We start from the raw sequence: 52,730 nt of genomic DNA, 5'->3' as shown, positions 1-52,730 counted from the left end.
CATCCGTGCGGGCGCCGGAGGCCAGATGCCGAGCATCGGCCGCCGCGACAGCATGGGCGTTGCGGGCGGCGGCAGACTGATCGGCGATCCGACTGGCTGTGTCGGCGTCGGCCAGCATGTTGTCGGCGAAGAGCCGCAGCCCCATGAAGACGGCGGCAGCGGCCGGGACGCCGGCGAAGACCTGGGCGTGGCCAAGCTTCCACAGGGCGAACGTGGAGACGCCGATGGCCGCGGCGGTCAAGCCGAGCATGACCGCCATGCCGATCCGGGACCGCTGCCGGATGGCGACCTCGGACATGCGCAAGGCGCCGATCCAAAGGGCGTCGTACACCAGGGCGATCGACCAACCGACTGTGGTGGCTGCTGCGCCGCGCAGGCCCAGCATCTGGCCGAGCTGGCCGCCAACGCTGATGGCGACCAGGGCGAGGGCGGCGAGGGTGAGGAGCTTCTCGACGACGGCGAACAGGTCGAGCTTCTTGATCCAACGGATCAGCCGGGTCAGCTTGGCCATCACGCGGCCTCGAGGTAGCTGTGCCGGTAGTCGATGACCTGGATGCGGGCCTCGATGAGCGCGGTCACGGGGTCGATGGTGTCGGCCTGCGCATCCCGCTCGGCGAGCGCGAGGTCGAAGTCATCCGGCGTCTTGATCAAGGGGAACGTCATGACGGTGGGTCCTTCCGGTGGTCAGGCGGGGCGGATGTCGTCGGCGCTGACGATGTCCTCGCAGGGATACGGCTTGTCCACGAGGGCGACCTTGACGGCCCCGTCGGGCGTGCGGCCGAGGATGGTGACGCGTTCGCCGGTGGACTTCAGGCGGAGGTTGTCGTCCGGGTGGGACGGGATCGCAGAGGCGGCGGTGGCCCTGCTCTTCCTGCTGAACATGGGTGCTCCTCGGTGGTTGGTCAGGCGGTGGGGCGGGGCATGGCCCGGCAGGTCTCGGCGTGGGACTGGGCCCAGCGGTCGGGCTGGCTGCTGTCCGGGCCGCCGTCGCTGCTCGATCGGCCGCATCCGTAACAGAGGGCGTACTCGGGCATCCACTCGCTGGCCTCCAGGACGCCGACGCTGGCGCCCCCCACGGCCAGGTATCGGGCGAGCGTGCCCTCCGGCCAGGTGGATTCGGGCATGACGGTGCTCCTCGTTGGTCAGGCGGGGGTGGGGTTCAGCGGGAGCTGACGTTCCAGCCGCGGCCGGGCTGACTGCGGATGATGCCGCCGGGGGTGTGGATCTGCCCGCCGCTGGCTCCGAGGCCGAGACGGTCGAGGTCGTCGAGCAGCGTGACGATCCGCCCGGCAATGGTCTGCGCCTGCCGCTCGAGACGGTGGAGCTCTTCGGGGGTTCCGGTGAACATGGCCTTGCCCTTCGATTGGCGGTCTGGGTTCAGCGGTTGGTGTGGGGCTGGGCGCCGGTTGCGGAGCCGAGCTGGTCACGCTGGGCGCCGGCGGATTCGGCACGCTGGGCCTGCGCGGCCTGGTACTCGCGCTGACAGTCGGCGGCCGTGGCGGGCTGCTCGGCGGGGTGGCCCGACTGGGCGGAGGCGGCCATCAGGCGCCCGTCCCGTCGACCCATCGGCCGTCCTTCATGACGACAGTGCCGTCCCGCAATGTGATTGTGCGGACCATCCAACTTGGCACCGTGCCGTCGGGCTGCCTGCGGTCGTACTCGGCGAACCAGCGACCGCGCTCGGTACGGATCTGCACCCGGTAGGCGGGCTCCAGAGCGACCTTCGCGGCACAGGCGCGCTCCTCGGTCGAGAAGACGAGCGCCCCGCAGTTGTCGTTGACGCCGAGCAGGAGCATGTCGCGGAGGTCGAACCCGCGGACGTCCAGGACGGTCAGGATGGGCTCCGTGGCACCGTGGGTCACCACGCCGTTCGCGTGGGTCTTGGTTCGGGCGGCCATCAGGCGGCGCTCGGCCGGCGGCGGACGTGGGTGGCGGCGGCGTGTGCGGCCTTGTCGGCGGCCGACATCGCGGGCTGCTCGATGCGCCAGGCGGCCGGGCCGCGCTTGATGCTGGCGGCGATCAGGCGGCGGGCCGGGGTGGGACGCTCTACCTGTGTCCGGTGCGTGCTACCAGCGGTAGCCGTACTACGATCCTCCATCAGGATCACTCCTCCTGTGTACGCAGGTGGTGGGGTCTTAGGCCCCAGGTCACAGGTGCTACCAACACCGCCGACTTGGGGTCGCCTTGTTTCGACAGCACAGACCGTAGCACGGTCTACAGCTGGTGGGATACTCTACGAAGAGGAAAGACCGTGAAATCTACCGAGGAGGACGGATGACAGGAGCTACCCACCAGGTCGCGGACTCGATCCGCGCCGCGATTGAGGCGGGCGACTATCCGCCGGGGGGAGCTCTGCCGTCCGCCGCCGAACTCGCCGAGACCCATGGCGTGGCCCGCGCCACCGCCCAGAAGGCAGTCAGACAGCTGGCCACCGAGGGCTACCTCACCCTGACCCGTCGGCACCCGGCCCGCGTGAAGGAGCGCCCCCGCCACCTGACCGTCGTCAGGGATCGACTGGTCTACCGCGACGAGATCGGCTACTTCTTCGACCGTAACGCGCAGGACTGGGCGGCCATCGAGAAGCCAAGTCGCGGCTTCTCCGTCCCTCCCAGTCACATCGCCGATCTGCTCGGGGCGCCCCGCGGTCAAGACCTGATTACGCGTCGCCGGCTCATGGGCCCGGCCGGCTCGACCACCGCCCACCAGGTCGCGATCAGCTACATCCCCATGTGGGTGGTCGCGGAAGTCCCGGCAGCAGGCGCCGAGCAGGCGGGACCTGGCGGCATCTACGACCGATTCGAGGACCACTTCGGCGCGGCTCTGCAGTGGCGCGAGACGGTCTCGGCAAGACACCCGAACGAAGATGAGCAAAGAGCGCTGCGCATTCCGGCAGGCAGCCCGGTTCTCGTCGTGACGCGGGAGGCTCGGATCATGCGAGACGGTGCGCTCGTGGCGGTGGAGGTCAACGAAACCAGCATGGCCGCATCGCAGTTCGGCGTCTCATACCACGTGGAGCGCGACGAGTCTGCCGCCTGGCCCCGCACCGCCTGACCCCGGACACGCCGAAGCCCCCGCCGCCTCGTCAGGCAGCGGGGGCTTCTGTCATGCGGCGGCTCGCCTGAGCGCGTCGGCGTTGAGTTCGTCCTTGGTCCAGAGTCCACCGCAGCCGGTGCATTCGGTGTACTGCGCCCAGTCTCGTTCGATCAGCCCGAGGTACTGGCAGCGGGGGCAGGGGCGGCTGACGGCTCGGGTACGGGGTTCGAGGGAGGTGATCCGCCAGATCGCCGACATCATGTCGTGCAGCTCGGACCGCATCTCGGCGACCCACGGCTGCTGGCTGGCCCAGCCGAGGTGGAGGACGAGCCAGGCGGCGAGCGTGGTCTCGGTGGCTGTGGTCGGGGGTTTGGCGGGCCGCTCTTCGATGATCAGCCGCACCCAGCTGCCGAGCGTTCCGACGATGGGGATGTCGCCGGTCTGGTCGCCGTGCCGGTCGATGACGGTGCCTGTCGCGGCGGGTCCGCACAGGTTGAGGGTGTCGAGCCGGCCGGGGAGGGGTGCGGTGCGGGTGCCGGTCCGGCCACCGCCACTGACCTCCCGCTGCATGCTGCCCTCGCGGAGGACGACCATCTGGCCGGGGATCGAGGTCAGCCACGCCCTCATCGCGTGCAGGCAGGGATCACAGACGAGTTGAAGTGCTGTTATCTCGTGGTCGCGGAGTTCACGGCTGCAGGTGGCGGCGATGCATTCGGTCACGGCAGGCTCCTGTGCGGTGCGGTGCGGGTGGGGCTGTGGGCTAGCGGGCGTTCCAGTTGTCGATGGCCCAGGTCAGGGCGCAGGCCGCGGCGGCGACGGCGAGGACGATGACCCACGTAGCCGCGACGAGGGGCCAGCCGCCATCGAGGTAGGCGCCGGCGGTCGCGCTGGCGACGAGGAACAGGCCGACTGTCACGGCGGTGCAGCGGGCGATGATCCGCTTGGCGGTCACGGGCGGGCCTCCTTGCCGACCGTCTGCCGATCCGCGTCGCACAGGTGGGGGTTGCTGCCGGTGTAGCCACGGATCCACGTGCGACATCCGTCGCAGTGGCTCCACCCTTCGACGACGATCTCGTTGTACTGGTACGGGGTTCCGTCGTCGTGGGTCGGCCTGAGGATCGACTGCTCGGCGGGTCGCTCGATGGCGGTGACGACGGCCTTGCGCATGTCGCTCGACAGCAGGCGTTCGCCGGCGAGGTCGGAGATGGCGGCGCGGACTCGGGCGAGAGCTTCCCGGTCGGCCCGACCGTCTTCGACCCGGGCGTGGTGGTTCTCCAGGTGGCAGCGCTCGGCGGTTACGAGGGCCTCCTCTGTTCGATCAGTCGCCTCGTCGGCCTTCCGTCCCCGACTGAGCACGTCCCGCAGGTGGTCCTGCTGTTCGGGGGTCAGGTGCTTGCGGGCCCAGTCGCGGACGTCGCCGATGATCTCGACGTGGCCGATGGCGCGGCGGCGGAGCGTCTCGTACTCGTCGGCGGTGGGGCCGGCGTCTCCGCGTCCGCAGTGCGGGCAGTAGCCGGTGGCGGCGTCGACCGCGGCGAGCACAGCGTCGGCGACCGCCTTCCGGACGGACATCGGGAGCCGTTCCCCGTGCGCCTTGAGGGCCGGCTGTACGGCGTTGAAGGCGAGTGCGTTGCGGCGACGTTCGGTTTCGTCGGTCACTTGAGTCCCTCTGCGATCTCATGTCGGATGCGGGCGGCTTTGGCGAGGAGGCGTCGTGAGCGCCAGGCGAATCGGCTGTTCTGCGCTGACTGGTACAGCCGGTCGATGCGCTCCTCGACGCGCGGCCGGCTGCCGATGGCGTGCTCCCGGCGCCAGAGCTCGATGAACGCGGGACCGAGCCGCCATCCGCGGGCCTCGAAGACGCCGCGGTGGGCGTCGTAGTCGTCGAGGCGGTGCGGGCAGTCGCGGGCTATCGCGGCCCGCAGGTCGTCGGGGGTCACAGGTAGCTCCCGGTTCTGACGTCGGTGATGGGGACTCGTCCTCGGGGTACGCGGAGCCGCTTCCCGCCTGCTGCTCGTCCGGCGTCGGAGTCGATGTGGCCCGTCTTCACCTTTCGGGGGCGGCGGCGAGGCGGTGGCGCGGTATCGCACGGCTCGATGTCCCAGCCGTCATGCCACAGCTCCAGCTGGCCGGTCACCGCTGCCTCCATGCGATGACGAGGGCGGTGATCGCTGCGGCGGTGGTGATGGCGGCGACGATGACGGTCAGGGGGATGAGGAGGGCGAGGTCGGTGGGGGTCACCGGGGGCTCCTTGCTCGTGCGATTTCGCAGGGCCGGCGGTAGGTGTGGCCTTCGCCGCAGTCGGTTGGGCACGGCGCGTGGAGTCCTCGGCGAAGGTGGGTGGCGAGGATGCGGAGGCGGTCGAGGAGGCTCACCGGCTGCTCCCGTCGGTGCCGAGGATGGCGCGGGCAACGGCGAGGGCGTGCACCACGTGCGTCGGGTGTGTGGGGCCCGGGGCGTAGTAGGTCGCTGCCGTGTCGAGCCAGTCGGCGAGCGGGTCGGCTACCTCGGCGTCGATGACGAGCGCCGCGTTGTCGCGACGGAACGGGTTCCTCAACTGGAGCGCGGCGGCCTGAAGTTCGTCGGCGGGTGTCATCGGTCTCCTTGGTGTCGGTCGGTGCGTGCCCAGTGGGGGCGTTGTCGGGCGTGTGTGCCTCTGTGGCGGGCTGTGCGGGCGGGGGTGGGGCGCTGTGGCTCGCGCCCCCAGTACGCGGCGTGGGGGTCCGTGTGGCGGGTCTGGCGGTCCTGCTGCTCGCCGTGGCGGACGGTCCGGCCGGCGAGCGCGCCGATGAGGATCGAGGCGAGGACCATCACGACGAGGCCGGCGACGACGAGCAGCAGGGTCAGCACGGCTACTCCTCGGCCTCGCCAGCGAGTTCGCGGCGGGCGCGGTCGATGTGCCGCTGCGCCGGGATCATGACGTAGGTCGGCAGGTCGTCTCCGAGGTGCTCGGTCGGGATCTGTCCGAGCTCGATGCCGCGGCTGCCGAGCCAGGCTTCGAGGCTGTCCCAGATCGCGGGGTGGACGACGATCTGTCGCATCTCGGGCGCGGGCTGCTCGCTCATGCCGCGCTCCCGGTCTGCTCGTCGGCGCTACCGGTCCGGCAGGGGTCGCAGTAGATCCGGTTCGCGGCTGTGGTCTGGGCGATGCACTGGCAGCCGGCAGACGGCACGGGCTGGACGGCGGCCTGCTGCCGGGCGATCTCGCGGAGTCCGGCGATGACCTCCTCCAACCGGTCGAGCGGGATGAACACCGCGGCGTGCTCGGCCCGGGTGTTGGTGACGCTGAGCCAGATGTGCGGGCCGTCGGCGGCCGTGACGCTGTCGACACGGATACGTCCGCCGGGCGGGGGCCTGAACGTGAAGGTCACGGTGCTGCTCCTGGTGTCGGGGTGGCCGGCCCGCGGGTGACAGGCCGGCCGGGGCGGGGGTCAGGCGGAGGCGCGGTGTCGGTAGGCGCGTTGGCGGCACGCGCGGGAGCAGTACAGGGCGGGGCGGCCTCGGGGTGTCTGTGTGACGGGGCGTCCGCACCCGACGGCCGGGCAGGGGATTTCGTCACGCATTTCGTCACGCAGGGCGGAGAGGGTCGGCAGCACTGGAGCGTCCACCCGCGCCCGCTCCCACAGGACCCGGCCAACGCCGTCCGTACCGCGGTCGGCCCGTGCCCGAGCCGGGGTGTCCCATCCGGCCCGCGGTCGCAACACCGCGATCTGCCGCCACCCGGCACCGCGGAGACTCGCGCCGGACTCCCCGTCCTGCGTGTACGTGATGGCCCGCAGGTAGCCCGCGGCGGACGCTGTACGCCACGCGGCCCCGTACAGGGCGGAGCACGCGTTGGGGGTGCCGTCGGTGGCGACGCGGGTGACCTCGACCTGCCATCCGGTGTCGAGCATGCGAGCGACGGGCCGGCCGACAATGGCGACGCCGCACAGGACGCCGTCCTCGCGGAGTACGCCGAGGCTGAACCTATGACCGGTGGGCCGGCGGTGGTGGCGGTGCAGTCGGTCGACTGCGTCCGCGGCGTCGCGCAGGGCAAGGGGTATGACGGTCAGACGCTGCTGGCCGGAGCGCTGGGTCACGGTCTGCTCCTGGGGTGGGTGGGATGCTGGTGGTGGCCGCCGCCCCGGATAGCCCCCGGGGCGGCGGTACTGCGGTAGGGGCGGGTCAGGCGGGCTGGAACGTCCACCAGCCGTCATAGCCCTCGGGGATGTTCGGGTAGTCGGCGAGCATGGGTTCGAGGACGGTCAGGTCGAGGGCCATTTGGAACGGCGTCTGCGCACCCCAGTACCGCTCGCCGTCCCACCTGCCGTGGCAGTTGCCGCCGTACCGGCCGTCGGTGAACGCGGCGAGGAACTCATGGACGTCGCCCGGGGTGCGGTCCTGGAGGTCGCGGAGAGTGCCGGTGCAGGCGATCGTGATGCCGTTGCGGCGCCGGAACCAGACGGCGTCGACCTGGGCCCAAGCGGATCCGTGTGGGCCGGGTTCGGTGACGCGGAGGCTGTCGAGGTCGATGGCGTAGGGCTTGCGGGAGATGAGGAAGCGGGTCTCGCGGTGCATGTCGGGGGTCTCCTTCGGGCGGGTCAGGCGGACGGGGCGGCGGCGGGCTTCCGGTGGATGTCGATCCGCCCGTCGGGGTGCCGGATGATCCAGTCCTCGAAGTACGCGACCTGCCGGTCGAGGCCGTCACCGATCCGCAGGCCGACGACACGGTTCTTGCCGTCGACGTCCGGCTGCCAGTAGCCCTTGGCGAAAATGCCGTAGCTGTCGAGGGCGCGGTCAACGCCGCCGATGTTGCGGACGGTGAGCTGCCAGGTGCGGCAACCGGCCTGTTCGAGGGTGACGAGCGGCGCGCAGTTAGGGCATTCGGCGCGGACGTCGGTGAGGTTGCCGCGGTCGTCGACGTCGCGGTTGTCGGCGTCGCCGAGGAGTTGGGCGCAGCCGTTGCAGGCGCGCTTGAGCTTGATGCGGGTGGATGCGCGGCCTTCGTCGTCGTGGGTGATGACGTCGGGGGTGTTGGTGCGGGCGGGCAGCATGCGGGTCTCCTGTCGGGGTGGTGTGTGCGAGGCCGGCAGAACCGGATCAGCGGGCGGGCGGGGTGACTGCGGGGCTGTGCGCCTCCCTGGCGGCCTGTCAGCCATCCGGGCGACGCGGGGGGCGGGCGCGGTCAGTTCGGGGCGGAGGCGGGCGCTGAGAGGGTGCGGTGGGCGCGGTGCGGCTGGACTCACTGCTCGGCTTGCAGAACTGCGGCGAGCGTCTGGAGCCGGAGACTGCGCGTCCCCTGCCGTCGAGTTCGCTGCATCAACGCCTCCACCGCCAGCAACTTCCGGCGAACCTCCCGGTAGCGCCGTGCGTGCGTTCCGGCAGTCCCGGCCGCCGACCGGCGCATCGTGAATGCGGCGGCAATGCCTCGCCGAAGCCGAGCAGTTTCGGCCGCCGTCAGCTGGCCTCGTTCGGCGCGATCGGCGAGAACGAGGAGCTGCTCTCGGGTCGGCGGCCGATCCGTGCGCGGCACCGGCCGGGCGGGCGCGGTCATGATTGACCGCCGTACATCGGGCTGTCGCCGTCGTTGACCCGCTGGAAGTCCACCCGCACCCGCACCTGCTCGACACGCTCGGCGAGTTCCCGTTCGGGCATGGCGGCCCAGGCGAGGAGAACATCGGCATGGCAGGCCTGGTCGGGCCGGCAGGTGCAGGCGAGATCCTTGCCGCGGAGCGACGGGAGGGCCGTCAGGATCTGCTCGCGGCGGAGGTCTCCTTCCTCGGTCGGCCAGCCGAAGCGGCCTCCTCGGAGCCACTGCTCGAAGAACGAGGCGGCTGCCGCGTGCGGATCGAGGTAACCCATCTCCTGCAACGTGGCGATCTTGGAAGGGCTGCCGAACCGGCTGGGCCGGCTGACGATCACGGCGTTGTCGGGCTTGCGCCAGCCTTTGGTGCGCTTGCGTTGGATGCGGTTCGGCATCGGATTCTCCTGTCGTGAGAGGCTGGTCTGGCCGGCCCCCGAATTCGCCTCGGGGGCCGGTCCTGCGTTCAGGGGGTGCGGCGCATCGGGTTGGGGATGGGCTGGTGCCATTCGGTGCCGTCGAGCGCCTCGGTGAGCCGGGCGCGGTGGCGGGCCTGCTGCTCGCGGGTCCAGGCGGACCGACGGCGGGTGGTGTGGATGGCTGCGGCGAGAACGGCGAGGCGGTCGGCCTGCTGCTCGGTCGGGGTCACTGGTCGGCCTTCCTGGCGGGCCCAGAAGGCGCCAAGGCCGTCTTCGACAAGCGAGGCGAGACGGGCGTCGCTGTCCGGCGGGGTGTCTTCAATGAGTTCGGCAGCCGCCAGGGTGCGGCGAACGTTTTCGAGCTGGCCTCGGAGTTGATCGGTGCGGGTCATGCTGGCGCTGGCTGCGGTGCGCCAGCTCTCAACATCCAGCTCCAGGAGATCGCGTTCGAGGTCTCGGGCCTCGGCCAGCACCTGAGCGATCCAATCGACCCACTCGTTGATGCGTTGGGTGCCACCGGCGCCGTCGAGCTCGGCGTCCTGCAGGCCGAACAGCATGACGGGGCGGATGATGTTGGCGTACTGCTCGCGGCGGGTGGGCTTCGCGCTCACGCTGCGTCCTCCTGGGCTTCCTCGTAGCGGCGGGCGTGGACGGGGCTGCTGTCGGGGCGGGGCGCGCCGTCGTCGTGGCAGGGCGTGCCGGGTGCGGTCTGGCAGGTGGGGCAGACGGCGGTCGCAGTGGCGTGGGCGGCTTCAGCTCGACGCTGCTCGGCCCGGCGGCGGATGAAGCTCATGCGGCTTCCTCCTGCTTGCCGGCGGCTCGCTGCTCGGCTTCGTCGACGATGGCGACGATCTGTGCTCGTATCGGGCAGGTGTTGATCTTTCCGCCCCATTCGGCGGGGGCGATGAACCCCTTCCACTGCCGCAGGCCCGGGATCTTTTCGAGGCGGGCAAGAAGGTCGGGGTACCGGTGGACGAGGTTCTTGCGTCGCGCACATTCGACGGCTCGCTCGCGACCGACTTCCTTGATGTAGGCGGCCAGGTCTTTCTGTTGACGCATGGCCCGCACGTCGTCGTTCGTGAGGCCCGCGGTGATTGCTCGGGCCGGCATGGGCGCCCGGCGGCCCTGGACAACCGCGTGGCGCTCCGCCCTGAGCGCGGCAACGAAGTCGTCGCCGGTCGCTGCGTCGGGATCAACCTCGGGGTGCTCGTGCGGCTCGAAGGTTCCGGTGTGCTGCCGCATGCGGTCGCGGACGGTGGTGCGCCAACGGTCAGCAATATCGCTGGGCTTGATCGGAAAGGGGGATTCGGCGTAGTGCCGGCCGACGGCGTTCATGGCGTACTCGGCGGGGACGTCGGCGAGGACGGTGGCCCAGAGGGCGGTCAGGCCCTTCAGCTCGTCCTCGTCGTCGGGAAGGACGCGGGGATCCGCATAGGACACCTGCTTCAGGAGCAGGGGGATCTGGCTGGGGTTCACGGGTTTTCTCCTGCGGCTAGTTCGTTGGCGAGCCGATCGAGGAAGTTGCGTGATGCGTTGCGGCGGGCGGCGGCCGGGCTCGGAGCCGGTGCGGGCACAGAGCGGAGGGCGGGACGGCCGTCGGCCTGGGGCTCGGGGTGCTCGTCGTGGTAGCGCTCGTTGCGGAGCCAGTTCGCCGGGTAGGCGATGTAGCGGGGGTTCTCGTCGACGACGGAGCGGGCGTAGGTCTGGGCGGCGTCGACGACTTGCGCGGGGTCCTCGCCGCGATTCATGGCGGCGATCCACTCGACCTTCGCCCGGCCCCTGTCGATGCGCTTGGGGTAGGTCAGCCAGAACGCGCCGAAGGCATCGAGGTGCTGCTCGGCCGTCGCGGAGGAGGAAGCCTCCTCTTCCCCCTCCTTCAGAGGGGTAAGAGGAGTAGGCGTCCCGGATTCCCTGACACTGACGTCCCAGATTCCCTGACACTGAGACTCGTCAGTGTCAGGAGTTCCGGGACACTGAGCGTCGGTGTCAGTGTCAGGGAATCCGGGACTCTGAGACGGGTCAGTGTCCCGGATTTCGGGACGCTGAGAAGCGGGCTCAGTGTCCGCAATTCCCTGACACTGACTGTCTGGGAACTTGGGGATCTCGTACTTCGCGGTGCCGTTCTTCTGGCCGGCCGCCAGCTTCATAAGTGCACCCTTGGCGATCAACGACTTGATCACGGCGTACAGCTGGGACCGGCTGACCTTGGCGCCGCGGAGAACCTCAGGCCGTTCGACGCTGCTCCAGGTGATCCGGGTGTCGTCGTTGGCATCCTCCGCCAGCGTGACGAGGAGCAGCTTCTCCCGGTGAGTCAGAGCCTCGGGCGCACTCAGGAGCACGTCGACCATCAGGCGGATTCCCACGGGCGTCTTCTCTCTGGCTGGCTGGTGCGGGTGGTGGTGCCGCGGTCAGGCGGCGGTGACGGCGGCCGGCTGTGGTACGGGGATGCCGGTGGCGGCCGAGACGATGTGCGCGGCCAGCAGCGGCGGGACAGCGTTCCCAATCTGTTCGAACGCCTTGGTCTTCGAGCCCTGCCACGGGTAGTCCGCGCGGAACGACTGCAAGATGGCTGCTTCGGTGAGCTCCAGCGGCCGCTTCTCCTGCCCGTCGGTCCAGTTGACGGCGTTCCCGCGGTGTCCGAAGAAGAGGGTGCTGGCCGGTTCGTCGAGCCGGCGCCGGGCGGCGTTGGCCTGTGTGTTGCTGACGAGGACCCACTGGCCGCCGGACTTGGATGTGAAGGTCGGGGCGGGTTTGTCCTGCGGGTCGATGGTCTGTCGTGTGCCGTCGGCGCGCTGGTCCCGGTTGGTGTGGAGCGTCCAGGAGCGGGCTCTGCCGGTCAGGGCCTGCGACGGGCCGTCGGACGGGAACTCGTTGCCTCCCGGCGTTTTGCGTTCACCGCGGGTGTTGACGATGCCGCCCTGGTCAAGGCCCAGGGCTTCGGCCATGGACGTCCAGTTATTCAGGCATTCACCGAACAGGTCGTATTCGGGGTCCTCGGCGTGTGTCGGCTCGGGTGCGGTGACGGGTCGGAGCCTGGAGGCGATGAGGATGGCGCGCTTGCGGGTTTGCGGAACGCCGTAGTCGGCGGCGTTGAGGATGCCGGTCCACACGCTGTAGCCCCAGCCGCGGAGGTATTCGGCGTACTGCTTCCACAGCGTGAGGACGTCCGGGACCTCTTCCATGCACACCCATTCGGGCCGGAGGTCGTAGAGCCAGCGCATGGGTTCGGCGGCGAGGAGGCTCCGCTCGTCCCTGTAGCCGGTCAGCAGTTCGGCGCGGGTGTCCCGCCCCTGGGCCAGGTCGTGGACGGCTTGGTGGACGAGGGGCTGGTCGATGAGTCCGAGGCCCTTGCCGGCGCGGGACCAGGCCTGGCAGGGCGGGGACCAGATCTGGCGCCGGGAGCGGCCCTTGAGCGGTGCGGTGGGGTAGGCGGAGATGTCGGTCTGGATGGTGAGGTGGCCGGCTGCGGCGCGGGTTTTGCAGGCGTGCCAGTCCCATTCGAGGCCGATGTCGCGGAGGCCGAGGAGGCGGAGGCCCTCCGACCAGCCGCCAGGGCCCGCGAAGCCGTCGATGATTAGGTCGGACATCAGGCGGCCTTCCGCATGTCGCTGCCGGCGAGGATGTTCTTGCGGTAGAGGGAGAGGGCCCGCTGGAGTCCGTCGCGGGTGACGCCGAGACGTTCGGCGATCTGCGCCCGGGTGTGGCCCTGCCGTTCGAGCTCAAGGCAGTTTTCGGCGTGGGCGACGTAGCGGGGGGTGTCGTCGCAGACCGAGGGCTGCGCTGTCGGGTCGTCGATCAGTTCGTCATCCCACGCTGCGGGGGGCGCCCAGTTGTGGCCGGCTGCCCGGGACTTGGCGCGGCTGATGAGCGCGGCAGGAACGTCGGCTGTGATGGGGTCGACGTTCCACAGTTCGTCGTACAGGCCTTCGACGATTCGGTGGAAGCGCCCGGTGACCCGGGGGTGGGCGCCTCGCAGGATCTTGTTGAGGTAGGTGAGGTGGATACCGAGGCGTTCGGCGAGGACGGGCGGCGGCCAGCCGATCGCGACGAGCGCCTGGAGCCGCCGGGCCAGCCCGGTGGTCGGCATGAATGCCTCGTCGGGGATGCCGTGCCAGATGGGGCGGACGGCGAGGATGCGGGTGGCGATCTCGGTCCGGACTTTGCGGATGTGGGTTCGGCCGGTTCCGTAGGTGATGCTGTTGATCTCTCCCCGGGGCGTGTCGGAGAGTTCAGCGATGCGCTTGAGGGTGACGCCCTGCTCGCGGAGGGAGGCCATGTGCTTCCGGACGATGTCGGCGTCGACCCAGGGGTCCCACATGCCCTGAGCCTTCAGGGCGCGCCTCTGGTTCTGGCGTCGGTTTCGGGCGATGCGGATGGAATTGCTGGTCACTGGTCTTCCTCCGTCCGGCGGTTCTGGTGGGGGATTTGCGGGGCGTACTCGGCGGCGATGATCTTCTGAAAGGCGACGTCGAAGGCGTGCTGCTCGACCAGGCGCCGGGCCTCGCGGGCTGCGGCCAGGTCGGCCCGAACGTCGTCCTCGGTACGCCAGGTGGCGGCGGCGCGGGCGGTGGCCTGGAACCTGCGGGTGGTGCGCGGCTTGTGCCACAGATCGAAGGCGATGAAGCCGAGCCAGATCAGTGCGACGGCGGTGATCACGCACGCTCCGGCCGTCTCGGCGGGGCTCATGCGGCTGCGCTCCGTGCTGCGGCGGTGCCGATCCAGTGGTGGCAGATCGACCGGTGCACTGTGGCGCGGGCGGACTGGCCGTAGGTGGCGTGGCGGATGATGCCGCGGCGGACGGCGACCGCGAACCGGGGGCCCCAGCAGTTCGGGTGCGGGGGTTCCCCGACGAGCTCCAGTCGGATCAGGTCGGCGGCCTGGAAGACGACGCCGCGGCCGGCCATCTCGGCTATGGCGTTGTCGCAGTCGGAGGCCCATGTCGGGTCGAGCTGGCCGATGCGCTTCATGCCGCGCCGCTTGGCGGCTTCCCCCTTGGCGGGGTTGATGACGGCCTTGGTGGGAGTCGATATCTGCAGCTGACGGGCCATGGCGGTGTCCTTCCAGATCTGCTGTCCTGGGGTGGGCGGCCCCGATTCCCGCGGGGCCGCCCGGGTGTTGCTACTGCTGGCCGGCCTTGAGGGCGGTGCCGCGCATCCGGATGTAGTCGCCGAGGCTGGTCGGCTGTCCGGTCTCGGGGTGCATGAGCGGGGTGGCGAGTGCGCTGGCCGCCTCGACTTCGCGGTACAGGGCGAGCAGGCTGTCCGGCGTGGCGGTCGGCGATCCCGCCGCGTCGATCCAGACGGTGGTGTCGATCTCCTTGGCGCCCGCTCGCAGCCAGTCGAGGTACGGCTTGGCGATGTCACGGGCGCCGTCAGGGCGGTCGAGTTCGAGACCGCGGAAGGCGGGGCAACGGGCCTTGATGAAGCGGAGCTGGTTGTCGGTGTTCATTTCGGCGGCGACACCGAACTCGAACTCGATGCCTTTGCGCTGCTCGGCGCGCATCCCCTTGTTGACCGGGGCTTTCCGTCCCCGCTCGTCCTCTTCGAGTTCCCACTTGATGGAGGCCCGCATGGTCGCGACGACGTGGCCGGGGTAGGCCATGAGCGCTTCGATCATTTCGTTCTGCAGGTCACCGCCGGGGCCCCAGCCGGCGAAGGTGTTGCCGCCGAACTTGGCCTTGGCGAACTTCTCGACTTGGTCGAGGGTGCCGTCGGTGCCCTTCCAGAAGTGGCTGAGCGAGTCGACGAATGCGACGGGGTAGCCGGCCTGAGCTGCGGCGGCCAGTGCCTTGATGAGGTTGCGCGGGTCGTAACTGTGCATCGGGAGGGTGTCGAACTGAGCGTCGATGTCGTTGATGTAGAGGGCTGCCGCGCCGCGCTCGGTGTCGATCACCGCGAAGCGCTTGCCCTCCGCGAAGCCGGCGCTGGCCTTCAGCCCGGTGAAGGTCTTGCCGGATCCGGACGGTCCCTGAATGGAGAGGCGGGCCTTCTGGCCGTCCTTGCTGGCGGGGCGGAACTCGAACGGCGCGTCGTCGTACTCGTTGGCTGCGGGCTGATGACTGGCGCCCTGGAGACGGGGCATGGTGGGCTCCTATCGGGCGGGCTGGAGGGCGATGGTGGTGCCGTCCTCGCGGGCGGTTCGGTAGGCGATGCGCCGGCCGAGGTGGACGGCGTTGCGGCCGTTGCCGAGGGCGTCGAGGAGGAGGGACTTCGCAGCGGTGTACTCGGCTTCGGCGGCGACCTTCGTGTCGCGGCAGATCTCGTAGCGGGCCGCGATGGTGGCGGGCACCTCGACGTCGATCTCGTCGTACCGGTCGGGCTGCAGCCGGATCGTGTCGTAGGCGGCTTCGGTGTTCTCGATCGGCGGCCGGCGTCCGTGGCGGACGTCGTCGAGGAACGTCTCGGCCGCGGCCCGCATGGTCGCCGCGTCGTCGGCGTCGTACTCGACGAGGTACTCGCGGTAGTCGTGGCCGGAGATCAGGACCGCGACGTAACAGCTGTCGAGGCCGAGGGTGTCCATCTGCCACTGGGTCTGGCAGTAGTAGTGGAGGGGGACGCCGTTGTCCCATCCGTGACTGACGGGGCTGGTCTTGATCTCCACCAGAGTTTCGCCGAGCAGGTCTGGTGTGGCTCGCTGCCACGGGCGGTCCTGGTGGCGGAAGGTGCCGGTCGGCGCGAGGCCCAGGTCGGGGTGGTTCTCGATGAACTTGGCGCCGACCGAAGGCTCCAGCCGGTTACCCCATTCGACCTGCGGGGTCATCACGAACGGCGGGACGCGCAGGCCGCTCTTCTTGTGCCAGAGGACGAAGGGATCGGACCAGGGCGAGACGCCCATGACCGCGGCGATCTCGGTTGCGGTGATGCACAGGCCGGCGCGGGCGGCGTCCCATTCGGGTGTGCCGGGGGTGAACTCGCCGAGGAGGATCCCGGTCGGGGTGTCGATGGCGGCCATCAGAACGGGTACCTCTCGTTGATCACGGTGCGGGGGCGGAGCGGGATGCGCAGGCTGTGGAACGGGTTCCAGCAGTCGCACGGTTGGAGGTCGGGCTCTTCGCCCCAGGGGTCGGCGCCGCGGGTGATGTCGCCCTCGCCGCGGCAGTCGATGCACTTCGGGTCGGGCTGCTTCTGGATGTAGACCGCGCTCTCGTACAGGTCGATTCGCCAGCGCCGGATGGTGAGCGAGTTGCGCATGACGACTCCTTTCAGGGATGGGTGGGCCGTCGGCCGGGCGGGGGAGGGTGGCCGACGGCCCTGGCCGGAGCGCGAGGGGTGCGCTCGACGGCCGGCTTGGGGGGTCAGGCGGCGGGGGCGGGCAGGAGGGGGCTGTGCTCCGCGACCAGCTCGGCGAGGGGTACTTCGGCGTATTCGAGGCCCGCGAGCCGCATCAACGGCTGGCCGTTCCGAGTCCGACCGGTGTACTCCCACGGGTCGCCGTCCGCGTCCGTCCACTGGACGTCGAGCCGGTAGCTTTGGCCGTCGACGTAGGCGAGCGGGGAGAGTGCGTTCTTCCACTTCGCGGCCAGCTCGGCTCGGGTCTGCTCGGTGCGGACGGGCATCTGCACGCCGATGAACGAGGCGTCGTCAGACATCAGCACGAGTGCCCGGTGCGGTGCCGACTGCCAGCCGATGAGCACCGTGTCGGCGTACTGCCAGCGGGCCAGGAACTCGGTCGTGAAGCCAGTAACCGGGACCAGTTCAGGCTCCGCATCGAGCTGCGCCCGGATCAGGGTTCGCCAGTTCGGCGGGTTCCCGTAGGACCGCTTGTCGCAGAGGACGCGCATCTCGTCGGAGGCGCTGGCCAGGACGAGTTCGAAGTAGTCCCCGTCGGCTGTGATCGTGACGCGCACTGCGGATTTGCCTTCTCCCCGCAGCCACTTCATGACGCTGTCTGTTTCGGTGGCGGGGATCGGGCCGGCCCATTCGCCCTCCGTGACGATGGCGACGCGGGCCGCGGCCATTGTGAAGCGGTCGGTTGCGGAGGCGTACAGGCAGCCGTTGCTCGCCTCCAGGTGGACGGCTGAGAGGACGGGGATGGTGTCGTCATCGGACATGTGCGGGGTGACGCGTGCGAGTAGGCGGAGTAGCTCGGGTGCCGTGAGGACGGTGACAGACACGTGGGTCTCCTGGGATGCTTGGGTTGCGTCCCTGCCGCATTGACCGCGGCGGGGGCGTCCTGCGTTGGGTCGTCCGCCGCCCGGTCTGGGGCGTCACAGGCGGCGGACGGTTCAGAGGAGGCCGCGGCGGGCGGCTTCGGCGAGCGTCATCACCCGTATCGGGCGGGCGGGCGGGGTGGCGGTGGCCGGGTGGCTGCCTTCCCCGTCCGGTATCGGGGCGGTCACCGCGGGACGCCGGCAGGCTCGTCTTCGGTGACGCCACCGTTGGCTGCCTTGCGGATCACGGCCACCCATTCCGGCACCGGCAGCGGGTTCTCCCACCGGTTGGCGTCGTTCTCGGCTTCGTCGCAGGCCGCGACCACGGCGTCCAGGCAGCGGGTGAGGTAGGTCATCTCGTCGGCGACGGTCGGCTCGTGACCGACGTACTTCTCCAGCTGGCTGGCGAGCTCGTCGTTCGTGACTGCTCACGAGGTGGTGTGACCTGGGGGTGATCGGTTCGTTGGTCTGTCCGTGGGAGCTTCCAGCCGCCGGTGTCCGTCGTATGACGATCTCGTGCGCGTGATCGCGGATCTGCAGGCCGAGGTGGCGGCGATGAAGTCCCAGCTCGCGGCCAAGGAGTCCCGGATCGCCGAACAGGATTCTGAGATCGCCGAGCTGAAGAGGCGGTTGGCGCTGGACTCGTCGAACTCCTCGAAGCCGCCGGCCTCGGACAGCCCCTTTCGCAAGCCCGTGCCGCGTTCACAGCGTGGGACCTCCGGGCGCGTGCCCGGCGGCCAGGTGGGGCACGAGGGCACGAACCTCGAGCCGGTCGCCAACCCCGATCACGTCATCGAGCACCGCCCGGCCGCCTGCGCCGGCTGCGGAATCGCCCTGGCCGACGGTGATCCGACCGTCGGGTTCTCCCGGTCACAGGTCTTCGACCTGCCCGACCCGCGCCTGACCGTTACCGAGCACCGAATGCTCAAGGTCCGCTGCACCTGCGGCCGCACCACCCGGGCCGCCGATCCGGACGGGGTGAACGCCCCGACGCAGTACGGGCCGGGAGTGCACGCCCTGGCGGTCTACCAGCTCGTCCAGCAACACGTCCCGTCGTTGCGGGCCGCGCTCGGTGCGGCCGATCTGCACGGTGCCGGCCTGTCGGAGGGGTTCGTGCAGGCGGCCCTCGTGCGGGCCGCCGCCCGGCTGACCCCGTTCGGCGAGCACGTCGTCGCGCTGCTGCAGAGCGCGGACGTGGCGCACTTCGACGAGTCGGGAATCCGCGCCGCGGCGTCCCTGCACTGGGTCCACGTCGCCTGCACCGACCGGCTGACCTGGTACAAGGCCCATCCCAAGCGCGGCAAGGCCGCCATGGCCGACGCCGGAGTCCTGCCGCACTTCACAGGCACCCTGGTCACCGACGCCTTCAGCTCCTACCTGAAGTACGGCACCGCCCGGGCCCTGTGCAACGCGCACATCCTGCGCGACCTCGACGGCGTCCACCACACCGACCCGAACGGCCAGACCTGGGCGAAAGCAGCCCACGACGCCCTCACCGCCGGAAACAACGCCGCCCACACCGCCCGCCAGGCCGGCCGGACAGCCCTGGCCCACGACGAGATCCGCGCCCTGGAAGAACAGTTCGACCACGCCGTCCGCTGCGGACGCTCCGCCAACCCCGACCCGCCACCCGGCCAGAAGAAGATCTTCGCCCGGCAGCTCGCCGACCGCCTCCAGCGCAGGCGGGGCGACATCCTGCGCTTCCTTCACGACCTGAACGTCCCCTTCACCAACAACCAGGCCGAGCAGGACATCCGCATGGCCAAGGTCCAGATGAAGGTCTCCGGCGGCTGGCGCACCCTGGACGGCGCCAACCGCTGGCTCCTCGTGCGCTCCTACCTGTCCACCGCCCGCAAGCACGGCCTCAACCCCATGACCGTCCTGCGCGACCTCTTCGCCGGAGAGCCCTGGCTCCCGCCCCTCCCGGCCTGAACCCCGGACGGAGATACGGCACGCTGGACCACCATGAGCAAGAAAAACCGCCGCCCCCAGCCCCGACCGGCCCGCCCCACCGGAGCGATCGAACCGGCCTCCCACAGGAACACAGGGCCCGACACCCTCGCCCCAGGCCAACTCGAGACCCTGATCGGACTCATCGCCACCGGCGCCCTCGACGCGCACCTGCCTCAACTCGCCATCGCCATCCGCCAACGGCAGCACCACCTCACCACCGGCCACACCATCAAGGCCCTGGCCGCCTTCGCCCCCGGAGACCGCGTCCGGCTCAACCACCAGATCCGGCCCCTCTACCTACACGGCGCCACCGGCACCGTCACCGGATGGGCCGGGCAGAGCATCATCGTCCAGCTCGACGCCCCCACAGGCCGCTTCACCACCGGAGAGATCCGCTGCCCCTCCCTCGGCCTCGAACCCATCAGACGTGAGTAGTTACCGCCTCAGCGCCGCCCAACGCGCGCCCATCACGCCCCCGGTCAGCGTGCCGGACGCCTTCCGGGCGGCCGTGGCCCGCGCCCCCGGACGCACCGCCCTCGCCTACTTCGACGGCCGGCTGGACTACGCCGAGGTCGACGCGCTCTCCGACTCGGTCGCCGGTCACCTCGCCGCGCGGGGCGTGGGGCGCGGCGACCGGGTCGCCGTGATGCTCCAGAACACCCCGCACTTCGTGCTCGCCGTGCTGGGCGCCTGGAAGGCCGGCGGGATCGTCGTCCCGCTCAACCCCATGTACAAGTCCGGCGAGGTCGGCCACATCCTGCGCGACTCCGGCGCCGTCGCCCTGGTCTGCGACGTCCGTGCCTGGACCGGGTACCTCCGCGAGAGCGTCCGCGGCACCGGCGTCAGCGTCGCGCTCACCGCCCGCGACCGGGACTTCCAGACGCGCGACGACCCACGCGTCCTGGCGCCCGTCCCGGAAGCGGCCCCCGTCCCGGAAGCGTCCCCCGTCGCGGAAGCCGCCCCGGCCCCCGGCGCGGCCGGGCCGTCCGTCGAGGCCGCCGATTTCACCGCGGTGGCCCGCCAGGGCCGGCCCGCGCCCCCCGACCCGTGCTTCACCGCTTCCGACACGGCGCTCATCAGCTACACCTCCGGGACCTCCGGCACCCCCAAGGGCGCCCTGAACCCGCACGGCGCCCTCACTCACAACGCGACCCGCCAGGTCACCGGCCACCCCCTCCCCGAGGGCGCCGGCTACTTCGCCCTCGCCCCGCTCTTCCACATCACCGGCCTGGTCTGCGAGCTCGCCGCCTGCTTCGTCAACGCCGGCACCCTCGTCCTCGCCCACCGCTTCGAACCCGGCGCCGTCCTCGACGCCTTCCTCGAACACCGCCCCGCCTACACCGTCGGCCCGGCCACCGCCTTCATGGCCCTGGCGGCCCACCCCGCCGCGACCCCCGACCACTTCGCCTCGTTCCGGGTGGTCTCCTCCGGCGGCGCCCCGCTCCCGCCGGCCCTCGTCGAGCGGCTGCGCGCCCGCTTCGGCTTCTACCTGCGCAACGGCTACGGGCTCACCGAGTGCACCGCGCCCTGCGCCTCCGTACCCGTCCACCTCGAAGCCCCCGTGGACCCGGTCTCCGGCACCCTCTCCGTCGGCCTCCCGGGCGCGGACACCCTCGTACGCATCCTCGACGAGCGGGGCGTCGAGGTCCCGATCGGCGGGACGGGGGAGATCGCCGTCCGCGGACCCCAGGTCGTCCCCGGCTACTGGGGACTGCCCGAGGAGACCGCGAAGGCCTTCCCGGACGGCGAACTGCGCACCGGGGACGTCGGGTTCATGGACTCCGAGGGTTGGCTGTACGTCGTCGACCGGAAGAAGGACATGATCAACGCGTCCGGCTTCAAGGTCTGGCCCCGCGAGGTCGAGGACGTGCTGTACACCCATCCCGACGTACACGAGGCGGCCGTTGTCGGGGTCCCCGACCCTTACCGGGGGGAAAGCGTGAAGGCCTACGTGAGCCTGCGCCCCGGCGCCCGCGTCGAGCCCGCCGAGCTGTCCGCGTACTGCGCCGAGCGCATCGCCGCGTACAAGTACCCGAGGCAGGTGGAGATCCTGCCTGTCCTTCCCAAGACGAGCAGTGGCAAGATCCTGCGACGGGAACTGCGCGAACGCGGCTGAAAACAGTCGGACGGTCGCACGACGTCGCCCCACAACGGGCGAGGGATCAGGAAGGAAGGCGAGAGCCATGGCCGCCAAGACCACCACGGAGTCCGAGGGCACCGGCGACGCACCGGTGCCGCAGCGACTGCTGGCCGTCGCCACCCGGCTGTTCGCCGAACGCGGCTACGACCGCACCTCCGTACAGGAGATCGTCGAGGCGGCCGGGGTCACCAAGGGCGCGCTCTACCACTACTTCGGGTCCAAGGACGACCTGCTGCACGAGGTGTACGCGCGGATGCTGCGCCTCCAGCAGCAGCGCCTGGACGCGGTGGCCGATTCCGGGGCGCCCGTGGAGGAGCGGCTGCGCGCCGCGGCCGCCGACGTGGTGGTCACCACCATCGAGAACCTCGACGACGCCATGATCTTCTTCCGGTCGATGCACCAGCTCAGCCCCGAGAAGTTCAAGCAGGTGCGGGCCGAGCGTCGGCGCTATCACGAGCGCTTCCGGGCACTGGTCGAGGAAGGGCAGCGCACGGGGGTGTTCTCCACCGCGACGCCCGCGGACCTGGTGGTGGACTACCACTTCGGCTCCGTGCACCACCTGTCCACCTGGTACCGGGAGGACGGCCCGCTCACGCCGCAGCAGGTCGCCGATCACCTCGCCGACCTGCTGCTGCGCGCGCTGCGCCCTTGAGGCGGGCGGGGATCCCCCCTCACGCCCGCACCCGCCCCGCACACGAACGAACCGACCCGCCCCCCGACACGCCCCTGGAGGGGCGGTCGGGGGGCGGACCGGTTCAGGTCTGCCGGTCACCCGTTACGGGGTCACCTTGAGCAGCTTGTTCGCGGTACCCGCCGACGGGTTGGTCACCGCGTCCGCGGTGGCCGCACCGGTCAGCGCGGTGGCCGTCTCGGCCGGCGTCGCCGACGGGTGTCCCGCCAGGTAGACGGCCGCGGCACCGACCACGTGCGGGGTGGCCATGGAGGTGCCGGAGATCGTCTTGGTGCCGCTGTCACTGTCGTTCCAGTCGGACGTGATGTCCGAGCCCGGCGCGTACAGGTCCACCACGGAGCCGAAGTTGGAGAAGTCCGACTGCGCGTCGTCGATGGTGCTCGACGCCACGGTGATCGCCTCCGGGACACGGGCGGGGGAGCCCTGCCCGGCGTCCGTCGACTCGTTGCCCGCCGCGACGGCGAACGTGACGCCCGAGGCGATCGAGCGCTTCACCGCCTCGTCGAGCGCCTCGTCCGCACCGCCGCCGAGGCTCATGTTGGCCACGGACGGACCCTTGTGGTTCTTGGTGACCCAGTCGATGCCGGCGACGACCTGCTCCGTGGAACCGGAACCGTTGTCGTCGAGTACCCGCACCGCGACCAGCTTTGCCTTCTTGGCGACGCCGTGCTCCGTACCGGCGATGGTGCCGGCCACGTGCGTACCGTGACCGTTGCCGTCGTCGGCGCTGTCGTCGTTGTCCACCGCGTCGAAGCCGTGCGTGGCGCGGCCACCGAAGTCCTTGTGGCTCACGCGTATGCCCGTGTCGATGACGTACGCGGTCACCCCTTCACCGGCGGTGTCGGGGTAGTCGTACTTCTTGTCTCCCGCCGTCTTGGCCTGGTCGATCCGGTCGAGCCCCCATGAAGGCGGGTTGTCCTGCGTGGCGTTGATGTGGAACTTCTTGTTCTGCACGACCTTGCCGACGGCGGGATCCGCCGCGAGTCGCTTGGCCTCGGTCTCGCTGAGGCCGGAGGCCGAGAAGCCGTTGACCCCGGAGGTGTAGGTGCGTTGCAGTTCGCCGCCGTACTTGTCGGCGAGCTGCTCCTTGTCCGCGGCCGCGTCGAGAATGACCACGTAACTTCCGCTGATCGCGCCGGGCGCTCCCAGTCCGTAGACCGTGCCCTCGGCCGGTGTCGCCGCCCCCGCGAAGGGGGTCGCGAGCAGGGTCACGGCGGCCGCGGTGGCGGCTCCCGTGGCGACTGCCGCGTACCGGAAACCGCGCGAACGCTTGTGAGTTGCCATGTGGAGGGTTCTCCTCGTGTTGACGTGTGGGGCGTCAAACCTTCTGGAGAACCCTGTTCCGATTGACAGGCGCAAATCAAGATCGCACCCGCCTTCAGGGCTTTTTCAACAAGGTTTCTTAAAAGACCCCCCGCATCGTCTTCACCGTGCACACATGTTCGCCGGAACTCCCGCACGAACACGTCACGTTCACGCCCGCCCCGCGTGCTTCCTCAACTCCCGGTGGGCCAGGGAACGCTGATGGACCTCGTCCGGACCGTCCGCCAACCGCAGCGTCCGCGCCGCCGCCCACAACTCGGCCAACGGGAAGTCCTGACTGACCCCGCCCGCGCCGTGCAGTTGCACCGCCTGGTCGAGGATCCCCACGACCGCCCGCGGAGTCGCGATCTTGATCGCCTGGATCTCGGTGTGCGCGCCCCGGTTGCCCACGGTGTCCATCAGCCAGGCCGTCTTCAACACCAGCAGCCGCAACTGCTCGACGGTGACCCGGGCGTCCGCGATCCAGTTCTGCACGACGCCCTGCGAGGCCAGTTCCCTGCCGAAGGCGGTACGTCCGCTCGCCCGCTCGCACATCAACTCGATGGCCCGCTCCGCCATGCCGATCAGTCGCATGCAGTGGTGGATTCGCCCCGGGCCGAGCCGGGCCTGGGCGATGGCGAAGCCCGAACCCTCCTCGCCGATCAGGTTCGCGGCCGGCACCCGCGCCCCGTGGAACACCACCTCGGCGTGCCCGCCGTGGTCGTGGTCGGCGTACCCGTACACCGTCATCGCGCGGCGGACCTCCACTCCCGGGGTGTCGCGCGGGACCAGGATCATCGACTGCTGGCGGCGCGGATCGGCGCCGTCCGGGTCGGTCTTGCCCATGACGATGAAGATCTTGCAGTCCGGGTTCATCGCCCCGGAGATGTACCACTTGCGGCCCGTGACCACGTACTCGTCGCCGCCGGCGGAACGCTCGATGCGGGTCTCGATGTTCGTGGCGTCCGAGGAGGCCACGTCGGGCTCGGTCATGGCGAACGCCGAACGGATCTCCCCGTCCAGGAGCGGCTCCAGCCACCGCTTGCGCTGCTCCTCGTCGGCGAACTGGGCGAGCAGTTCCATGTTCCCGGTGTCCGGGGCGGCGCAGTTCGTCGCCATCGGCGCCAGGTGCGGGCTGCGCCCGGTGATCTCGGCGAGCGGGGCGTACTGGAGGTTGGTCAGCCCGGCGCCGTACCGCTCGCCGGGGAAGAAGAGGTTCCACAGGCCTTGGCGACGCGCCTCGGCCTTCAGTTCACCGAAGACGGCCGGGGTGTCCCAGGGCGAGGCCAGCCGCGCGCGCTGCTCGGCGGCGACGGCCTCCGCCGGGTACACGTACTCCTCCATGAACGCGTGCAGCCGTTCGCGGAGTTCCTCGGTCCGGGAGTCGAATGCGAAGTCCATGCGGGGTTCCTCAGCCTTCCTGGAGGGTGTGCAGACCGTGTTCGATGAAGACCGGGACCAGCTCGCCGATCCGGTCGAAGCCCGCTCCGACGGTCTGTCCGAGCGTGAAGCGGTAGTGGATGCCTTCGAGGATCACCGCGAGCTTGAACCAGGCGAAGGCGGTGTACCAGGCGATCGCGGAGGTGTCCCGACCCGAACGGGCGGCGTACCGCTCGACCAGTTCCGCGGGGGAGGGGTGGCCGGGCGCCCCGCTGGTCGTGCTGACGGGGGAGGCGGTCAGGCCCAGGTCCGAGCTGTACATCACCAGCAGCCCGAGGTCGGTCAGCGGATCGCCGAGCGTGGACATCTCCCAGTCGAGCACCGCCCGGATCGTGTCGTCCGGTCCGCCGATCAGGACGTTGTCGAGCCGGAAGTCGCCGTGCACCACGGTGGGGGCGGGGGAGTCGGGCAGGGCCCGGCCGAGCGCGCCGTGCAGTTCGTCGATCCCGGCGAGTTCCCGGCCGCGGGAGGCCGCGAGTTGCTTGCCCCACCGGCGCAACTGCCGGTCGAGGAAGCCCTCGGGGCGGCCGAAGTCACCCAGGCCCACGGCGTCCGGGTCCACGGCGTGCAGGTCGACCAGGGTGTCCACCAGGCCGAGCACGGCCCGTCGGGTGCGGTCGGGGCCGAGGGCGGACAACTGCTCGGCCGTCCGGTAGGGGACCCCGTCCACGTGCTCCATCACGTAGAACGGCGCACCGAGCACCGAGTCGTCCTCGCACAGCAGCACCGGCTCGGGCACCGGCACGGCCGTGCCGTGCAGGGCCGCGATGACCCGGTACTCGCGCCGCATGTCGTGGGCGGTCGCCAGGACGTGGCCGAGGGGCGGGCGGCGCACCACCCAGCGGGCGGCCCCGTCGGTGACCGCGTACGTGAGGTTCGAGCGGCCCCCCTCGATGAGGTGGCCGGTGAGCGGTCCCGCCACGAGTCCGGGGAGCGCGGCGTCGAGGTGACCGCGCAGCCGCTCGGGATCGAGGCCCGGGGGGCCGGTCGGGGTCGGTTCTGGCGCTGGGGTCATGGTGCGCACCTCCGTACGGGATGGACGGTGACGGAACGGACGAGAGTCATCATGCCGACCAGTCGGTATGCCGTCCAGAGGGTACGCCGAAACAAGCCCCGACACGCCGGGGCGTGTCGGGACTTGTCGGGGCGGGGGGCGAGCCGGGGGGGCGAGCCTCGTCGGGGCGGCCGACCTCCCCGGATCAGGCGTGGCAGAGGATCGCGGTGCCGCCGTTCATCACCGTCATGTCCCGGAGCACGGCCACGATGTCCAACGGGGCCCCCTCCGGTTCCCCGGCGAGTTCCGCGTACGCCCGGTGCAGGTTCGCCACCAGCCGCTCGCTCTCCCGCCAGGCCGCGAACTCGCCCAGGTCCGCCCCGAGCGCCGTCTCCAGCGGGGTCAGCCCCTTCGCCCGTCCCTCCAGGGCGAGTTCGGCGACGTGACGCAGGTACCGCTCGGTGGCCTCGTACGCCGAGGGGTCGGTCAACGGCCCGTGGCCCGGGACCACGGTCTCCGCGTCGAGGGAGCGCAGCAGCTCCATGGCCCGCAGCGAGCCGGACAGTGAGCCCATCGCCAGGAAGGGGGTGCCGCCCGCGAAGACCAGGTCCCCGGTGAACACCACCCGCTGCCCGGGCAGCCACACGAGCGAGTCGCCGGTGGTGTGGGCGACGCCCGGATGGATGACCCGCACCTCCATGTCACCCACGTGCAGGGTCGTCCGGTCGTTGTACGTGAGATCGGGAGGGACGATCTCCACGGCGCCGAAGTCGGTCGTGGGCCAGATCATCTCCAGCTGGTGCCCGGCGGCGAGCTGCTCGGCCCGCGCGTTGTCGTGCCCGAGGATCAGCGCCTCCGGGGCGAAGACCCCGTTGCCGTAGGTGTGGTCGCCGTGGTGGTGGGTGTTCACGACCGTGCGCGGCATCGGGACCCCGGTCGAGGCGACGGCCTCCCGCAGCGCCAGGGCCCGGCGCCGGGTGGCCGCGGTGTCGACGAGGAGCGTCCGGCCGCCGTCGCTCACGAAGCCGGCGTTGTTCAGGCACCAGCCCCCGTCCGGTTGGACGTAGGCGTGGACGCCGGCGGCGGGCTGGACGAGGTACGGCTCTTCGACGGTCATCTGCGTGCTCCCCGGGTCGCGTTGACGGGCCGTGGGCATCCTGCCGGCCGTGACGGAGCGCGGGGAGGGCGGGGTGAGGGGGAGCGGCGACGGACCCCGCCCCCGACCGGGACTCGGGTCGGGGGCGGGCGGACCGGCGGGACGGCCCGGGGAGGCGGGCCGGGGAACGCGTCGGTCAGTGGTCGTCGTAGTGGCCGTCGTGCTCGGCGTGCCGGTGCCCGTCGTGCAGGTAGTCGACGTGATTGCCGTGTCGGACGCTCTGGTGGCCGCAGTCCGCGCCGTGCGCGTGCGGGTGGCCCTCGTGGGTGGTGTGCTCGTCCGTCTCGCACTCGTCCCAGTGGCCGGAGTGCTCCCGGTGCAGATGGCCGTCATGCGCGTAGTCGACGTGATCGCCGTGCTCGACCTCGGTGTGACCGCAGCCGGGGCCGTGCGCGTGCGCGTGCGTGGGGTGCTCGTGGTGCAGGGTCGTCATGGCGCCGAGGCTAGTGCGAATCATCCGAGATCACCCCTTTTGTGCCGCTGGTTTCCCTCGCGTGTCCGAGCGGGAACGCGCCAGGCGGATCATCCCTTCATCGGCTCAGAGGATCACCGCCACCGCGAAGGCCGCCAGCGCCAGCGTGCACAACGCCGCCCCCACCGCCGAGCGCGGCGCCAACGGCGCCGGACGGTACGCCGCCAGCGCCCGGATCCTTCGGTGCGCCACCCCCAGGAACGCCAGCCACAGCAGCACGATCATCGCCACCCCGGCCACCTCCACCGGGGACCCGGATCCGCGCAGCGCCTGGCGCAGCGCCAGGACCGCCGTCACCGAGCACGCCAGCGTCGTACGCCGCCACGCGAGCCGGGTCCGCTCCGGCTGGAGCCCGGCGTCGCGGCCCCCGGCCGGGCCCGGACCCGGGCCGCTCACCGCGGGGCCGTCCAGCCCAACAGCACGACCGCCATCATCACCACGGCCACCAGACCGACCCCCAGACTGAGCACGACCGGGAACCGCGACAGCGGCAGGTCCTCGCCCCGCCGCATCGCCCGCTCGCACCGCGCCCAGTGGTTCACCGCCCGCAGGGCGCAGGCCGCGCCCACCGCCAGGAGGGCGAGGGCCATCCCGACCCGTACGCCCCACCGCAGGTCCGGCAGGAACTGGTCCACCGCGAACCCGCCGCCGACCAGCGCCAGCGCGGTGCGGATCCAGGCCAGGAAGGTCCGCTCGTTGGCGAGCGAGAATCGGTAGTCGGGGGTCTCGCCCTCGTCCCCCAGCCTCTCGGGTGCGAACCAGAGGCGCACGTCCTTGACGAAGTCGATCACCTGATCAATCTACTGGCGGGACTCCCGGTGCGCGCGCAGCCGCCGGTACGCCTCCAGTCCGTCCGGCACCCACGACCACCCGCCGTCCGCCACCCGCTCCGCCAGTTCCTCCTCGGACAGCCAGGCGTGCCAGGCCACCTCCGACTCCTGCGGCCGCACCGGCGCCTCGCAGCGCACCTCGTGCACGTACGACCACCAGGCCCCGCCCGGACCCTCGTACAGGAACTTGAACAGCGGCGTCGGCTGCGCCAACGAGGTCACCCCCAACTCCTCCCCGGCCTCCCGCAGCGCCGCGTGCGGATAGCTCTCCCCGGTGCCCAGCACCCCGCCCACGAACATGTCGTGGTGTGAGGGGAACACCAGCTTCGAGTCGGTCCTGCGGTGCACGAAGATCCGCCCCCGAGCATCCCTGACCTGCACGAACACACACCGGTGGAGGAGCCCCCGGGCGTACACCTCCCCGCGCGGGGCACTGCCCGTCACCCGGTCGTCCCGGTCCACCACGTCCAGTACTTCATCGGAGGCACTCACGGGTTCGTCCCCTCTTCGCTGTTGACTGGTTACCGCTCCGTAGCAAAGGATCTGCCCCACCACCGACCGGAGGACGGGCAGCGCATGACGTACGACGCAGACGTGATCGTGATCGGAGCGGGGCTCGCGGGCCTCGTCGCCACCGCCGAGCTCGTCGACGCGGGCCGCAAGGTCATCCTGCTGGACCAGGAGCCGGAGCAGTCCATCGGGGGTCAGGCGCACTGGTCCTTCGGCGGCCTCTTCTTCGTCGACTCGCCCGAACAGCGCCGGATGCGGATCAAGGACCACCGCGACCTCGCCCTCCAGGACTGGCACGGCACGGCCTGCTTCGACCGGGAGGAGGACGCCTGGCCGCGCCGCTGGGCCGAGGCCTACGTCGACTTCGCGGCCGGCGAGAAGCGGCCCTGGCTGCACGCCCAGGGGGTCCGCTTCTTCCCCGTCGTCGGCTGGGCGGAACGCGGCGGCTACGACGCCAACGGCCACGGCAACTCCGTCCCCCGCTTCCACATCACCTGGGGCACCGGCCCCGGCCTGGTCGAGCCCTTCGAGCGGCGGGTCCGCGCCGGCGTTGCCCGCGGCCTGGTCCGGTTGGCGTTCCGCCACAAGGTCACCGGGCTCTCCCGCACCGGCGGCGTCCTGGACACCGTCACGGGGGAGATCCTGGAACCCTCCGACGCCGTACGGGGCGCCGCGAGCGGCCGTGAGAGCGTCGGCGCGTTCTCCCTGCGGGCCCAGGCGGTCATCGTCACCAGCGGCGGGATCGGCGGCAACCACGACCTCGTGCGCAAGCAGTGGCCGGCCCGCCTCGGCACTCCTCCCGAGCGGCTGCTGTCCGGGGTGCCGGCGCACGTGGACGGCCTGATGCTCGGCATCGCCGAGGACGCGGGCGCCCGCCACATCAACAAGGACCGGATGTGGCACTACACCGAGGGCATCCAGAACTGGGACCCCATCTGGAACAAGCACGGCATCCGCATCCTGCCCGGCCCGTCCTCGCTGTGGCTGGACGCGACGGGCCGGCGGCTGCCCGTGCCGCTCTTCCCGGGCTTCGACACGCTCGGCACCCTCGACCACATCATGAAGACGGGGCACGACCACACCTGGTTCGTCCTCAATCAGCGGATCATCGGCAAGGAGTTCGGTCTCTCCGGCTCCGAACAGAACCCCGACCTGACCGGCAAATCGATCCGCCAGGTCATCGACCGCGCCCGACAGGCCGTGCCCGGCCCGGTCAAGGCCTTCATGGACAACGGCGCCGACTTCGTGGTCGAGCGCGACCTGGCCGCCCTGGTGCGCGGCATGAACGCCGTGACCGGGGAGGACCTGCTCGACGAGGCCACCGTGCGCCGCGAGGTCGTGGCCCGGGACCGCGAGATCCTCAACCCGTTCACCAAGGACCTCCAGGTGATGTCCCTCCACGGGGCGCGCAGGTACCTCGGCGACAAGCTGATCCGCACCGCCGCCCCGCACCGGATCCTGGACCCCGAGGCGGGCCCGCTGGTCGCCGTCCGGCTCTCCATCCTGACCCGCAAGTCCCTCGGAGGCCTGGAGACCGACCTCTCCTCCCGCGTCCTGGGCGCCTCCGGCGATCCGCTCCCCGGCGTGTACGCGGCCGGCGAGGCCGCCGGGTTCGGCGGCGGCGGGGTACACGGCTACCGCGCCCTGGAGGGCACCTTCCTCGGCGGCTGCATCTTCTCCGGCCGCGCGGCGGGCCGCGCCGCCGCCAAGGCGGTGAGCTGACCGGGCGGCGAGGCACACCGTCGGGCGGTCCGGTCGGCCGGCCCGCCCGACGCACCCGGGAAGGTACGACAGGGGCCACTTCGACGACAGCACTAGGTGGAAGGCAACAACTCCAGCACCCGGAACCGCTCCAGCACCACCCGGGTGTCGTCGTCCACCGTGAACCCCGGGTCGCCGATCGCCTCCCGGATCGGCGCGCTGTGCCAGAACCCCTCGTGCGAGGAGCGCCATTCGGCCACCGTCGCATACCCCTCGCCCTCGTCCAGCGCGTGCGCCAGGTCCACCTCGGCGAGCGCCACCACCCGCACCCCGGTCACCTCCACCAACGCGACCGGGCGCTCCAGCGAATCCACCAACACCGAGCGGTCGCCCGGCGCCGGCAAGGGCGCGCCCTCGGCCTCGTACTCGGGCAGCAGCCCCGTGGTCGCGGTCTTCGCCCCGCTGAGCACCGCGGCCACCAAGGCGTCCCGCAGCGGCCCCGGGAAGCCCAGGAGGCACGGAGGGAGATCGTCGTACGTCGTCATGCGTCCCACCCTATGCACGGCGCCGCCGACCCACGAAAGGGAATTCCCCCTCAACTCCACGCACCGTCAAACCAGTTGAAACCCGCCACCCCCTGGACCGGACCTTGACGCGGAGCAGTGCGTACCGCTTTGCTGTGCGTGATCATCCGGCAACACACCGGCCCGATCCCCTCACCCACCCGCTCCCGTGTCCTGGAGGGAACCCGCGGATGCCCCCTCCGCCGCCCCTCGGCCGCGCCCGCAAAAGGGACGCCCAGCTCTTCGACCCCGCCCTGTGCGACACGGAACTCGTCGACGTCCGCAGCCAGTTCAGTCAGGGTCGATGGGCCAAGGCACGCACCCTCCTCGTCGGCACCGCCGACGACTGGGACCGTCGGGGCCACCGCGTCGTCGTCCTCGCCGAGACCCCGGCCGCCACCGCCTGGGCCCGCGAATGGCTGCTCGCCGAACCCCACAGCGCGGACGCGGCCACCCTCCTCGCCTGCGCCACCGTCTTCACCGCCCTGCGCCGCAAGGGCACACCCGAGGCGGCGGAGGAGGCCTGCCGACGCGCGGCCGCGCTGCTCCCCGCCGACCCCACCCCCTGGCTCGCCCTGCTCCTGCTCACCCGTGCCTTCGGCACCGAGGAGGAGTTCAGCCGCCATTTCGACCAGGTCCGGGCCCGCCACCGGGAGCACCACCACGCCCACCACCTGATGGTCGCCAAGCTGGCCGAGCGCACGCCCGACGGCGGCCTCGACCCGCTCCACGAGGTCTACGACTTCGCCGCCTGGGCGGCCGAGGAGTCCCCGGCCGACTCCCCGCTCGCCGTGCTCCCCGTCATCGCCCACGCGGAGCGCTACCGGGTGCTCGCCGCCACGGGCGGACCCGGCGGGGCCGTCTCCCACTGGTCCGGCCGCCGCGCCCGCCAGGTACTGCGCTCCGCCTTCGACTGGTGGCTCGAATGGGAACGGGACGACCACCCCCGCAACCGGGTGGACCTCAACTACCTCGCCCACGCCAAGCTCTCCGAGGGACGCTCCGCCGAGGCCGCCGCCCTCTTCCACCGGATCGGCCGCCACGCCACCCCCGCGCCCTGGTCGTATCCGGACCTCGATCCGCACAAGGCGTTCCTCGCCGCGCGCAGTGCGGCGCTGGGCACCGCTTAGCAGGACACCCCCAGTCCCCTCCCCGAAAGGACGCCACCATGGCGACGGGCAGATCCGCCACGCTCACCGACCCCGCCGAGATACGCACGTACAAGGGCCAGGACCGGGCCCTGCGCGCCGGCCGCCTCGGCACCGCCGGGCTGCTGCTCTCCGTACTCGCCGCCAGCGCCCCCCTGATGGTGGTCGCCGGTGTCATGCCGACCATCTTCGGCGTCATGGGGATCGTCGGTCAGCCGCTGCTGTTCGTCGTGCTCGGCGCGGTCCTCGCGCTGTTCAGCATCGGCTACGCCGAGATGAGCCGGCACGTCCACAACGCCGGCGCCTTCTACGCCTACATCGCGCGCGGCCTCGGCCCCACCGCCGGCGCCTCCGCCTCCTTCGTCGCCCTCATCGCCTACAGCGCCATGCAGGTCGGCGTCTTCGGCATCCTCGGCTTCGAGATCTCCGGCCTCTTCGCCACCTACCTCGACGTCGAACTCGCCTGGTGGATACCGGCCCTGATCGCGGTCGCGGCCACCGGCGCGCTCGGCTGGCTCAAGATCGACCTCAACGCCAAGGTGCTCGGCGTCCTGCTCCTCATCGAATGCGCGCTCGTCGTCGTCTTCGACGTCGCCGCCCTCGGCAAGCCCGGCCCCGAAGGCCTCTCGCTGCACGCCTTCAACCCCGAGACCCTCACGGGCGCCGGCCTCGGCACCGCCCTGTGCTTCTGCATCGCCGCCTTCGTCGGCTTCGAGCAGTCCCCGGTCTACGCCGAGGAGACCAGCAAGCCGCACATCGTCGTCTCCCGGGTCATGTTCCTCGCCGTCGGCTTCGTCGCCCTGTTCTTCGCCTTCAGCGCGTGGGCGCTCACCGTCGCCACCGGACCCGCCGACGTCGTCAAGACCGCCGCCGACGCCGGCCCCGGCCTGCTCTTCGCGCTCACCGAGAGCCGCCTGGGCGCCGGCTTCACCGACGTCCTGCACGTCCTCTTCGTGACCGGCATGTTCGCGGCGATGCTCAGCTTCCACAACGTGGTCGCCCGCTACGCCTTCGCCATGGGCCGCGAGGGCCTCCTCCCGGCCGCCTTCGGCCGTACCAACGCCGGCACCGGCGCCCCCGGCACCGGCTCGCTGCTGCAGACCGCCATCGCCGCGATCGTGGTCCTCGCCTTCGCCGTCACCGACGACGGCCCGGCCGGCGACCCCACGGCCCCCGTGCTGCACCTGTTCACCTGGATGGGCAGCGTGGGCGCCCTCGGTGTGACGCTCCTCATGGCCACGGCCTCCTTCGCCGTGATCGCCTTCTTCGTCCGCCGCGGCACCGCCGGCGCCCAGGTCTGGCGGCTCGTCGCGGCCGGCGCGGCCGGTCTGGCACTCCTGTTCATCGCCGTCTACACCGTCAAGGACTTCGCCGTCCTCGTCGGCGCCGAGGACGGCTCCGTGCTCAGCTGGGTACTGCCCGGCATCATCGGACTGGCCGCCGCCGGCGGCCTCGTCCACGGGCTGGCGCTCAAGTCCCGCCGCCCCGACGCGCACGCCCGGATCGGTCTCGGCAACGAGGCCTTCCGGCTCGACCAGGCCGCGGACCCCACCCCGGGGGACTGACCTCGCCGCCACGCATTCCAGCTCCAAAGAAGCCCCCGACACCCCTTTCCAAGGTCGTCGGGGGCTTCCGCGCACATGGACCGGGTTTTGGTGGGTAGCGGAGCCTCATGGTCTCCTGGGGCGACCACACACGGACCGCGGCGCCGGAGACACCACAGAACGTTCCCGCGCGGCGGTTCTGACCTGCCTGTCCCACCCACGAAGGCGAAGTCAGTACATGAGTGACCGCACCTTGGCCGAGGCTCCCGCCACGGCGCCCTCCCCGCATGTCGACGCCGGTGACGAGGGCTACAGCAAGGACCTCAAGTCCCGCCACATCAACATGATCGCCATCGGCGGGGCGATAGGCACCGGCCTGTTCCTCGGTGCGGGTGGCCGGCTCGCCGGCGCCGGCCCCTCCCTCGCGATCGCCTACGCGGTGTGCGGCGTCTTCGCCTTCTTCGTGGTGCGCGCCCTCGGCGAGCTCGTCCTGTACCGCCCCTCCTCCGGCGCGTTCGTCTCGTACGCGCGCGAGTTCATGGGGGAGAAGGGCGCCTACACCGCGGGCTGGCTCTACTTCCTCAACTGGTCCACGACCACCGTCGCGGACATCACCGCCGCCGCGACCTACGCGCACTTCTGGGCGATGTTCACCGACGTCCCCCAGTGGGTCCTCGCCTTCGTCGCCCTCGCCGTCGTCCTCACCGCGAACCTGATCTCGGTGAAGTACTTCGGCGAGATGGAGTTCTGGTTCTCCCTGGTCAAGGTCGCCGCCCTGACGATCTTCCTGCTCGTCGGCATCTACCTCGTCGCCACCAGCCACGAGATCGACGGGCACACCCCGGGCCTGTCCTCCATCACCGACAACGGCGGCCTCTTCCCCGTCGGCATGCTCCCGATGCTCCTGGTGATCCAGGGCGTCGTCTTCGCGTACGCCTCCGTCGAGCTGTGCGGCGTCGCCGCCGGCGAGACCGAGAACCCCGAGAAGATCATGCCGAAGGCGATCAACTCGATCATGTGGCGCGTGGGCATCTTCTACGTCGGCTCGGTCGTCCTGCTCGCCCTGCTGCTCCCCTACACCTCGTACTCCGAGGGCCAGAGCCCCTTCGTCACGGTCTTCGACAAGCTCGGCATCCCCGGCGCCGCGGGCATCATGAACCTGGTCGTGCTCACCGCTGCCCTCTCCAGCCTGAACTCCGGCCTCTACTCCACCGGACGGATCCTGCGCTCGATGGCGATGTCCGGCTCCGCGCCGAAGTTCACCGGCGTCATGAACAAGGGCAAGGTCCCCTACGGCGGCGTGCTGTTCACCGCGGCCTTCGGCGTCGCGGGCGTCGGTCTGAACTACTTCATGCCCAAGGACGCCTTCGAGATCGTCCTGAACTTCGCCTCGCTCGGCATCCTGGGCACCTGGGCCATGGTCATGCTCTGCTCGCTGCACTTCTGGCGCCGCGCCCGGCAGGGCCGCGTGGAGCGCCCCGCCTACCGACTGCCCTGGGCCCCCTACACCCAGATCGTCACCCTGGTCTTCCTCGTCACCGTCCTGGTCCTGATGTGGTCCGACGGCGGCGTGGGCCGCACCACGGTCATGTTCGTGCCCGTCATCGGCGCGGCCCTGGTCGGCGGCTGGTTCCTGGTCCGCCGCCGCGTGGCGGAGATCGCCGCCGCCCGCCGCTGACCCGCCCGACCCGCCCGCGAGGCCCCCCGCACCGGAGTTCCGACCCGGCGCGGGGGGCCGCTCGCTTTCCGAGGGGGGACCGGCGGCGACTTGCTTCCTCAAACATGGGATGTTCCCATGTTCCGAGCAACGGAATCGAGAGGACCGGACCATGCCGCTGCGCAGCACCCCCCGCGCCACCCTCGTCGACCAGGTCATCACCCAGCTGGAGACCCTGATCGCCGACGGCGAGTGGCCGGTCGGGACCCGGATCCCCGCCGAGCCCGTACTGATCGAACAGCTCGGCGTCGGCCGCAACACCGTGCGCGAGGCCGTCCGCGCCCTCGTCCACACCGGACTCCTCGAACCCCTGCGCGGCGACGGCACCTACGTCCGCGCCAGCAGCGACTTCGGAGCGGCCGTCCAGCGCCGCCTGCGCCGCTCCGGCGAACTGGAGGCCTACGAGGTCCGCTCCGCGCTGGAGCGGGACGCCGTCCGCCACGCCGCGCGCCGCCGCACCCCCGAGGACGTCGCCGCCCTGCGCGAGGCCATGGCCGAGCGCACCCGCGGCTGGGAGAGCGGCGACATGGACGCCTTCGTCGACGCGGACCTCGCCTTCCACCGCGCCGTGGTCGCCGCCGCCCACAACAGCGTGCTGAGCGACCTCTACGAGCACTTCGCCGGCGCGCTCCGGGCCGGCGTCCACTCCGTCGTCAGCGCCCCGGTACCCGACTCCGTACGCCACCAGCTCGATGCGCACCAGGCGATCGCCGACGCCATCGAGGCCCAGGACCCCGACGCCGCGGAAGCGGCGGTCTCCGCCCACCTCGCCGAAGGCGTGGCCGCCCTGACCGGGCGCCAGCCGGACGCACGGCCGGACACGCAGCACAGTTCAGGAGCACCACGTGAGTAACAGCGCCGCCACCCGCGCCGGCCGACCCGCGATCCCCGCACCCCCACCGCCCCCGGGACCCGCGGCCGCGCCGGGCACCGGAGGCCGCCGGGCCCTCCTCCTCGCCGCCGGGGTCGTCCTGCTGGCACTCAACCTGCGCCCCGCGCTGGTCGCCGTCTCACCCCTCGCCGACACCATCCGGGCGGACAGCGGGATGTCGGCCGCCTCGGTCAGCCTGCTCACCGCGCTCCCGTTGCTCTGCTTCGGCCTGCTCGCGCCCCTCGCCCCCCGGATCGGCCGCCTCCTCGGCACGGAACGCGCCCTCCTCGCCACCACGGCCCTGATCTGCGCGGGCACGGCCCTGCGCATGCTCGACAGCGTCGCCGCCCTGTTCGCCGGCACGGTCGTCATCGGCGCGGGCATAGCCGTCGCCAACGTCCTGCTCCCCGGACTGATCAAGCGCGACTTCCCCACCCGCACCGGCCTGATGACCGGCCTGTACTCCATGTCCCTCTTCGGCGGCGCCGCCCTCGCCGCCGGCGTCACCCTGCCCGTCCGGCAGGCCGGCGACATGACCTGGCGCACCACACTCGCCTGCTGGGGCGCGCTCGCCCTGGTAGCGCTCCTCGTCTGGCTCCCGCAGGTCCGCTCCCGCGGCCGGAGCGCCGCGGCCACCGCCCGCGCCGCCGCCCACCCCGTACGCGGGCTGTGGCGCTCCTCGCTCGCCTGGCAGGTCACCGCCTACATGGGACTGCAGTCCCTCGGCTACTACGCGGCCGCCGCCTGGCTGCCCACCCTGCTCACGGACGCCGGGACGAGCCCCGCCAACGCCGGGTGGATGCTCTCCTTCTCCTCGCTGCTCGGCATCACCGGTTCCTTCCTCGCACCGGTCGTCGCCGGCCGCAGGATCGGTACGGGAACCCTCGCCGTCCTCGGCGCCGTCCTGTGCGGCCTCGGTCTCACCGGGCTCCTCGTCGCCCCGGTCGCCGGCGCGTACCTCTGGATGGTCCTGCTCGGCCTCGGCCAGGGCGTGGCGATCAGCCTCGCGCTCCTGTTCATCCTGCACCGCACGCCCGACGCCCGGCACACCGCGCAGCTCTCCAGCATGGCCCAGTGCCTCGGCTACACCCTGGCCGCCACCGGCCCCGCCGTCCTCGGCACGATCCACGACGCCTCCCACACCTGGACGCTCCCGCTGATCGTGCTCCTGGTCCTGCTGATCCCGCAGATCGCCGCGGGCCTCGGCGCCTCCCGCCCCCTGCACGTGGCCGGTCGCCCCTGACCCCGCGTCTGCCGGAGACCTCCCGAGGTCTCCGGCAGACGCGCGTCCGGACGTTCGGGAAAGGGAGACGTTCCGGAAACGCAAAAGAACCCCACCGAAGTGGGGTTCCTGCCGGTGTCCGAGGGGGGACTTGAACCCCCACGCCCGATAAAGGGCACTAGCACCTCAAGCTAGCGCGTCTGCCATTCCGCCACCCGGACAAGGTGTCTGTCTCGCGTCCCTCGCGGGCCGTTCCGACGTGGAAAACATTACCAAACATTCCGGGGTCCTCGATCACACCCCCCGGTGACCGGGGATCGCCCTTGGGGACAGCGGTCCGTGGGGCGAGGATGGAGGGAGGAAGTCGGCACTGATCAGTGGGAGGAAGCAGCGTGAGCGAATCGAGCGCGGGCAGGACCGTCTCCGGCGAGGACGAGGTCGTCGACCTCTGCCGTGACCTCATCCGGATCGACACCAGCAACTACGGGGACCACTCCGGCCCCGGTGAGCGGAAAGCGGCCGAGTGGGTCGCGGAGCAGCTGGCCGAGGTCGGGCTGGAGCCGCAGATCTTCGAGTCGCACAAGGGGCGGGCCTCCACCGTCGCGCGCATCGAGGGCGAGGACCCGTCCCGGCCGGCGCTGCTGATCCACGGCCACACCGACGTCGTCCCGGCCAACGCCGCCGACTGGACGTACGACCCGTTCGCCGGCGAGATCGCGGACGGGTGCCTGTGGGGGCGCGGCGCGGTCGACATGAAGGACATGGACGCGATGACGCTGGCCGTCGTGCGCGACCGGATGCGCAGCGGCCGCAAGCCCCCGCGCGACATCGTGCTCGCGTTCCTCGCCGACGAGGAGGCGGGCGGCGTCTACGGGGCCCGGCACCTCGTCGACAAGCATCCCGGCCTCTTCGAAGGGGTCACCGAGGCGATCGGCGAGGTCGGCGGCTTCTCGTTCACCGTCAACGAGAACCTGCGCCTGTACCTGGTGGAGACCGCTCAGAAGGGCATGCACTGGATGCGGCTCACGGTGGAGGGCACCGCGGGTCACGGCTCCATGACCAATAACGACAACGCCATCACGGAGCTGTGCGAGGCCGTGGGTCGGCTGGGCCGCCACCAGTGGCCGGTGCGCGTGACCAAGACCGTGCGGTCCTTCCTGGACGAACTCTCGGACGCGCTCGGCACCCCCCTCGACCCCGACAACATGGACGCGACGCTCGCCAAGCTCGGCGGCATCGCCAAGATGGTCGGGGCCACCCTGCGCAACTCCGCGGCCCCGACGATGCTCGGCGCCGGCTACAAGGTCAACGTCATCCCCGGCCAGGCCACCGCGCACGTGGACGGTCGCTTCCTGCCCGGCTACGAGGACGAGTTCTTCGCGGACCTCGACCGGATCCTCGGCCCGCGCGTGAAGCGCGAGGACGTCCACGCGGACAAGGCCCTGGAGACCGACTTCGACGGAAAGCTCGTCGACGCCATGCAGACCGCGCTGAAGGCGGAGGACCCGATCGCGCGCGCGGTTCCGTACATGCTCTCCGGCGGCACGGACGCCAAGTCCTTCGACGACCTCGGCATCCGCTGCTTCGGCTTCGCCCCGCTCCAGTTGCCCCCGGAGCTGGACTTCGCGGGCATGTTCCACGGCGTGGACGAGCGGGTGCCGGTGGACGGGCTGAAGTTCGGTGTTCGCGTGCTCGACCGATTCATCGACAACGCCTGACGGGCGGAAATCGGGAAGGTGTGCGGATGCCACTGAGAAGAGTGAATGCACTCATACGCTCGTAGCCCTGGTGATCCTTCCTCGTTACAGGTGGTGCGGTCCGCGGCTGGGACCGCACTTGCCTACTAGGAGGAACAATGCTCAAGAAGGTTGTCGCCGCTGCGGCTGCCACTGGTGGTCTCATTCTCGCGGGTGCGGGCATGGCTGCCGCCGACGCGGGTGCCCAGGGTGCGGCCATCGGTTCGCCCGGTGTCCTGTCCGGCAACGTCGTCCAGGTTCCGGTCCACGTGCCGGTCAACGTCTGCGGCAACACGATCAACGTGATCGGTCTGCTGAACCCGGCCTTCGGCAACACCTGCGTCAACGCCTGACGTATCTGAAGACCCGGGCCCGATCTCGATCACGCGGCCCGGCTTCCGACATCTCGGCGCGACGGGCGGGGGAGCCTGCAGGGCCTGCGCGTCGACCCAACGTGCACAACAGGGGACGAGTACAGATGCGACGACCGGTAGTACAGGTCACCAGGAAGACCCTGATCACCATGGCGGCCGCGGGAGGTGTTCTCGCGCTGGGCGGGGGTGTCGCCCAGGCGGACGCCGGAGCGTCCGGCCATGCCGCGAACTCACCGGGCCTGCTGTCCGGGAACAACCTCCAGGCGCCCGTGGACGTACCGGTGAACGCCTGCGGGAACACCGTGAACGTGGTGGGAGGCCTGAACCCCGCCTTCGGCAACCGCTGCGAGAACGCCGGCAAGCCGACCCGGCCGGGCCACCCCGGAAACCCGGGTCACCCCGGAAACCCGGGTCACCCCGGAAACCCGGGCCACCCCGGGCACCCCGGGCATCCGGGCGACCCGGGCGAGCCGTGCGACGACGAGCCGGGCAACCCCGGTAACCCGGGCAACCCCGGTAACCCGGGCAACCCCGGTAACCCGGGTACGCCCGGCAACCCCGGGACCCCTGGCAACCCCGGAACCCCTGGCAACCCGGGTACGCCCGGCAATCCCGGAACCCCTGGCAACCCGGGTACGCCCGGCAATCCCGGAACCCCTGGCAACCCGGGTACGCCCGGCAACCCCGGGACCCCTGGCAACCCCGGGACCCCTGGGAACCCGGGCAACCCCGGCACGCCTGGTACTCCCGGCAACCCCGGCACCCCGAGTACGCCCGGCAACCCCGGTACTCCCGTGACGCCCGGACAGGGTCCGGGGTTGGCCGCCACCGGGGCCGGTGACGTCCTCAGCGCCGGCGTTCCGCTCGCGGGCGGGCTGTTGCTCGCCGGCGCCGTGCTCTATCGGCGCGCCCGCAACGCCGCCTGACGGTCGCTCACGACGCGGGTCCCGCCCCCGGGACCCGCGTCACCACGTGGCGCGGACCTGGCGGATGATCCGGCGGCGCAACCGCACGCGGCGACTGCCGTCCCGGTGCAATGTCAGTCGGTCCAGTTCCCAGTGCCCGTACTCGGCATGGTCGGTCAACAGGCGGGTGGCCTCGTGACGAGGAACCCCGCGAGGCACGTACACGTCGACAAATTCGTATTCCGGCATCGCATCTATTGTGCGGGCAGAGCCCTGCTACGGATAGCGTCTGCACTATGTCTGATGCCGCTCTGCCCACTGTTGCCGAGGTACGCGCCGCCGCCGAGGCGGTCAAGGCCGCGCTCGACCGTCACCTCGCCGCGGTCGAGAGCAGGATCGGGGACGAGGACCCGGCCGTCTACGCCGCCTTCAACGAACTCGCCGCAGCGGCCGAGGAGTACGACGAGCTCCTGTACGACCGCTACGACGAGGTCACCCCCTTCGAGATCCCGACGCCCGAGGACGGTGTCCCGTACACCGGCCCCGCCGAGCCCGCCGCCTTCAGCGTGCTCATCCGCCGCGACTACGCCGTCGTGGAACCGCAGCGACTGATCGCCCAGGCCGAGCGTGTCGCCGCGCACGACCGGGACGCGGAGCTGGTCGACGACGGGGGCACCGCGGGTGCCCTCGGCGTGCTCTTCGGGGAGTACGAGCCCGACGAGATCGCCTCCCGCTACAAGGAGTTCGGCCTGGAGGAAGGGGACTCCACGCTCTGGCTCGCCGCCTCGGAGGAGATCGCCGAGCCGGGCGAGTGGCTGGACACCCCCTTCGGGCACACCGACCCGCAGGACGTCCTGCACCGCTTCGACGTGAGCGCGGTCTTCGACGAGGAGCCGGACGACTTCGAGGACGACGAGGCCGAGGAGGCCGCCGCGCCGGGCCTGACCCCGGCCTGACCCCGGGCAGCGGTGTGCCCCCGCCCGGACCCGGGCGGGGGCACACCGTCGTCACCCGCGCTACCGAGGCTGTTCGGCCGAGGCCACCAGGGCCCGCAGCAGGCCCGTCAGGCGGGTCGTACGCGGCTTCGGCAGCCCCTGGGCCACCGCGACCGGCAGCGCCTGGTCCACGCCGTGCACCACGGACAGGTGCCGCTCGGCCCGCCCGAACGCCGTGTACACCCAGTCCCGCGACAGAGCCTCCGCCGCGTCGCCCGGCAGGACCACGACCACCGCCGGCCAGCGCGCGCCCACGGCCTGGTGCGCGGTCACCGCCCAGCCGTGCCGGACCCGCGCCTCCACCTGCTCCTGCGGTACGACGATCCGCTCGCCCGCGGCGTCCAGGTGCAGCCCCTGCGCGTCGGCCGACACCACCCGCGCGGGCAGCGCCCGACCCGGCGAGGGCACGTGCACCACCCGGTCTCCGGGATCGAAGCCGCCGAAGCGGCCGGGGCCGGGGTTCAGCCGCTCCTTGAGGGCCGCGTTCAGCGCCCGGGTGCCCGCCGAGCCGCCGTGGCCGGGAGTGATGACCTGTACGCCGTCCGCCGGGACCCCGAACGCGCGGGGCACCGACTCGGACACCAGCTGAACGGTCCGGTGCACGGCCTCCCCGGCGTCGCGCACCGGGACGATGACGACCTCCTTGCCGGGAGCCTCCACCTGGTTCAGCTCCCCGATCCCGATGCCCGAGACCAGCTCGCCGAGCGGGCCGGGGTCCGGCGTGCGGGAGACCGACTGCGGGCAGGCACGGGCCGCCAGCACATCCGCGAACACCCGCCCCGGCCCGGCCGAGCCGAGGACGCCCGGATCCCCCGACAGCACCAGCCGGGCGCCGTCCGGCACCGACTCCACCAGCGCGGCGGCGGTCTCCACGTCCAGCTGGGGGGCGTCCAGGACGATGAGCAGGTCCAGCGCGAACTGGCCGTCCGCGTCCCGCCCGGGCCCCTCGGCGCCGGCGAGCAGGCCCGTCACGGTGACGGCGCCCTCGTGCGGCACGTGGGCGGCCAGGCAGGCCCGCAGTCCGAACTCCCGGGCCACCGCGAGCAGGGCCGCCGGTTCGGCGCGGGCCGCCTCGCCACCGGTGTGGGTGACCAGACCGTGCCCGGAGACCGCCCGGATCAGATCGGCGCCCGGGCCGGTGGCGGCCTTCTCCCAATCGGCCGCCCCGCCGAAGGTGTTGGCGAGCCGGGCCAGCCCGTCGGCCAGGCTCTCCTCGGCCAGGGCGCAGCCCTCCAGACCGACGAGGACCCGTACCGGGGGCTCCTCGCCCTCGGCGTACTCGGTGCCCGGCGGGTCCAACGGCTCGTTGAACACCAGCACCGTGCCGTCCCCGATGGCCTGCTCCAGCGCCTCCCCGGCGTCCGGGACGCCGTACTGGGCCAACGCCTTCTCCAGGACCGGGGCCTCCAGCGCGGTGTGTCCCTTCAGGGCGGCCTGCTCCAGCAGCCACCCCACCAGCGCGGCGCTGCGGCGCTCGTCGGCCGGGCCGGCCTCGGGGCCCAGCAGGGCCCGGGCGAATCCGTCCGCCTGGGTGGGACGCACCCCGGCCACCGCCAACAGCAGCCAGGGGTCCTCGGCGAGCCGCTCGGCCGCGCCCTCGCCGAGCACGCCGGCGGCCTGGGCCGCCAGGGTCTCCGGGGCGCCACCGCGCAGCAGGACGGCGCGTACGGCGTCGACGTCGCCGACGGCGACCGCCGCCACGGGTGCGGGGGTGCGGGGCTGCGGGGGAGCGGCGGCCGGAGCGGGGCGCGGCGCGGCCGGGGCGTCGTCGAAGTACACGGGGGCGGGCTGGGCGCCGCTCTCCACGGCCCGTACGGCGGCCAGCAGGTCGGCGGCCGTCCCGCTGAGCTTCGCGCCGGCCTCGATCGGCGCCTCGCGCTCCGCCTTGCGCCGGGCGATCCGCTCCCGCTCGACCTTCTGCGCGGCCAACTCCGCCGCCGCCTCGCTGAGCGCGGGCGTGGCACCCTCCGCGTCGCCGGTCGGCGTCGCGCCCGACTCAGCGGCATCGGCGGCAGCGGTGTCGGCCGCGGCATCGTCGGACGCGGCCTCCGCCTCGGCGTCCTCCGCGGTCGTGTCGGCGGTCGTGTCAGCGGGCGTGTCCGTCACCGACGGCACCGGGGCCTCGGCCTCGGGCCCTTCGGCATCCGGCTCGGCATCCGGTGCGGCCTCCGTGTCCGACGGGGGCTCGGACGGTGCGCCGGCGGCCGGGTCCGCCTCCGGCGGAGCGACGCCGTCGGAGCCGTCCGTGGGCTCGCCCTCCGGGCCGGGGGCGGCCAGTTCATCCGCGGCGGCGGGCTCGGGGGCCTGACGGTCCGTACTCACAGCGTGCTCCAGTCCTGATCGGGGTAGCGGTGCACGGGCGCCGACACGTCGTCCAGCGCACGGCAGATCTCCTCGGGAAGACTAAGCGCCTCCACCGACAGCGCCGCGCCGAGCTGCGCCGCCGTCCGCGCGCCGACGATCGGCGCGACGACGCCCGGCCGGTCCCGGATCCACGCCAGCGCCACCTGGAGCGGGGTCACCGCCAGTCCCTGGGCCGCCGTCGCCACCGCGTCCACGATCCGGCTCGCGGGATCGTCCAGGTACGGGTCCACGAACGCCGCCAGGGTCTGCGACGCGGCCCGGGAGTCGGCCGGGGTCCCGTCCCGGTACTTGCCCGTCAGGACCCCGCGCCCCAGCGGCGACGAGGGGAGCAGGCCCACGCCCAGGTCCAGCGCCGCCGGCAGCACCTCGCGCTCCACGCCCCGCTGGAGGAGCGAGTACTCCATCTGCGTCGACGCCAGCCGGGTCCGCAGGCCCGGCGCCGCCAGTTGCCAGGTCGCCGCCTTCGCCAACTGCCAGCCGCTGAAGCCGGCCACCCCCGCGTACCGCGCGCGCCCGCTGCTCACGGCCAGGTCCAGGGCCTGGAGGGTCTCCTCCAGCGGGGTTCCCGGATCGAAGGCGTGCACCTGCCACAGGTCCACGTAGTCGGTGCCCAGGCGGGCCAGCGAATCGTCCAGGGCGGCCAGCAGGTGGCCGCGCGAACAGTCGAAGCGCCGATCCGGGTCCCGTACGGACCCCGACTTGGTGGCGATCACCAGTTCCCGCCGCGGCGCCGCTCCGCCGATCAACTGCCCCAGGAGGTACTCCGCCTCCCCGCCCCCGTACACGTCGGCGGTGTCGACGAGGGTGCCGCCCGCCTCCCAGAAGGTCTTCAACTGCTCGGCCGCGCCCGCCTCGTCGGGTCCTTCCGCGGACCGTCCCCAGGTCAGGGTGCCGAGGCCGATCCGGGAGACGCGCAGTCCGGTGCGGCCGAGATGCCTCTGCTCCATGAGCGCTGAGACTACTGGGGCACTGACGGGGGGCACCGTGGCGCGCTACAGTCCCCCGCAGACCAACGTTACTGATCGGTAAACCGGTAAGGGGACGACACATGCGGCTCGGCATCAATCTCGGTTACTGGGGTGCGGGCATGGACGCCGACAACCTCGCCGTCGCCCAGGAGGCCGACCGCCTCGGGTACGACGTCTGCTGGGCGGCCGAGGCCTACGGCTCGGACGCGGCCACGGTCCTGGCCTGGGTCGCGGCCCAGACCGAGCGGATCGACGTCGGCTCGGCCATCTTCCAGATCCCGGCCCGCCAGCCCGCCATGACGGCCATGACCGCCGCCACCCTGGACTCGCTCACCAAGGGCCGCTTCCGACTCGGCCTCGGGGTCTCCGGACCGCAGGTCTCGGAGGGCTGGTACGGCGTGAAGTTCGACAAGCCGCTCGCCCGGACCCGCGAGTACGTGGAGATCGTCCGCAAGGCGATGAGCCGCGAGCGACTGAGCTACGAAGGGCAGCACTGGACCCTCCCGCTGCCCGGCGGCCCCGGCAAGCCGATCAAGCTCACCGTGCACCCCGAGCGCGAGCACATCCCGCTCTACATCGCCGCGATCGGGCCGAAGAACCTGGAGCAGACGGGCGAGATCGCCGACGGCGCCCTGCTGATCTTCCCGGCGGCCGAGCACCTGGAGGAGACGGCCCTGCGGCACATCCGCGCGGGCCGCGAGAAGGCGGGCCTGACGATGGACGGCTTCGACGTCTGTCCGACCGTGCCGCTGGCCGTCGGCGCCGACGTGGTCGGACTCGCGGACATGTTCCGCCCCTACACGGCGCTGTACGTCGGGGGCATGGGCAGCCCCAAGCAGAACTTCTACAACCAGTTGGCCCAGCGCATGGGCTACGAGAAGGAAGCGGCCGAGATCCAGGAGAAGTACCTGGGCGGCGACAAGGCGGGCGCGGCGGCCGCCGTCCCGCACTCGCTGATCGACTCGACCACCCTGCTGGGCTCGGTGGAGCGGATCGCGGACGGGATGCGGGCCTACGCGGAAGCCGGGGTCACGACGCTGACGCTGGCCCCGGCCGGATTCACGCTGGACGAGCGGATCACCGCCCTGCGCGCCGGAACCGAGGCGCTGGAACTGGCGGGTCTCGCCTGAGGCGAGGAGTCGGAAGTTCTGCGGCCGTGGTGGGGGCTCGGGGGGTCTTCCCCGCCACGGCCGACACCGCCAACAACGCGATCGGCGGCCCCCGGGTTACGCCCTGCGGCCACCGCCTTCGGTTCGTTCATTCGGCCGAGCGGCGCGACGCATCGGTTGCCCGTCCGCTCCATCCGCATTTGACTCGTTACATGCTCTCTGCCCGCAGCCTGTTCCAGGAGATCGTCGACCACGACGAGTCCTTCCAGCTGTTCTGCTCCATCGCCGCCAGCGGGGAGTCCCAGGGCGGCTGGGAGAACGCCCGGATCGCCACCCTCGTGCCGGCCGGCATGCGCGATCTCGGACCCAAGATCACCCGCCACGGCACCGACGAGGACAAGCACGGCCGGATCTTCCGGGCCCTGCTCCGCAAGCGCGGGCTGCCGGCCGTCCCCGTCCCGCCCGAGACCGACTACACGATGCTGCTGGAGCGGCGCGGCATCGGGCTCGCCCACGACAAGCTGCGCCGCGACGAACCGCTGACCGAGGAGGACATCGTCGTCTACCTCGCGCACAGCCGGGTCACCGAGCAGCGCGCCGCGGACCAGATGGTGATGCTGGTCAAGTGCTTCGGGGACCACCCCGAGATCGGCAAGGCCGTCCGCATGATCAGCAACGACGAGGACAACCACCTCGCCTACTGCCACGAGGAACTCCTGCGCCTCGCCCACGGGGGTCATGCCCGGACCATCCAGCGGACCCTGCGCACCAGCGCGCTCGCCGAGATCGGCGTCTACCGCGACGTGAGCCTCGCCGTGATGGCGCACATGGGGCGGATCCTGTGCTGGCCCGCGCCCAAGTCAGCCGCGCTCGCCGCCGGCATCCGCGCCATGTACGCGTACGAGCGCTTCAGCGGCTGGCACCGCATGGTCGACCTGCGGCTGCCCGATCGGATTGACGCGCTGGGCGGCGAACCCGTCACCGCGCCCGAGTTCGCCTGAGCGGCCCGGCGGCGCCCCGCGGGAGACGGCCTACAGCCAGCCGCGGCGCTTGAACATCCGGTGCAGCCCCAGACAGAGCACCGCCATGATCACCAGCAACACCGGGTAGCCCCAGCGCTGGTGGAGCTCCCACATGTGGTCGAAGTTCATGCCGTAGATCCCCGCGACCATCGTCGGGACGGCCGCCATCGCCGCCCAGGCGGAGATCTTGCGCATGTCGTCGTTCTGTCGGACGCCCATCTGCGCCAGATGCGCCGCCAGCGCGTCCGACAGCAACCGGTCCAAGCCCTCGATGTACTCGTTCGCCTTCGTCAGGTGGTCGGCGACGTCACGGAAGAAGGGCTGGGCGTGGTCGTGCACGAACGGCACGCTGCCGAAGGCGAGGCGGTCCATCGGCTGGAGCAGCGGACTCGTCGCCCGACGGAACTCCAGCACCTGCCGCTTGAAGCCGTAGATCCGGGCAGCCGTGTTCTTCGTGTCCGCGACGTTCGGCGCGAACACCTCCGCCTCCAACTCCTCCAGGTCCGACTGGAGCTCGGCCGCCACCTCGATGTAGTGGTCCACCACGGCGTCGGACACCGCGTACAGGACGGCCGTCGGCCCGTGCTTGAGCACGTCCGGCTCGTGCTCCAGCCGGTGCCGGACGGCGGCCAGGGCGGCCCCCTCGCCGTGCCGGACGGTGACCACGAACGAGTCCCCGATGAAGACCATCAGCTCACCGGCGGTCACGGTGTCCGTCGCGTCGTCGTACATCACCGGCTTGAGGACCACGAACAGCGAATCGTCGTACACCTCCAGCTTCGGCCGCTGGTGCGCCCCCAGCGCGTCCTCCACCGCCAGGGGATGCAGGCCGAACTCCTGGCTGACGTGCTCGAATTCCTTCTCCGTCGGCTCGTGCATGCCGACCCAGACGAAGGCGTCGCCACTGGCCCGGGCCTCTTCCAGAGCGTCCGAGAAGTCCTTCGGGGCCTGGGAACGGCGGCCGTCCCGGTACATCGCGCAGTCGACAATCACCCGGCGCATTCTTCCCTGAGCCCACCCCACCCGCACACAGGCGGCACCGCTTAGGCTGGGCCCATGGCCACGCTGATCCTCGTACGACACGGGCGGTCCACCGCCAACACCGCAGGCTTGCTCGCCGGATGGACCCCGGGAGTGGCCCTCGACGAACGCGGCGCCGAACAGGCCGCCGCGCTGCCCGGTCGACTCGCCGGGGTGCCCCTCGCGGCCGTCGTCAGCAGCCCGCTCCAGCGCTGCCGGGAAACGCTGGCCCCGCTGCTCGCCGCCCGGCCCGAGCTGACCGAGCACACCGACGACCGGATCGGCGAGTGCCACTACGGCGACTGGTCCGGCCGCAAGCTCTCCGAACTCGCCGACGAACCCTTGATGAAGATCGTCCAGCAGCATCCCTCGGCCGTGTCCTTCCCCGGCGGCGAGTCCATGCGGGCCATGCAGGCCCGCGCCGTGGACGCCGTGCGCGAGTGGGACGCGCGGATCGAGGAGGAGCACGGCGGCGACGCCGTCTTCCTCATGTGCTCGCACGGGGACATCATCAAGTCCCTTGTGGCGGACGCCCTCGGCATGCACCTCGACCTCTTCCAGCGGATCCACGTCGACCCCTGCTCGGTCACCGCGATCCGCTACACCGCGACCCGACCGTTCGTGTTCCGGCTCGGCGACACCGGCGACTTCGGGTCGCTGATCCCGCGCGCGTCCCCCGAGACCCCGAAGGATCCCGAAGCCGACGGGAACGCCGTCGTGGGAGGCGGTGCGGGCGCGGCCTGATCGAACGGCGCAGTAGGGTGGACGGGCCAACACAAGTGCACAGCACCGCCCCTTCCCCCGCCGCCGAAACTTGGAGACTGGACGTGCCCCGTCAGGTTTTCCTTTACGACCCGCCGGACCGCTTCGTGGCCGGCACGGTCGGTCTGCCTGGACGTCGTACGTTCTTCCTCCAGGCCTCCTCGGGCCCCCGGGTCACGAGCGTGTCCCTGGAGAAGACGCAGGTCGCGGCCCTGGCCGAGCGGATGGACGAACTGCTGGACGAGGTCGTTCGGCGCACCGGCGGCAACGCCCCCGTCCCCGCCGTCGCCTCCACCGAGGCGGCCGACACCGCACCGCTCGACGCTCCCGTCGAGGAGGAGTTCCGCGTCGGGACCATGGCGCTCGCCTGGGACGGCGAGGAACAGCGCATGATCGTCGAGGCCCAGGCACTCGTCGAACTCGACGCCGACTCGGACGAGGATCTCGCCGAGGCGGAGGAGCGCCTGCTCCAGGACGAGGAGAACGGGCCCCCGATGCTCCGCGTCCGCCTCTCCGGCACCCAGGCACGGGCCTTCGCCAAACGCGCCCTCGACGTCGTCAACGCGGGCCGCCCGCCGTGCCCGCTGTGCAGCCTGCCCCTCGACCCCGAAGGACACGTGTGTCCGCGCCAGAACGGCTACCGGCGCCAGGCGTGAGCCCCGCGACCCCGATCGAGGAACTGCTCGCCCGAGGTGAGCTGACCGTCCGCGCCCGCATCGCCGAGGCCTCCAACGCCGTCCTGTTCTGCACGGTGACGCACGAGGGCGAGAGCGTCGACTGCGTCTACAAGCCGATCAAGGGCGAGCGGCCGCTGTGGGACTTCCCCGACGGCAACCTCGCCCAGCGCGAGCGCGCCGCCTATCTCGTCTCCGAGGCCACCGGTTGGGGCCTCGTGCCGACGACCGTGCTGCGCGACGGCCCGTACGGCGAGGGCATGGTCCAGCACTGGATCGACGCCGGGGAATCACCGGAGGCCGAGCTCCTCGCGCTCGTCGAGGGCGAGAAGGCCGGCGAGGGCTGGAAGCCGGTGGCCTTCGCCGAGGTGGGCGAGGGGCGCACCGCGCTGCTCGTGCACGCCGACGACCCCCGGCTGCGCCGGCTCTCCGTCCTCGACGCCGTGATCAACAACGGCGACCGCAAGGGCGGTCACCTGCTGCCCGCGCCCGACGGTCGGCTCTACGGCATCGATCACGGAGTGACCTTCCACACGGAGCACAAGCTGCGCACCCTGCTCTGGGGGTGGGCGGGGGAGTCGCTGACGGACGAGGCCCGGTCGGCGCTCGCCTCCCTGGCCGACCAGCTGGCCGACGGAGGGCCGCTCGCCACCCGGCTGGCCGAACTGATCACCGCCGTCGAGTTGGACGCCGTACGGGCCCGTGTGGCCCATCTGGTGCGCACCGGGACGCATCCGAAGCCGTCCGGACAGTGGCCCGCGATCCCCTGGCCGCCGGTCTGAACCGAGCCGGCCCCACATGCATGGAACCGGCCAGATCGCAAGAGCGTCGATCAAGCCAACAGTGCAGGTCCGGTTCGTTTCCGGAACACCAGTCCGGTTAGTCTCGATGCATGCATGCCTGGCCCGCTTCTGAGGTCCCCGCCCTGCCCGGCAAGGGCCGCGACCTCCAGATCCACGACACCGCGACCCAAGGGACGATCACCCTCGACCCCGGTCCCGTCGCCCGTATCTACGTCTGCGGCATCACTCCGTACGACGCGACCCACATCGGTCACGCGGCGACCTACAACGCGTTCGACCTCGTCCAGCGCGTGTGGCTCGACAACAAGCGGCAGGTTCACTACGTCCAGAACGTCACCGACGTGGACGACCCGCTGCTGGAGCGTGCGCTGCGGGACGGCCAGGACTGGACCGAGCTCGCCGAACGCGAGACGGCCCTCTTCCGCGAGGACATGACCGCCCTGCGGATGCTGCCGCCCCGCCACTACATCGGCGCCGTCGAGGCCATACCCGGCATCGTGCCGCTGGTCGAACGGCTCCGGGAGGCGGGCGCCGCCTACGAGCTCGACGGCGACGTCTACTTCTCCGTGGAGTCCGACCCGCACTTCGGTCAGGTCTCCCACCTCGACGCCGAGGCGATGCGGCTGCTGTCCGCGGAGCGCGGCGGCGACCCCGAGCGCCCCGGCAAGAAGAACCCGCTCGACCCGATGCTGTGGATGGCCGCCCGCCCGGGCGAGCCGAGCTGGGACGGCGGCTCGCTGGGCCGCGGCCGGCCCGGCTGGCACATCGAGTGCGTGGCCATCGCCCTGGACCACCTCGGCATGGGCTTCGACATCCAGGGCGGCGGCTCCGACCTGGCCTTCCCGCACCACGAGATGGGCGCCTCGCACGCCCAGGCCCTGACGGGCGAGTTCCCGATGGCCAAGGCGTACGTCCACGCCGGCATGGTCGCGCTCAACGGCGAGAAGATGTCGAAGTCGAAGGGCAACCTGGTCTTCGTCTCCGCGCTGCGCCGCGCCGGAGTCGACCCGGCCGCCATCCGACTCGCCCTGCTGGCCCACCACTACCGGGCCGACTGGGAGTGGACGGACCAGGTCCTCGCCGAGGCGGTCGCCCGCCTCGAACGCTGGCGCGCGGCCGTGTCCCGACCGGACGGCATCCCCGCCGACACCCTCGTCGAGGAGGTCCGCGAGGCCCTCGCCGACGACCTGGACGCCCCCGCCGCGCTGGCCGCGGTGGACCGCTGGGCCGAACTCCAGATCGCCGCGTCCGGCGACGACGAATCGGCCCCCGGCCTGGTCTCCCGGACGGTCGACGCCCTGCTGGGCGTGGCCCTGTAGAACACGGGGGAGCACACCTCCCCTACAACGCAGCGCGCCCCGGCGGTCACCGCCGGGGCGCGCTGCGTTCGTTCACCACACCCCCGGCCGGCCGGCCGGTCAGGCCTCGGGGGTGTCCTCGTCCGTGTCCGGCGTGTCGGGCGCCTCGGGCGACCCCGCCGTCTCCTCCGGTCCGGGCCTCGGCTTGGGCTGCGGACGGCCGCCGCCCGAGAGGTCGCGGAAGTACGAGCCGGTGTCCCCGGCCGTGCCCGGATCGGCCGCCGGGTCACGGCGCCTCAGGTACCGCTCGAACTCCCGGGCGATCGCGTCGCCCGAGGCCTCCGGCAGGTCCGCGGTGTCCCGCGCCTCCTCCAGCGTCTGCACGTACTCGGCCACCTCGCTGTCCTCGGCGGCCAGTTGGTCCACACCCAACTGCCAGGCCCGCGCGTCCTCGGGGAGTTCGCCGAGCGGGATCCGGATGTCGATCAGATCCTCCAACCGGTTCAGCAACGCCAGCGTCGCCTTCGGGTTCGGCGGCTGAGACACGTAGTGCGGCACCGCCGCCCACAGCGACACCGCCGGCACGCCCGCGTGCGTGCAGGCCTCTTGGAGCACGCCCACGATCCCGGTCGGACCCTCGTACTTGGTCTCCTCCAGGTCCATCGTGCGCGCCAGGTCGGCGTCGGACGTCACACCGCTCACCGGCACCGGCCGGGTGTGCGGGGTGTCGCCGAGCAGCGCCCCCAGGATGACGACCATCTCCACGCCCAACTCGTGGGCGAAGCCGAGGATCTCGTTGCAGAACGACCGCCACCGCATGGACGGTTCGATGCCCCGCACCAGCACCAGGTCGCGCGGCTTCGCGCCGCCGATCCTGACCACCGACAGACGCGTCGTCGGCCAGGTGATCTTCCTTACCCCGTTGTCCAGCCAGACCGTCGGCCGGTTGACCTGGAAGTCGTAGTAGTCCTCGGCGTCCAGAGCCGCGAAGACCTCGCCCTTCCACTCCCGGTCAAGGTGCGTCACCGCACCGGAGGCGGCGTCACCCGCGTCGTTCCAGCCCTCGAACGCGGCCACCATGACCGGGTCGATCAGCTCGGGCACGCCCTCAAGCTCGATCACCCAGGTCTCCTTCCGAAGTTCCCTTGCGTACGTGGGTCAGCCTAAGTGGTCTGCGTCGTAAGTCCTTCGGGGGTTGATCACGCGGCCTTGGCGGCGGAGGATTCTTCTGGGTGATCGGCGGTGTGCTGGTCGAGCCTGGCCAGGAGATCGTCCAGGTCGGAGGT

Annotated in this window: 69 protein-coding genes and 1 tRNA gene (1 of these 70 running past the window's edge); 22 read left to right on the top strand and 48 right to left on the bottom strand. The window is 71.5% G+C overall.

The features are described from left to right. The 8 genes in view from OTB19_RS24000 to OTB19_RS23965 are tightly spaced (at most 35 nt apart) and all read right to left on the bottom strand, a layout consistent with a single transcriptional unit that may run on beyond the window. On the bottom strand, positions 1–511 hold the 5' end (the start) of the coding sequence (locus OTB19_RS24000; protein WP_267800433.1) for a hypothetical protein. The gene continues 581 nt to the left of window position 1, outside the view; only the first 511 of its 1,092 coding nucleotides appear in the window; the start codon lies at positions 509–511; its stop codon lies beyond the left edge, outside the window. Then, positions 511–663 (bottom strand): hypothetical protein, encoded by a 153-nt coding sequence (locus OTB19_RS23995; protein WP_267800432.1) that lies wholly within the window; start codon positions 661–663, stop codon positions 511–513. The genes OTB19_RS24000 and OTB19_RS23995 overlap by 1 nt, the downstream gene beginning before the upstream one ends. A gap of 21 nt (positions 664–684) precedes the next feature. Next, positions 685–882 (bottom strand): hypothetical protein, encoded by a 198-nt coding sequence (locus tag OTB19_RS23990; RefSeq protein ID WP_267800431.1) that lies wholly within the window; start codon positions 880–882, stop codon positions 685–687. A gap of 20 nt (positions 883–902) precedes the next feature. Continuing rightward, positions 903–1,124, bottom strand: a complete 222-nt coding sequence (locus tag OTB19_RS23985; protein WP_267800430.1) for a hypothetical protein — start codon at positions 1,122–1,124, stop codon at positions 903–905. A gap of 35 nt (positions 1,125–1,159) precedes the next feature. Then, positions 1,160–1,348, bottom strand: a complete 189-nt coding sequence (locus OTB19_RS23980; RefSeq protein ID WP_267800429.1) for a hypothetical protein — start codon at positions 1,346–1,348, stop codon at positions 1,160–1,162. A gap of 29 nt (positions 1,349–1,377) precedes the next feature. Beyond that, positions 1,378–1,566, bottom strand: a complete 189-nt coding sequence (locus OTB19_RS23975) for a hypothetical protein (protein WP_267800428.1) — start codon at positions 1,564–1,566, stop codon at positions 1,378–1,380. Next, a complete protein-coding gene (locus OTB19_RS23970) occupies positions 1,542–1,898 on the bottom strand; it encodes a hypothetical protein (RefSeq protein WP_267800427.1) in 357 nt (118 codons plus the stop codon). The genes OTB19_RS23975 and OTB19_RS23970 overlap by 25 nt, the downstream gene beginning before the upstream one ends. Next, positions 1,898–2,098 carry a hypothetical protein gene (locus OTB19_RS23965; RefSeq protein WP_267800426.1) on the bottom strand — a complete coding sequence of 67 codons (201 nt, stop codon included), beginning with the start codon at positions 2,096–2,098 and terminating at the stop codon, positions 1,898–1,900. The genes OTB19_RS23970 and OTB19_RS23965 overlap by 1 nt, the downstream gene beginning before the upstream one ends. Positions 2,099–2,274: 176 nt before the next feature. Here OTB19_RS23965 and OTB19_RS23960 point away from each other — a divergent pair, with 176 nt between their 5' ends. Then, positions 2,275–3,051 (top strand): GntR family transcriptional regulator, encoded by a 777-nt coding sequence (locus OTB19_RS23960; RefSeq protein ID WP_267800425.1) that lies wholly within the window; start codon positions 2,275–2,277, stop codon positions 3,049–3,051. A 51-nt stretch (positions 3,052–3,102) separates the two neighbouring features. Here OTB19_RS23960 and OTB19_RS23955 read toward each other — a convergent pair whose 3' ends face one another. The 11 genes from OTB19_RS23955 to OTB19_RS23905 all read right to left on the bottom strand — a co-directional run bounded on the left by OTB19_RS23955 (position 3,103) and on the right by OTB19_RS23905 (position 8,065). Then, entirely contained in the window at positions 3,103–3,753 is a 651-nt protein-coding gene (locus tag OTB19_RS23955; protein ID WP_267800424.1) for a hypothetical protein, read from the bottom strand. Positions 3,754–3,793: 40 nt separating this feature from the next. After that, the gene (locus OTB19_RS23950) at positions 3,794–3,985 is read right to left on the bottom strand and encodes a hypothetical protein (RefSeq protein ID WP_267800423.1); all 192 of its coding nucleotides are present in this window, start codon (positions 3,983–3,985) and stop codon (positions 3,794–3,796) included. Beyond that, positions 3,982–4,692, bottom strand: coding sequence for a hypothetical protein (locus OTB19_RS23945; RefSeq protein ID WP_267800422.1), 711 nt, complete (start codon positions 4,690–4,692; stop codon positions 3,982–3,984). Before OTB19_RS23945 ends, OTB19_RS23950 begins: the two co-directional genes overlap by 4 nt. Further along, the gene (locus OTB19_RS23940; RefSeq protein WP_267800421.1) at positions 4,689–4,973 is read right to left on the bottom strand and encodes a hypothetical protein; all 285 of its coding nucleotides are present in this window, start codon (positions 4,971–4,973) and stop codon (positions 4,689–4,691) included. The genes OTB19_RS23945 and OTB19_RS23940 overlap by 4 nt, the downstream gene beginning before the upstream one ends. A gap of 431 nt (positions 4,974–5,404) precedes the next feature. Beyond that, on the bottom strand, positions 5,405–5,629 hold the full coding sequence (locus OTB19_RS23935) for a hypothetical protein (protein WP_267800420.1): 225 nt from the start codon (positions 5,627–5,629) through the stop codon (positions 5,405–5,407). Further along, positions 5,626–5,883: a hypothetical protein gene (locus OTB19_RS23930; protein WP_267800419.1), complete on the bottom strand. Its 258-nt coding sequence runs from the start codon at positions 5,881–5,883 to the stop codon at positions 5,626–5,628. Before OTB19_RS23930 ends, OTB19_RS23935 begins: the two co-directional genes overlap by 4 nt. A gap of 2 nt (positions 5,884–5,885) precedes the next feature. After that, complete coding sequence (locus tag OTB19_RS23925; protein ID WP_267800418.1) at positions 5,886–6,098, bottom strand: hypothetical protein; 213 nt, start codon at positions 6,096–6,098, stop codon at positions 5,886–5,888. Then, positions 6,095–6,403 carry a hypothetical protein gene (locus tag OTB19_RS23920; protein WP_267800417.1) on the bottom strand — a complete coding sequence of 103 codons (309 nt, stop codon included), beginning with the start codon at positions 6,401–6,403 and terminating at the stop codon, positions 6,095–6,097. The genes OTB19_RS23925 and OTB19_RS23920 overlap by 4 nt, the downstream gene beginning before the upstream one ends. A 60-nt stretch (positions 6,404–6,463) precedes the next feature. Then, entirely contained in the window at positions 6,464–7,111 is a 648-nt protein-coding gene (locus tag OTB19_RS23915; RefSeq protein WP_267800416.1) for an XF1762 family protein, read from the bottom strand. Positions 7,112–7,196: 85 nt separating this feature from the next. Then, positions 7,197–7,589, bottom strand: a complete 393-nt coding sequence (locus tag OTB19_RS23910; RefSeq protein ID WP_267800415.1) for a hypothetical protein — start codon at positions 7,587–7,589, stop codon at positions 7,197–7,199. Positions 7,590–7,612: 23 nt separating this feature from the next. Then, positions 7,613–8,065 carry a hypothetical protein gene (locus tag OTB19_RS23905; protein WP_267800414.1) on the bottom strand — a complete coding sequence of 151 codons (453 nt, stop codon included), beginning with the start codon at positions 8,063–8,065 and terminating at the stop codon, positions 7,613–7,615. Positions 8,066–8,241: 176 nt separating this feature from the next. Between OTB19_RS23905 and OTB19_RS23900 the strand changes: the two genes are divergently transcribed. Next, positions 8,242–8,571, top strand: a complete 330-nt coding sequence (locus OTB19_RS23900; protein ID WP_267800413.1) for a hypothetical protein — start codon at positions 8,242–8,244, stop codon at positions 8,569–8,571. Here the strand turns inward: OTB19_RS23900 and OTB19_RS23895 are convergent. The 14 genes from OTB19_RS23895 to OTB19_RS23830 form a co-directional block, all read right to left on the bottom strand. Then, positions 8,562–8,990, bottom strand: a complete 429-nt coding sequence (locus tag OTB19_RS23895; protein ID WP_267800412.1) for a DUF4326 domain-containing protein — start codon at positions 8,988–8,990, stop codon at positions 8,562–8,564. The two genes, OTB19_RS23900 and OTB19_RS23895, sit on opposite strands and share 10 nt — an antisense overlap. A gap of 68 nt (positions 8,991–9,058) precedes the next feature. Continuing rightward, entirely contained in the window at positions 9,059–9,622 is a 564-nt protein-coding gene (locus OTB19_RS23890; protein ID WP_267800411.1) for a hypothetical protein, read from the bottom strand. Continuing rightward, positions 9,619–9,804 (bottom strand): hypothetical protein, encoded by a 186-nt coding sequence (locus OTB19_RS23885; protein ID WP_267800410.1) that lies wholly within the window; start codon positions 9,802–9,804, stop codon positions 9,619–9,621. Before OTB19_RS23885 ends, OTB19_RS23890 begins: the two co-directional genes overlap by 4 nt. Then, entirely contained in the window at positions 9,801–10,487 is a 687-nt protein-coding gene (locus OTB19_RS23880) for a hypothetical protein (RefSeq protein ID WP_267800409.1), read from the bottom strand. Before OTB19_RS23880 ends, OTB19_RS23885 begins: the two co-directional genes overlap by 4 nt. Further along, on the bottom strand, positions 10,484–11,359 hold the full coding sequence (locus tag OTB19_RS23875; protein WP_267800408.1) for a hypothetical protein: 876 nt from the start codon (positions 11,357–11,359) through the stop codon (positions 10,484–10,486). The genes OTB19_RS23880 and OTB19_RS23875 overlap by 4 nt, the downstream gene beginning before the upstream one ends. Positions 11,360–11,419: 60 nt before the next feature. Next, positions 11,420–12,598 carry a DNA cytosine methyltransferase gene (locus tag OTB19_RS23870; RefSeq protein WP_267800407.1) on the bottom strand — a complete coding sequence of 393 codons (1,179 nt, stop codon included), beginning with the start codon at positions 12,596–12,598 and terminating at the stop codon, positions 11,420–11,422. Beyond that, positions 12,598–13,401: a hypothetical protein gene (locus OTB19_RS23865; protein ID WP_267800406.1), complete on the bottom strand. Its 804-nt coding sequence runs from the start codon at positions 13,399–13,401 to the stop codon at positions 12,598–12,600. Before OTB19_RS23865 ends, OTB19_RS23870 begins: the two co-directional genes overlap by 1 nt. Next, positions 13,398–13,697: a hypothetical protein gene (locus tag OTB19_RS23860; RefSeq protein ID WP_267800405.1), complete on the bottom strand. Its 300-nt coding sequence runs from the start codon at positions 13,695–13,697 to the stop codon at positions 13,398–13,400. Before OTB19_RS23860 ends, OTB19_RS23865 begins: the two co-directional genes overlap by 4 nt. Beyond that, a complete protein-coding gene (locus OTB19_RS23855; RefSeq protein WP_267800404.1) occupies positions 13,694–14,059 on the bottom strand; it encodes a hypothetical protein in 366 nt (121 codons plus the stop codon). Before OTB19_RS23855 ends, OTB19_RS23860 begins: the two co-directional genes overlap by 4 nt. Positions 14,060–14,129: 70 nt before the next feature. Continuing rightward, positions 14,130–15,092 carry an AAA family ATPase gene (locus tag OTB19_RS23850; RefSeq protein ID WP_267800403.1) on the bottom strand — a complete coding sequence of 321 codons (963 nt, stop codon included), beginning with the start codon at positions 15,090–15,092 and terminating at the stop codon, positions 14,130–14,132. A 9-nt stretch (positions 15,093–15,101) separates the two neighbouring features. Continuing rightward, positions 15,102–15,962, bottom strand: coding sequence for a YqaJ viral recombinase family protein (locus OTB19_RS23845; RefSeq protein ID WP_267800402.1), 861 nt, complete (start codon positions 15,960–15,962; stop codon positions 15,102–15,104). Further along, positions 15,962–16,201, bottom strand: coding sequence for a hypothetical protein (locus OTB19_RS23840; protein ID WP_267800401.1), 240 nt, complete (start codon positions 16,199–16,201; stop codon positions 15,962–15,964). The genes OTB19_RS23845 and OTB19_RS23840 overlap by 1 nt, the downstream gene beginning before the upstream one ends. A gap of 104 nt (positions 16,202–16,305) precedes the next feature. Then, positions 16,306–17,124, bottom strand: coding sequence for a phiSA1p31-related protein (locus OTB19_RS23835; RefSeq protein ID WP_267800400.1), 819 nt, complete (start codon positions 17,122–17,124; stop codon positions 16,306–16,308). Between the two features lie 221 nt (positions 17,125–17,345). Further along, the gene (locus OTB19_RS23830) at positions 17,346–17,516 is read right to left on the bottom strand and encodes a hypothetical protein (protein WP_267800399.1); all 171 of its coding nucleotides are present in this window, start codon (positions 17,514–17,516) and stop codon (positions 17,346–17,348) included. A 166-nt stretch (positions 17,517–17,682) separates the two neighbouring features. Between OTB19_RS23830 and tnpC the strand changes: the two genes are divergently transcribed. The 4 genes from tnpC to OTB19_RS23810 all read left to right on the top strand — a co-directional run bounded on the left by tnpC (position 17,683) and on the right by OTB19_RS23810 (position 21,905). Beyond that, complete coding sequence (gene tnpC / locus OTB19_RS23825; RefSeq protein WP_267800398.1) at positions 17,683–19,092, top strand: IS66 family transposase; 1,410 nt, start codon at positions 17,683–17,685, stop codon at positions 19,090–19,092. 33 nt (positions 19,093–19,125) lie between these two features. Next, complete coding sequence (locus OTB19_RS23820) at positions 19,126–19,548, top strand: hypothetical protein (protein WP_267800397.1); 423 nt, start codon at positions 19,126–19,128, stop codon at positions 19,546–19,548. Further along, complete coding sequence (locus OTB19_RS23815) at positions 19,541–21,229, top strand: AMP-binding protein (protein WP_267800396.1); 1,689 nt, start codon at positions 19,541–19,543, stop codon at positions 21,227–21,229. Before OTB19_RS23820 ends, OTB19_RS23815 begins: the two co-directional genes overlap by 8 nt. Positions 21,230–21,296: 67 nt before the next feature. Beyond that, on the top strand, positions 21,297–21,905 hold the full coding sequence (locus OTB19_RS23810) for a TetR/AcrR family transcriptional regulator (RefSeq protein ID WP_267800395.1): 609 nt from the start codon (positions 21,297–21,299) through the stop codon (positions 21,903–21,905). Positions 21,906–22,028: 123 nt separating this feature from the next. Here OTB19_RS23810 and OTB19_RS23805 read toward each other — a convergent pair whose 3' ends face one another. The 8 genes from OTB19_RS23805 to OTB19_RS23770 all read right to left on the bottom strand — a co-directional run bounded on the left by OTB19_RS23805 (position 22,029) and on the right by OTB19_RS23770 (position 28,630). Then, on the bottom strand, positions 22,029–23,228 hold the full coding sequence (locus OTB19_RS23805) for a S8 family peptidase (RefSeq protein WP_267800394.1): 1,200 nt from the start codon (positions 23,226–23,228) through the stop codon (positions 22,029–22,031). Between the two features lie 189 nt (positions 23,229–23,417). Further along, positions 23,418–24,647: an acyl-CoA dehydrogenase family protein gene (locus OTB19_RS23800; RefSeq protein ID WP_267800393.1), complete on the bottom strand. Its 1,230-nt coding sequence runs from the start codon at positions 24,645–24,647 to the stop codon at positions 23,418–23,420. Positions 24,648–24,657: 10 nt separating this feature from the next. After that, positions 24,658–25,701, bottom strand: a complete 1,044-nt coding sequence (locus OTB19_RS23795) for a phosphotransferase family protein (protein WP_267800392.1) — start codon at positions 25,699–25,701, stop codon at positions 24,658–24,660. A 184-nt stretch (positions 25,702–25,885) separates the two neighbouring features. Next, positions 25,886–26,797, bottom strand: coding sequence for an MBL fold metallo-hydrolase (locus OTB19_RS23790; RefSeq protein ID WP_267800391.1), 912 nt, complete (start codon positions 26,795–26,797; stop codon positions 25,886–25,888). Positions 26,798–26,972: 175 nt separating this feature from the next. Further along, entirely contained in the window at positions 26,973–27,269 is a 297-nt protein-coding gene (locus OTB19_RS23785; RefSeq protein ID WP_267800458.1) for a hypothetical protein, read from the bottom strand. Between the two features lie 105 nt (positions 27,270–27,374). Next, a complete protein-coding gene (locus tag OTB19_RS23780; RefSeq protein WP_267800390.1) occupies positions 27,375–27,704 on the bottom strand; it encodes a DUF202 domain-containing protein in 330 nt (109 codons plus the stop codon). Then, entirely contained in the window at positions 27,701–28,099 is a 399-nt protein-coding gene (locus OTB19_RS23775) for a YidH family protein (protein ID WP_267800389.1), read from the bottom strand. The genes OTB19_RS23780 and OTB19_RS23775 overlap by 4 nt, the downstream gene beginning before the upstream one ends. Before the next feature lie 9 nt (positions 28,100–28,108). After that, positions 28,109–28,630, bottom strand: coding sequence for an NUDIX hydrolase (locus OTB19_RS23770; RefSeq protein WP_267800388.1), 522 nt, complete (start codon positions 28,628–28,630; stop codon positions 28,109–28,111). 84 nt (positions 28,631–28,714) lie between these two features. Here OTB19_RS23770 and OTB19_RS23765 point away from each other — a divergent pair, with 84 nt between their 5' ends. Further along, entirely contained in the window at positions 28,715–30,370 is a 1,656-nt protein-coding gene (locus OTB19_RS23765; protein ID WP_267800387.1) for an FAD-binding dehydrogenase, read from the top strand. A 92-nt stretch (positions 30,371–30,462) separates the two neighbouring features. Here OTB19_RS23765 and OTB19_RS23760 read toward each other — a convergent pair whose 3' ends face one another. Continuing rightward, on the bottom strand, positions 30,463–30,894 hold the full coding sequence (locus OTB19_RS23760) for an ASCH domain-containing protein (protein ID WP_267800386.1): 432 nt from the start codon (positions 30,892–30,894) through the stop codon (positions 30,463–30,465). 209 nt (positions 30,895–31,103) lie between these two features. Here OTB19_RS23760 and OTB19_RS23755 point away from each other — a divergent pair, with 209 nt between their 5' ends. The 5 genes from OTB19_RS23755 to OTB19_RS23735 all read left to right on the top strand — a co-directional run bounded on the left by OTB19_RS23755 (position 31,104) and on the right by OTB19_RS23735 (position 37,435). After that, positions 31,104–32,042 carry a hypothetical protein gene (locus tag OTB19_RS23755; RefSeq protein WP_267800385.1) on the top strand — a complete coding sequence of 313 codons (939 nt, stop codon included), beginning with the start codon at positions 31,104–31,106 and terminating at the stop codon, positions 32,040–32,042. A gap of 38 nt (positions 32,043–32,080) precedes the next feature. After that, on the top strand, positions 32,081–33,625 hold the full coding sequence (locus OTB19_RS23750) for an APC family permease (protein ID WP_267800384.1): 1,545 nt from the start codon (positions 32,081–32,083) through the stop codon (positions 33,623–33,625). Positions 33,626–33,842: 217 nt separating this feature from the next. Next, positions 33,843–35,282 (top strand): amino acid permease, encoded by a 1,440-nt coding sequence (locus tag OTB19_RS23745; RefSeq protein ID WP_267800383.1) that lies wholly within the window; start codon positions 33,843–33,845, stop codon positions 35,280–35,282. 151 nt (positions 35,283–35,433) lie between these two features. Then, entirely contained in the window at positions 35,434–36,174 is a 741-nt protein-coding gene (locus tag OTB19_RS23740; RefSeq protein ID WP_267800382.1) for a FadR/GntR family transcriptional regulator, read from the top strand. After that, positions 36,167–37,435, top strand: a complete 1,269-nt coding sequence (locus OTB19_RS23735; protein ID WP_267800381.1) for a CynX/NimT family MFS transporter — start codon at positions 36,167–36,169, stop codon at positions 37,433–37,435. Before OTB19_RS23740 ends, OTB19_RS23735 begins: the two co-directional genes overlap by 8 nt. A 115-nt stretch (positions 37,436–37,550) precedes the next feature. Here the strand turns inward: OTB19_RS23735 and OTB19_RS23730 are convergent. After that, positions 37,551–37,635, bottom strand: a tRNA-Leu gene (locus OTB19_RS23730). 171 nt (positions 37,636–37,806) lie between these two features. Between OTB19_RS23730 and OTB19_RS23725 the strand changes: the two genes are divergently transcribed. The 3 genes from OTB19_RS23725 (at position 37,807) to OTB19_RS43405 (ending at position 40,450) form a co-directional block, all read left to right on the top strand. Continuing rightward, entirely contained in the window at positions 37,807–39,132 is a 1,326-nt protein-coding gene (locus tag OTB19_RS23725; protein WP_266951209.1) for a M20/M25/M40 family metallo-hydrolase, read from the top strand. Positions 39,133–39,269: 137 nt separating this feature from the next. Continuing rightward, complete coding sequence (chpH, locus tag OTB19_RS23720) at positions 39,270–39,503, top strand: chaplin ChpH (protein WP_053678804.1); 234 nt, start codon at positions 39,270–39,272, stop codon at positions 39,501–39,503. Between the two features lie 125 nt (positions 39,504–39,628). Continuing rightward, positions 39,629–40,450 (top strand): chaplin, encoded by an 822-nt coding sequence (locus tag OTB19_RS43405; RefSeq protein WP_324290538.1) that lies wholly within the window; start codon positions 39,629–39,631, stop codon positions 40,448–40,450. Positions 40,451–40,489: 39 nt separating this feature from the next. Here the strand turns inward: OTB19_RS43405 and OTB19_RS23710 are convergent, their stop codons facing one another. Further along, positions 40,490–40,678: a DUF5703 family protein gene (locus OTB19_RS23710; RefSeq protein ID WP_053678800.1), complete on the bottom strand. Its 189-nt coding sequence runs from the start codon at positions 40,676–40,678 to the stop codon at positions 40,490–40,492. A gap of 47 nt (positions 40,679–40,725) precedes the next feature. Here OTB19_RS23710 and OTB19_RS23705 point away from each other — a divergent pair, with 47 nt between their 5' ends. After that, the gene (locus tag OTB19_RS23705) at positions 40,726–41,385 is read left to right on the top strand and encodes a hypothetical protein (protein ID WP_267800380.1); all 660 of its coding nucleotides are present in this window, start codon (positions 40,726–40,728) and stop codon (positions 41,383–41,385) included. Between the two features lie 60 nt (positions 41,386–41,445). On the opposite strand, the gene OTB19_RS23700 is transcribed toward OTB19_RS23705, so the two are convergent. Together OTB19_RS23700 and OTB19_RS23695 are read right to left on the bottom strand one after the other, a co-directional pair. Next, complete coding sequence (locus tag OTB19_RS23700) at positions 41,446–43,746, bottom strand: ATP-dependent DNA helicase (RefSeq protein ID WP_267800379.1); 2,301 nt, start codon at positions 43,744–43,746, stop codon at positions 41,446–41,448. Next, positions 43,743–44,735: an aldo/keto reductase gene (locus tag OTB19_RS23695; RefSeq protein WP_267800378.1), complete on the bottom strand. Its 993-nt coding sequence runs from the start codon at positions 44,733–44,735 to the stop codon at positions 43,743–43,745. The genes OTB19_RS23700 and OTB19_RS23695 overlap by 4 nt, the downstream gene beginning before the upstream one ends. Positions 44,736–44,836: 101 nt before the next feature. Here OTB19_RS23695 and OTB19_RS23690 point away from each other — a divergent pair, with 101 nt between their 5' ends. Next, positions 44,837–45,886, top strand: coding sequence for an LLM class F420-dependent oxidoreductase (locus OTB19_RS23690; protein ID WP_267800377.1), 1,050 nt, complete (start codon positions 44,837–44,839; stop codon positions 45,884–45,886). Positions 45,887–46,077: 191 nt separating this feature from the next. Beyond that, the gene (locus tag OTB19_RS23685) at positions 46,078–46,866 is read left to right on the top strand and encodes a ferritin-like domain-containing protein (RefSeq protein WP_267800376.1); all 789 of its coding nucleotides are present in this window, start codon (positions 46,078–46,080) and stop codon (positions 46,864–46,866) included. Between the two features lie 30 nt (positions 46,867–46,896). On the opposite strand, the gene corA is transcribed toward OTB19_RS23685, so the two are convergent. Beyond that, the gene (gene corA / locus OTB19_RS23680; protein ID WP_267800375.1) at positions 46,897–47,889 is read right to left on the bottom strand and encodes a magnesium/cobalt transporter CorA; all 993 of its coding nucleotides are present in this window, start codon (positions 47,887–47,889) and stop codon (positions 46,897–46,899) included. 54 nt (positions 47,890–47,943) lie between these two features. Between corA and OTB19_RS23675 the strand changes: the two genes are divergently transcribed. The 4 genes from OTB19_RS23675 (at position 47,944) to mshC (ending at position 51,465) form a co-directional block, all read left to right on the top strand. Continuing rightward, positions 47,944–48,651 (top strand): histidine phosphatase family protein, encoded by a 708-nt coding sequence (locus tag OTB19_RS23675; protein WP_267800374.1) that lies wholly within the window; start codon positions 47,944–47,946, stop codon positions 48,649–48,651. Between the two features lie 83 nt (positions 48,652–48,734). Continuing rightward, entirely contained in the window at positions 48,735–49,325 is a 591-nt protein-coding gene (locus tag OTB19_RS23670) for a DUF3090 domain-containing protein (RefSeq protein WP_267800373.1), read from the top strand. Continuing rightward, positions 49,289–50,125 (top strand): SCO1664 family protein, encoded by an 837-nt coding sequence (locus OTB19_RS23665; RefSeq protein WP_267800372.1) that lies wholly within the window; start codon positions 49,289–49,291, stop codon positions 50,123–50,125. Before OTB19_RS23670 ends, OTB19_RS23665 begins: the two co-directional genes overlap by 37 nt. A gap of 110 nt (positions 50,126–50,235) precedes the next feature. After that, on the top strand, positions 50,236–51,465 hold the full coding sequence (gene mshC / locus OTB19_RS23660) for a cysteine--1-D-myo-inosityl 2-amino-2-deoxy-alpha-D-glucopyranoside ligase (RefSeq protein WP_267800371.1): 1,230 nt from the start codon (positions 50,236–50,238) through the stop codon (positions 51,463–51,465). 99 nt (positions 51,466–51,564) lie between these two features. On the opposite strand, the gene OTB19_RS23655 is transcribed toward mshC, so the two are convergent. Next, positions 51,565–52,566: a PAC2 family protein gene (locus OTB19_RS23655; protein ID WP_267800370.1), complete on the bottom strand. Its 1,002-nt coding sequence runs from the start codon at positions 52,564–52,566 to the stop codon at positions 51,565–51,567. Positions 52,567–52,730: the final 164 nt, after the last annotated feature.

It is taken from the genome of Streptomyces sp. H27-H5 (assembly GCF_026627505.1).
Lineage (GTDB): Bacteria > Actinomycetota > Actinomycetes > Streptomycetales > Streptomycetaceae > Streptomyces.
Note: the sequence above shows the minus strand (reverse complement) of the source record. Positions and strands in the feature narration are given on the sequence as shown.

Bases quoted from the DNA above. Each gene is read 5' to 3' on its own strand.
- OTB19_RS23995 (WP_267800432.1), bottom strand. From the start codon at position 663: ATGACGTTCCCCTTGATCAAGACGCCGGATGACTTCGACCTCGCGCTC.
- OTB19_RS23990 (WP_267800431.1), bottom strand. From the start codon at position 882: ATGTTCAGCAGGAAGAGCAGGGCCACCGCCGCCTCTGCGATCCCGTCC.
- OTB19_RS23985 (WP_267800430.1), bottom strand. From the start codon at position 1,124: ATGCCCGAATCCACCTGGCCGGAGGGCACGCTCGCCCGATACCTGGCC.
- OTB19_RS23980 (WP_267800429.1), bottom strand. From the start codon at position 1,348: ATGTTCACCGGAACCCCCGAAGAGCTCCACCGTCTCGAGCGGCAGGCG.
- OTB19_RS23975 (WP_267800428.1), bottom strand. From the start codon at position 1,566: ATGGGTCGACGGGACGGGCGCCTGATGGCCGCCTCCGCCCAGTCGGGC.
- OTB19_RS23970 (WP_267800427.1), bottom strand. From the start codon at position 1,898: ATGGCCGCCCGAACCAAGACCCACGCGAACGGCGTGGTGACCCACGGT.
- OTB19_RS23965 (WP_267800426.1), bottom strand. From the start codon at position 2,098: ATGGAGGATCGTAGTACGGCTACCGCTGGTAGCACGCACCGGACACAG.
- OTB19_RS23960 (WP_267800425.1), top strand. From the start codon at position 2,275: ATGACAGGAGCTACCCACCAGGTCGCGGACTCGATCCGCGCCGCGATT.
- OTB19_RS23935 (WP_267800420.1), bottom strand. From the start codon at position 5,629: ATGACACCCGCCGACGAACTTCAGGCCGCCGCGCTCCAGTTGAGGAAC.
- OTB19_RS23925 (WP_267800418.1), bottom strand. From the start codon at position 6,098: ATGAGCGAGCAGCCCGCGCCCGAGATGCGACAGATCGTCGTCCACCCC.
- OTB19_RS23910 (WP_267800415.1), bottom strand. From the start codon at position 7,589: ATGCACCGCGAGACCCGCTTCCTCATCTCCCGCAAGCCCTACGCCATC.
- OTB19_RS23905 (WP_267800414.1), bottom strand. From the start codon at position 8,065: ATGCTGCCCGCCCGCACCAACACCCCCGACGTCATCACCCACGACGAC.
- OTB19_RS23895 (WP_267800412.1), bottom strand. From the start codon at position 8,990: ATGCCGAACCGCATCCAACGCAAGCGCACCAAAGGCTGGCGCAAGCCC.
- OTB19_RS23885 (WP_267800410.1), bottom strand. From the start codon at position 9,804: ATGAGCTTCATCCGCCGCCGGGCCGAGCAGCGTCGAGCTGAAGCCGCC.
- OTB19_RS23875 (WP_267800408.1), bottom strand. From the start codon at position 11,359: ATGGTCGACGTGCTCCTGAGTGCGCCCGAGGCTCTGACTCACCGGGAG.
- OTB19_RS23870 (WP_267800407.1), bottom strand. From the start codon at position 12,598: ATGTCCGACCTAATCATCGACGGCTTCGCGGGCCCTGGCGGCTGGTCG.
- OTB19_RS23860 (WP_267800405.1), bottom strand. From the start codon at position 13,697: ATGAGCCCCGCCGAGACGGCCGGAGCGTGCGTGATCACCGCCGTCGCA.
- OTB19_RS23855 (WP_267800404.1), bottom strand. From the start codon at position 14,059: ATGGCCCGTCAGCTGCAGATATCGACTCCCACCAAGGCCGTCATCAAC.
- OTB19_RS23850 (WP_267800403.1), bottom strand. From the start codon at position 15,092: ATGCCCCGTCTCCAGGGCGCCAGTCATCAGCCCGCAGCCAACGAGTAC.
- OTB19_RS23845 (WP_267800402.1), bottom strand. From the start codon at position 15,962: ATGGCCGCCATCGACACCCCGACCGGGATCCTCCTCGGCGAGTTCACC.
- OTB19_RS23840 (WP_267800401.1), bottom strand. From the start codon at position 16,201: ATGCGCAACTCGCTCACCATCCGGCGCTGGCGAATCGACCTGTACGAG.
- OTB19_RS23830 (WP_267800399.1), bottom strand. From the start codon at position 17,516: ATGACCTACCTCACCCGCTGCCTGGACGCCGTGGTCGCGGCCTGCGAC.
- OTB19_RS23820 (WP_267800397.1), top strand. From the start codon at position 19,126: ATGAGCAAGAAAAACCGCCGCCCCCAGCCCCGACCGGCCCGCCCCACC.
- OTB19_RS23810 (WP_267800395.1), top strand. From the start codon at position 21,297: ATGGCCGCCAAGACCACCACGGAGTCCGAGGGCACCGGCGACGCACCG.
- OTB19_RS23805 (WP_267800394.1), bottom strand. From the start codon at position 23,228: ATGGCAACTCACAAGCGTTCGCGCGGTTTCCGGTACGCGGCAGTCGCC.
- OTB19_RS23800 (WP_267800393.1), bottom strand. From the start codon at position 24,647: ATGGACTTCGCATTCGACTCCCGGACCGAGGAACTCCGCGAACGGCTG.
- OTB19_RS23795 (WP_267800392.1), bottom strand. From the start codon at position 25,701: ATGACCCCAGCGCCAGAACCGACCCCGACCGGCCCCCCGGGCCTCGAT.
- OTB19_RS23790 (WP_267800391.1), bottom strand. From the start codon at position 26,797: ATGACCGTCGAAGAGCCGTACCTCGTCCAGCCCGCCGCCGGCGTCCAC.
- OTB19_RS23785 (WP_267800458.1), bottom strand. From the start codon at position 27,269: ATGACGACCCTGCACCACGAGCACCCCACGCACGCGCACGCGCACGGC.
- OTB19_RS23765 (WP_267800387.1), top strand. From the start codon at position 28,715: ATGACGTACGACGCAGACGTGATCGTGATCGGAGCGGGGCTCGCGGGC.
- OTB19_RS23760 (WP_267800386.1), bottom strand. From the start codon at position 30,894: ATGACGACGTACGACGATCTCCCTCCGTGCCTCCTGGGCTTCCCGGGG.
- OTB19_RS23755 (WP_267800385.1), top strand. From the start codon at position 31,104: ATGCCCCCTCCGCCGCCCCTCGGCCGCGCCCGCAAAAGGGACGCCCAG.
- OTB19_RS23750 (WP_267800384.1), top strand. From the start codon at position 32,081: ATGGCGACGGGCAGATCCGCCACGCTCACCGACCCCGCCGAGATACGC.
- OTB19_RS23745 (WP_267800383.1), top strand. From the start codon at position 33,843: ATGAGTGACCGCACCTTGGCCGAGGCTCCCGCCACGGCGCCCTCCCCG.
- OTB19_RS23740 (WP_267800382.1), top strand. From the start codon at position 35,434: ATGCCGCTGCGCAGCACCCCCCGCGCCACCCTCGTCGACCAGGTCATC.
- chpH (WP_053678804.1), top strand. From the start codon at position 39,270: ATGCTCAAGAAGGTTGTCGCCGCTGCGGCTGCCACTGGTGGTCTCATT.
- OTB19_RS43405 (WP_324290538.1), top strand. From the start codon at position 39,629: ATGCGACGACCGGTAGTACAGGTCACCAGGAAGACCCTGATCACCATG.
- OTB19_RS23710 (WP_053678800.1), bottom strand. From the start codon at position 40,678: ATGCCGGAATACGAATTTGTCGACGTGTACGTGCCTCGCGGGGTTCCT.
- OTB19_RS23705 (WP_267800380.1), top strand. From the start codon at position 40,726: ATGTCTGATGCCGCTCTGCCCACTGTTGCCGAGGTACGCGCCGCCGCC.
- OTB19_RS23695 (WP_267800378.1), bottom strand. From the start codon at position 44,735: ATGGAGCAGAGGCATCTCGGCCGCACCGGACTGCGCGTCTCCCGGATC.
- OTB19_RS23690 (WP_267800377.1), top strand. From the start codon at position 44,837: ATGCGGCTCGGCATCAATCTCGGTTACTGGGGTGCGGGCATGGACGCC.
- OTB19_RS23685 (WP_267800376.1), top strand. From the start codon at position 46,078: ATGCTCTCTGCCCGCAGCCTGTTCCAGGAGATCGTCGACCACGACGAG.
- corA (WP_267800375.1), bottom strand. From the start codon at position 47,889: ATGCGCCGGGTGATTGTCGACTGCGCGATGTACCGGGACGGCCGCCGT.
- OTB19_RS23675 (WP_267800374.1), top strand. From the start codon at position 47,944: ATGGCCACGCTGATCCTCGTACGACACGGGCGGTCCACCGCCAACACC.
- mshC (WP_267800371.1), top strand. From the start codon at position 50,236: ATGCATGCCTGGCCCGCTTCTGAGGTCCCCGCCCTGCCCGGCAAGGGC.